Below are 56,253 nucleotides of genomic sequence, written 5' to 3'. Positions count from 1 at the left end.
GGGCATCTTCGAAGTCTTCACTTTTGACCGTCTTCATGGGCTGCAAGCCGGGAATCCTGGCGCGGGTCAAGGCGTTGGCGAGCTCTTCGGCGGCCAATATGTGCCCTTCGCTTTTGGGGTGCTGCCAACAATGGCGCACGCTTTTGAGCTGGCTCATGTCGGCACCGGCGCGACGCAGCGCGACGCCGAGGCTGATCGCACATTGGTCGCTGAAGTTCTTGGCGCCCTTGGTTCTACAGGGCGCGGCGTCGCCGAATATCTGCGGATGACTGTTCCATAATTTATCGAATGTAAACATGCTGCCCCTTCCTTAGGTTCCTCGATTCTGACGACGTAGCCTAGCAGACACTCGAACCCCTCACTTGGACGGCATCCTGCAGCCTGCTTTTTTTCCCCTAGACTTGTCGTGGTCCGCTGTACGCCGGGTTTTGAATGAACCCGTACGATAAAGACAAATAAAAAGGAAGCCTGCAATGCTCAAGCCGATATGGAAGACACTCCTCTGCATCCTCGTCCTCAGTGCAGGGGCCACCGCGATGGCGGCAGAACCAATCGTGATCAAGTTTTCCCACGTCGTGGCCGAACAGACTCCGAAGGGCCAGGGCGCGTTGATGTTCAAGAAGCTGGTGGAGGAGCGACTGGCAGGCAAAGTGAAGGTCGAGGTGTATCCCAACTCCACCTTGTACAACGACGACAAGGAGATGGAGGCCCTGCTGTTGGGAGATGTGCAGATGATTGCGCGGTCGTTGGCCAAGTTCGAGCAGTACACCAAGACCGTGCAACTGTTCGACCTGCCGTTTCTGTTTGACGACATGGCCGCGGTGGAGCGCTTTCAACAGAGCCCCGAAGGCCAGAAGCTGCTCAAGTCCATGGAAAGCAAGAACATCACCGGCCTGGCTTATTGGCACAACGGCATGAAGCAGTTGTCGGCCAACAAGCCCTTGCGCATGCCCGATGATGCCCGTGGCCTGGTGTTCCGCATACAGACGTCCGCAGTCTTGGAAGAACAGTTCAAGGCAGTGGGCGCCAAGGCGCAGCCAATGATTTTTTCCGTGGCGTACCAGGCCTTGCGCGCAGGTGTCGTCAATGGCGCGGAAAATCCTTATTCGAACTTCTACAACCAGAAGCTGCATGAGGTGCAGAAATACGTCACCGAAACCAACCACGGTGCGCTCGACTACATGTGGATCACCACGTCCGATTTCTGGAATGGCCTGCCGCCGGACATCCGCAGCGAATTGGACAAGATCGTGGCGGAGGTGACCACCTATACCAACGGTGAGGCAGAGCGGTTGAACCAGCAGGATAAGCAACATGTCCTGGACGCCAAGACCACCGAGATCATTACCCTCACGCCGGAACAGCGCAACGCCTGGCGGGACAAGATGAAGCCGGTATGGGCGAAGTTCGAGAAGGAAATCGGAACGGATCTACTCAAGGCGGCGCAAGCGGCCAATCAGGTTCAGTGATCGAGCGACCTGTGGCGAGGGGATTCATCCCCGCTGGGCCGCGAAGCGGCCCCATCCAAACTACGAGCACATCGCTCGCTCATGGTTAGGGGGCTGCTGCGCACCCCAACGGGGCGGTGCGACGTTTCGCTAAATCCCCTCGCCACAAGAGCCGTGTCGCTTTGCTGCTCTTGTTCACCCCTCCTCAGTGCCAAAGCGCATTGCGTTATGATCCCCTCCTCGTTCTGAACCAGGGCTTTACCCGCGCATGCCTTCCACTGCTGATATCTCCATCACCCTGCCCCCCGTCCTGGTCGGTCCGCTGTTGCGGCGGCTGGAACCCACGCGGTTGGTGATGTGGCTGGTAGGGACGCGGTCGCTGGCGTTGACATTGCAGGTGGAAGGTGTGAGCGATCTGGCGCTGGATACCGAACGCTGCACGGTGGTGCCGGTGGGGCAGCAAGCGTTTGTGCACCTGATCGATGTCCGGCTCGATCATCCCCTGCCCCAGGACGTCGCGCTTGAATACGACCTGCTGGTGGACGGCGCGCCCATCGCCGAATGGGCGCCACACTTGTTGTATGGCAAGGCGAAACGCCCAAGTTTCGTGCTGCACTCGTGTATCGGCCAACTGGTCCACGGCTCATGTCGCAAACCCCATCATCCGGCCAACGACGGTTTGCTCTGTGTCGACCGGCTGCTCGCCCAGGCGCCTGAGCAACGGCCGGCACTGCTGATGATGAGCGGCGATCAAATCTACGCCGACGACGTTGCCGGGCCGATGCTGCGGGCGACTCATGCGTTGATCGAGCGGTTGGGGCTGTTCGAGGAGCGCCTGGACGGTGCGGTGGTGGAAGACAGCGCCCGGCTCTATCGACACCCGGCCAGCTACTACCATCGCGCCGACCTGCTACCGGCCCTGGAAAGCAACGAAACCCTGCGCGAGCGGTTTTTCGGCGGCGCACGCAAGCCGATTTTCACCAGCAGCAGCGCCGACAATCACCTGGTGACCTTCGCCGAGGTCATGGCGATGTATCTGCTGACCTGGTCGCCGGTGCCTTGGACGTTGATCGACCCGCAGCCACCCGAGCTGACCGTCGAGCGGCGCCAGCGCTACGCGTTGGAGCAGCAACGCATCGATGGCTTCAAGGCCGGCCTGGGTGGTGTGGCACGGGTATTCGCGCATCTGTCGAGCCTGATGATCTTCGACGATCACGACATCACCGATGACTGGAATCTGTCCGCGCAGTGGGAGGAAACGGCCTACGGCCACCCGTTCTCCAAGCGCATCATCGGCAACGCATTGATCGCTTACATGCTCTGCCAAGGCTGGGGCAACAACCCGGATGCGTTCGAGGAGGTGGTTCGCCAGACCGTGGCCCTGAGTGACACGGCACGGGACCGCTACCTGGACAGCGGCCCCCAGGACAAATTGATCGATACCTTGCTGGGCTTCCAGCAGTGGCACTACGTGTTGCCCAGCACCCCGGCCCTGGTGGTGCTCGACACCCGCACCCGCCGCTGGCGCAGCGAACGCAACCTCAGGCATCCCTCCGGTTTGCTGGATTGGGAAGCCCTGAGCGAACTGCAACAGGAACTGCTGGACCACCCTTCGGCGATCATCGTTTCGCCGGCCCCGATCTTCGGCGTGAAGCTGATCGAAACCGTGCAACGGGTGTTCAGTTGGTGTGGTTATCCGCTGCTGGTGGACGCGGAAAACTGGATGGCCCATCGCGGTGCGGCCCAGGTGATCCTGAACATTTTCCGACACTCGCGGACGCCGGGGAACTACGTGGTGTTGTCAGGGGATGTGCACTATTCCTTCGTCTACGAAGTGTTGATCCCCCATCGCAAGGGTGGCCCACGCATCTGGCAGGTCACCAGCAGCGGCATCAAGAATGAGTTCCCGCCGGTGCTGCTGGAATGGTTCGACCGCCTGAACCGTTGGCTCTACGCCCCACGCTCGCCCCTGAACTGGTTCACCCAGCGCCGACGCATGCGCATCATCCCCCACACCCCGGAACATGCCGAGGCGGGTGAGCGCTTGTGGAACTCGGCCGGGATCGGGCAGGTGTTTTTCAATGAGCAAGGCCAGCCCACGCAGATCTACCAGCACAACGCCAACGGCAAACCGCCGACGCGGATGCTGGGGCCGCGTTGACGGTGGGACTTTACCGAGGCCGGTAGACCGCTATCGCGAGCAGGCTCGCTCCCACAGTGGATCTGCGGTGTGCCAGATTCTGTGGAAACGAGCGCCCTCGCCACAGGGCTGGCATCAGGCTGAAAAAAAACGGGGGGCCATGTTTCCATGGCCCCCCGTTTTCAACTGCCGTCAGGCAATCACGGGTACTGCTGGTAAGTCTGCCCTTGCTGCGCCGGTGCCTGGTATTGCTGGCCCGGAATGGCCTTGAGGTTGACTTCGACGCGACGATTCTGCGCCCGACCGTTGACGTCGGCGTTGCTGGCCACCGGATTGTCCGGACCGGCCCCGCGGGCGCTCAGGTTGGCACCGCTGACGCCCTGGGACGTCAGGTAGGTCGCCACGCTCTGGGCACGGCGCTGGGACAGGTCCATGTTGTGCTGGCGGCTGCCGGTGCTGTCGGTGTAGCCGACGATTTCGATCTGATTCTGGTTGAACTCCTTGAGGGAGTTGGCCAGGTTGTTCAGCGGCTGGTAGAAGCTGGACGCGATGTTAGCCGAGTCGGTGGCGAAGGTGATGTTGCCCGGCATGATCAGTTTGATCTGGTCGCCCTGGCGCTGCACTTCAACACCGGTGTTGGCCATGCTGGCCCGCAGTTTCTTTTCCTGCTGGTCGGCGTAGTAACCGTAACCTGCCGCGGAAGCGCCCACGACCGCAGCGCCGATCAACGCGCCCTTGCCACGATTGTTGTGATCGATGGCCGCACCGGCCAGTGCACCGGCCAGGGCTCCGAGGCCGCCGTACTTGGCGGTCTTGCTCATCCCTGAAGAATCCGTGGAAGCCTGGCTCTGATTGTCATACGGGTTAGGCGACGCGCAGCCGGACAACAGGGCCACGGCGGTAGCGACAACGATCAAGCGACGCGAGGTGAACATGGGACAAGCTCCTGGGTTTTCAATCTGATGTGCCAGGGCATGGGCAATCGACTCTGGCTGGCGTTGGAACGCAGCAAACGTTAAAAATTCCGTTCCGCTGCGCTTCGCCCAGGCCGATTTTATCATTGGACAAGGCTGCGGCTTACCCCCCGGACAATCATCTCTATTTCCCGGCCATCAATCGTCAACGGCGGCAACAAACGGATGGTCTTGCCCCGGGTGATATTGATCAACAAGCCGTGGTCCCGGGCGGCGCAAAGCGCCAGGTCGCGGACCGGTTGCTTGAGTTCGATGCCGATCATCAATCCCTGGCCACGAATCGCCAGCACGTTCGGGTTATCCGCCAGTTCCGCCCGCAGCCGGACGAGCAGTTGCTCGCCCTGACGCCTGGCGTTGCCCACCAGATCCTGCTCCTCAATGATGTCCAACACCGTGCAGCCGACCCGGCAAGCCAGCGGATTACCCCCGAAAGTGCTGCCATGACTGCCGGGAGTGAACAGTTCGGCCGCCTTGCCCCGCGCCAGGCATGCGCCAATGGGCACGCCATTGCCCAACCCTTTGGCCAGGGTCATGACATCCGGCACGATGCCCTCATGCTGAAACGCGAACCATTGGCCGGTGCGGCCGATGCCGGTCTGGATCTCGTCGAGCATCAACAACCAGGCACGCCGGGAGCACAACTGCCGCAAAGCCTTGAGGTAGCCCGGCGGGGCCATTTGCACGCCGCTTTCACCCTGGATCGGCTCCACCAGTATCGCGACGATGCGTTCACCGTGGATTTGCTGGATGTCTTCCAGCGCGGCGAGATCGCCAAACGGCACCTTGATGAAATCCCCCGGCAAGCGGTTGTAACCCAGCCGTACTGCCGGGCCGTCGCTGGCGGACAGGGTGCCCAGGGTGCGTCCGTGGAAGGCGTTTTCCATGACCACCACCAGGGGCTGCTCAATGCCTTTGTGCCAGCCGTAGAGACGCGCCAACTTCAACGCGGTCTCGTTGGCCTCGGCACCCGAGTTATTGAAAAACACCCGCTCCAACCCCGACAGTTGCGTGAGCTTTTGCGCCAACCGTTGCTGCCAGTCGATGCTGTACAGATTCGACGTGTGGAGCAGCAAACCGGCCTGCTCGCTGATGGCGGCTACCAACCGGGGATGGGAGTGACCGACATTGGTCACCGCCACACCGGCCACCGCATCGAGGTATTCGCGACCGTCCTGGTCCCACAGGCGCGTCCCCAGCCCGTGGGTGAAACTCAGCGCCAGGGGTTGGTAGGTGGTCATCAGGCAGGCAGCGGTCATGACATCAAGCTCCATCAAGTGGTTTTTTCCAGTATGGTTAGCCACCCTTGCTGGATAAACACTGCTTTACTTCAATCATTTAGAAGCCAGGCTTGATAATGGATCTGTTCCAGGCAATGACGGTTTACGTCAAAGTGGTAGAAACCGGGAGCCTGACCGCGGCGGCCCAGGCGTGCGAAATGTCCACCACCATGGTGGGCAATCACCTTCGGGCACTGGAGCAACGCCTGGGAGTGCGCCTGATCAACCGCACGACCCGTCGTCAGCGCCTGACGGAATTCGGCTCGACCTATTATCAGCGTTGCCTGGAAGTCCTGGGACTGGTGGCCGACTCCGAGCGCCTGGCCGAGCAGACCCAAGGCGAACCCACCGGCACCCTGCGCATCACCGCGCCACTGACCTTCGGCACCGAACGCCTCGCACCGGCCCTGGCCGAATTCAGCCAGCGCTACCCGCAGGTCAAACTCGACGTGGTTCTGACCAACCAGCGCCTGGACCTGCTCGACCACGGCTTCGATGCCGCCATCCGCCTCGGCCTGTCCGATCCGAAACTGATCGCCCGTCCATTGATGGACTACACCCTGACGATCTGCGCTTCCAAGGCTTACCTGGCCCGCCGGGGCACCCCGGAACAACCCGCCGATCTGCAACGACATGACTGCCTGTCGTTCGCCTATTCCGCCAGTGACGAGTGGCGCTTCGCCCAGGACCACTGGCCCATCGACGGCCCGGACGGCGAAATCAAAGTGCCGGTGAACGGACCGATGCTGATCAACAGTTCGGCGGGGCTGCATCGCGCGGCCCTGGCCGGCATGGGCGTGGTGATGCTGCCCGATGCGCTGGTGGAACAGGATTTGAAGGAAGGGCACCTGGTGGCGTTGCTGCAGGATTATCAACTGCCTCATCGGCCGATGAACCTGATCTACGCCCAGGACCGCTACCGGTTGCCGAAGCTGCGCAGTTTTGTGGAATTTGCCTTGGAGAAATGGGCGAGATCCGCTGACTAAACGTAGGAGTAGCCCTGAGAGGCTACTTTTGGAAATGTAGCCTTTCAGGGCTACGGAACAACCCAGCGAAATCAGAGACGCTACAGGTCATTGCCCTTGTCGATTCAATCTCGCTCTTCACCTGACTTTCATTTGGGCTGCGCCGGCTGGTCGCTGCCCCGGGAACAATGGCCGGCCTTTCCCGAGGAAGGCACCCATCTGCAACGCTACAGCGCCCGCTTCCCGGCCGTGGAGATCAACAGTTCGTTCTACCGTCCGCACCGTCCCGCCACCTATGCGAAGTGGGCAGACAGCGTCGCGCCGGACTTCCGTTTCTCGGTCAAGGTGCCCAAGCAGATCACCCATGAACGGCGGTTGCGCGATTGTGACGGGCTTGTGGATGAGTTTCTCGGCCAGTGTTCGCAGTTGGGGGAAAAGCTGGGCTGCCTGTTGATCCAACTGCCACCGTCACTGGCCTTCGATGCCGGGGCGGCCGAATCGTTTTTCAAGGCATTGCGGGACCGTTATCAGGGCCACGCGGTACTTGAGCCCCGACATCCCAGCTGGCTGGCCGAGCACGTCACGGCATTGCTGCACGCTGAACACATCGGCCGCGTGGCCGCCGATCCATCGCCCTTGCCCGGCTGCGACCAGCCCGGGGGTTGGCCCGGGGTGCGCTACTACCGGTTGCACGGCTCACCGCGAATCTATTACTCCCGCTACGAAGACATTTGGCTGGAGCAACTCGCCCGGCAGTTGAAACGCGAACCCGATACACCGACCTGGTGCATCTTCGACAACACCGCCAGTGGCGCGGCTATCCCCGACGCATTGCGATTGGAGGCGCTGATGCGTACGAAAACACCGTGGCCTGCAACAAATGCCGACCAGCCACCGGATCAACCGTGACAACGCCGCCCGTGTCCAATAGATTAGGCGGCCGAAAAAAAGCTCAATGCCTTTCTCGTCTTATCCAGCTAACAGAAGTAGTGAAATTTCAATGTCCGATTCCAATACCGCTGAATCCGTAGTCACCTTGTCGTCCAAAGCGGAATACGAAAACTCCATCAATCTTTCACAGCATCTGCCTCAAGCCAAGACCATCAGTGAGATGGTGTTGGATGCCTTCCAATCGAACCGCGAGAGCGACCAGATCCGCGAGCTGCGCAGCGCCATTCGCCAGGCTCACGATGCGTTCGACGATGACAAGGCCTACGAACTGATGGGCCAGCTCAAGCAGCTCAAGGACGCCGAAGCTGCCGATTTCGCCGCGCTGGAAGACCTGAGCAGCCGCTTCCCCATCAGCCGGATTCTCTCCAGCTACAAGGATGACCCGGCCTTCCAGGAGTTGGTCTATGGCCTGGCCTTGAAGGTGCTGAACCAGACCCACCAGGCCATCAGCAACCCGAGCGGCAGCAAGGGCAAGGCCTCGCGAGCCAAGAAGGAAGCGCAAGTGTTTGTCATCAGCAAGGACGGCATCAGCGTCACCCTGCCCCTGCGCACCCCGAGTTCCAAGCCGAACGTCGACCGTGAGGCCTTCGAATTCCTGGGCTTCAATTTCGTCGGCGAAGGGGACGAGGCCGAACTGGAAAACGACCTGTTCCTGGACAACGACGGCACCGAACAACAGGCCACCCGCAAAAGCATCATCACCGCTTTGCAGCAGCAAAAGGCCTTTGACGGCTACAGCATCGCCCAGCAGTAAGCCTGTAGGAGCGGCTTGCTCGCGAAGGCGGTGAATCAGTTTGAACGGAGGGTGGATGTGCCGCCGCCATCGCGAGCAGGCTCGCTCCCACATGGGGTCTGCAGTGTTCGCCGGTGATGCGCCATACCCTATATCTGTGGGAGCGAGCCTGCTCGCGATAGCAGTGGGTCAGCCACCAAAGATATTGAACCCACCGATGACTTCGCGAGCAAGCCCACTCCCACAGGAACATCACCACCCCGGGCAGCGCCCATGAAAAAGCCCCGCGTTTCTCTCGAAGGCGGGGCTTTTTGTGGGGCATCTGGCGCTTAAGGTGCGTAGGTCAGCAGCAGCTCACTTGGCACTTTGAAGTCCAGGGACATCATGACGCTCAGGGCGGTGATGGTGAAGATCGAGAACACGAACAGCTTGCGTGCCCAGACCGTGTCATCCACGGCCTTGTAGCCGGTCCAGGCCATGTACAGCCAGTACATGCCCATGGCGGCGGCGACGGCGAGGTAGCTCATGCCGGCGTAGCCGCTGAAGGTCAGCATCAAAGTCGCCACCAGGAAGGCCAGGATGTAGAGCAGGATGTGCTTCTTGGCCACGCGAATACCGCGCTTGACCGGCAACACCGGAATCGAGGCTGCCAGGTAGTCGTTGAAGCGGAAGATCGCGATGGCATAGGAATGCGGCATCTGCCACAGGCTGAACATCACCAGCAGCGTCAGCGCAGCCATGTCGAAGCTGTTGCTGACCGCCACATAACCGATCACCGGTGGCATCGCCCCCGACAGACTGCCCACCAGCGTGCCGTGAACCGACTTGCGCTTGAGGTACAGGCTGTAGAGACCGACGTAGATGACAAAACCGATCACCGCGAACAGCGCCGCCAACGGGTTGGCCACCCGGTACAACAGCGCCACACCGGCCACGCCCAGCACCGTGGCGAATGCCAGGGCCAGTTGTACCGGGATCAACCCCTGGACCAGTGCACGGTTTTTGGTGCGCTCCATCTTGATGTCGATGTCGCGGTCGATGCAGTTGTTGAACACGCAACCGGACGCCACCACCAGGGACGTGCCAATCATCGCCGCCAGGAAGATGGCCAGATCGACATGCCCTTTCGAGGCCAGGAAGAACCCGCCTGCCACAGAAAGCACGTTACCGAAAATGATCCCCGGCTTGGTGATTTGGATAAAGTGCTTTAAGGACATCCGGACTTTCCTCAGTGCGCCATCATGTTGGTGTGGATGCTGAACATGATCCACAACGACAGGCCGACCAACAGGACGATCACCAACGCCGCGAAGACAAACGCAATCACGTTGTTACGCTGGGCGGCGGAGCGGTCAAGGTGCAGGAAGTACACCAGGTGCACCAGGACCTGGACCACGGCGAAGATCAGGACGATCCACAGGGTCAGGCTCTTGGGCAGCGATGGGTACATCACCAGGCCGAACGGGATGACGGTCAGGATCACCGACAGGATGAAGCCGATGGCATAGGACTTGACGCTGCCGTGGCTGGCGTCATGACCATCATGGGAATGTGCGTTAGCCATTTACAGGGTCCCCATCAGATAAACAACGGTGAATACGCAGATCCACACCACGTCCAGGAAGTGCCAGAACAGACTCAGGCAGCTCAGGCGGGTCTTGTTGGTGGCGGTCAGGCCATTTTTCTGGACCTGGTACATCATGATCGCCATCCAGATCAGGCCGCTGGTCACGTGCAGACCGTGGGTGCCGACCAGGGTGAAGAACCCGGACAAGAAGCCGCTGCGGTTAGGACCGAAGCCCTCGGAGATCAACATGTGGAACTCGTTGATCTCCATGCCGATGAAGCCGGCACCGAACAGGAAGGTCATGGCCAGCCAGCCCAGGACCTGGGTTTTCTTGCCCTTGTACAACGCCAGCATGGCGAAGCCGTAGGTGATCGAGCTGAACAGCAGCAGAGCGGTTTCGCCCAGTACGTACGGCAGCTCGAAGATGTCGTGGCCTGACGGGCCACCGGCGACGTTGTTGACCAGCACTGCATAGGCCGCGAAGATCGACGCGAACAGAATGCAGTCGGTCATCAGGTAGAGCCAGAAACCGAATACGGTCATCTCGCCCGAGTCGTGGTGATGGTCATCATGCCCATGGTCATGACCATGGGCGTGTCCAACATTGGTCACTAAGTTCGACATGGTTTAAGCCTGTTCCAACGAGGTTTCAACACGGGTGGAGGTAGCCCGGACTTTCCCGGCCGCGACCAGACGTTTGTGCTGCTCGGCTTCGATGCGCTCGATGACATCCACCGGCACCATGTAGCCCTGATCGTCACGGGCAGCATGGATGGCGAAATACACCACGGTGCCGACCAGGCTGGCAGCGGCGAGCCACCAGATGTGCCAGATCATCGCGAAACCGAACACGGTCAACAGGCCGCCCATGACCACACCGGTAGCGGTGTTGTTCGGCATGTGGATCGGCGCGTATTTGGCCGGAGTCTGGTACGCAGTACCGTTTTCCTTGGCTTCGGTGAACGGGTCGATGGTGTCCGCTTTCGGCAGCACGGCGAAGTTGTAGAACGGCGGTGGCGAAGAAGTCGACCACTCCAGGGTATGGGCATCCCACGGGTCGCCGTGTGCGCACATGTTCTCTGGCTTGTTGCGGTCACGTACGCTGACATACAGCTGGATCAGCTGGCAGGCGATACCGACGGCGATCAGCACCGCACCGAACATGGCAACGTACAGGTACGGCACCCACTCAGGGTTGGTGGTGGTGTTCAGACGACGGGTCATGCCCATGAAGCCCAGTACATAGAGCGGCATGAACGCGACGAAGAAGCCGGTGATCCAGAACCAGAACGCGCCCTTGCCCCAGCCTTCGTGCAGCTTGAAGCCGAACGCTTTCGGGAAGTAGAAGGCGAAGCCAGCGATGTAGCCGAACACCGCGCCGCCGATGATCACGTTATGGAAGTGCGCGATCACGAACAGGCTGTTGTGCAGGACGAAGTCGGCACCCGGGATGGCCAGCAGTACGCCGGTCATGCCGCCGATGGCGAAGGTCACCATGAAGCCCAGGGTCCACATGACGTGGCTGGTGAAACGCAGACGGCCCTGGTAGATGGTGAACAGCCAGTTGAACAGCTTCACCCCGGTCGGGATCGAAATCAGCATCGTCGCCAGGCCGAAGAAGGCGTTGACGCTGGCCCCCGAACCCATGGTGAAGAAGTGGTGCAGCCAAACCATGAAGCCCAGCACCGAGATCGCGCCGGAAGCGTAGATCATCGAGTGGTGGCCGAACAGTTTCTTGCCGGAGAAGGTCGAGATGACTTCGGAGAAGATCCCGAACGCCGGCAGGATCAGGATGTACACCTCCGGGTGACCCCAGGCCCAGAACAGGTTGACGTACATCATCGGATTTCCACCCAGTTCATTGGTGAAAATGTGGAAATCCATGTAACGGTCAAGCGTCAGCAGTGCCAGGGTGGCGGTCAGGATCGGGAACGAAGCGACGATCAGTACGTTGGCCCAGGTGCAGGTCCAGGTGAAGATCGGCATGTCCATCAGCTTCATGCCCGGGGTACGCATTTTCAGCACGGTGGCCAGGAAGTTGACCCCCGTGAGCGTCGTACCCAACCCGGATAGCTGTAGCGCCCAGATGTAGTAATCCACACCTACGCCCGGACTGTATTGCAGCCCCGACAACGGCGGATAGGCAACCCAACCAGTCTTGGCGAATTCACCAACACCCAGGGAAACGTTGATCAGCACGACGCCGGACACCAGCAGCCAGAAGCTCAGGGAGTTCAGGAACGGGAAGGCAACGTCGCGGGCACCGATCTGCAGCGGCACTGCCAGGTTCATCAGGCCGGTGAAGAATGGCATCGCCATGAAGATGATCATGATCACACCGTGGGCGGTGAAGATCTGGTCATAGTGTTCAGGTGGCAGGTAGCCAGGCGAACCCTCGGTGGCCATGGCCAACTGGGTACGCATCATGATGGCGTCGGCAAAACCGCGCAGCAGCATGACCATGGCGACGACGATGTACATCACGCCGATTTTCTTGTGGTCGACCGACGTCAGCCACTCGGTCCACAGGTAGGTCCACTTCTTGAAGTAAGTGATCCCGGCGAACAGCCCCAGACCACCGAGCGCGATGATGGCGAGGGTCACCATGACAATCGGCTCGTGGAACGGGATCGCTTCCCAACTTAATTTACCAAACATCGTTTACTCCTCTGCCCCGGCAGCTGAATGCGAACTCATGTCCATCCCTTCCATGTTGTGCGCCACTTCCTGCTCTTTCTTCTCGTGGTGCATCGGCTTGCCCGGATTCATCCCTTCATACTTGTCGATGATGGTCTGGAACAGGTTCGGCGTGACCGCGGAGTAGAGTTCGACTGGGTTGTTCTGGCTCGGTTTGGAAAGGGCTTCGTATTCAGCTTTTTCAAGCTGTTTAGGTGCCTTCTTCACATCGTTGACCCAGGCGTCGAAGTCTTCCTGGGTGGTGGCGATTGCTTTGAACTTCATGCCGGTGAAACCCGCGCCGCTGTAGTTGGCGGAGATACCTTCGAGTTCGGCGCTCTGGTTGGCGATCAGGTGCAGCTTGGTCTGCATGCCCGCCATCGCGTAGATCTGGCCGCCCAGGCCCGGGATGAAGAACGAGTTCATCACGGTGTCGGAGGTGACCTTGAAGTTGATCGGCGTGTGGGCCGGGAACACGATCTTGTTAACGGTGGCGATGCCCTGTTCCGGATAGATGAACAGCCACTTCCAGTCCATCGAGACCACTTCAATGGTGATCGGCTTGACGTCGGATTCCAGCGGACGGTACGGGTCCAGGGCGTGGGTCGACTTGTAGGTGACATAACCCAGGGCAATGATGATCAGGACCGGGATTGTCCACACGGCCGCTTCGATCTTGGTGGAGTGCGACCACTTCGGCGTGTACACCGCCTTGGTATTGGACGCGCGGTATTTCCAGGCGAACAGGAACGTCATGACGATAACCGGCACAACGACCAGCAACATCAGCAGCGTGGCGGTGATGATCAGGTTTCGTTCATCCAGGCCGACCTGGCCCTTGGGATCGAGCAAGGTCATGTTGCAGCCTCCCAGCAGCAACGTGCCGAGCAGCGGCAACAAGCCTAGTAATCGGGGGTACCTGTTTTTACTCATCTCACGACCTCTAAAGCAGCTTGCGCAATGCAGTTGGGTTTTGATCGCCAACACTTCACCCTGCCAAGGGTTGGCATTTCTTGGATTTGAATAAGGGCTGCCCGTCGAGCGTCAGACGCTGTTCGACATATCCTGGGCCAGCAGTGAGTTCTTATTCGAATTCGTCGGTAAAAGGCCTTGTTACAGCCCAATTCCATTTGGTGCGGGTAGTTGGAAGGCACCGACACCTGGGGTCGCATGGGGCGCTGGCACCCTTCGACCGCCTCTCGTGCTCAAGCCTGAGCCGGGTCGGATATTCGGTGCGGGCGATTGTAGTGAGCTGGAGCGCTGTAGACCATGTCTCATCCCGAAATAATTTTTATCCAAACCGGCAACAATCTCTTCCCGATACCGCAACGGTCCGGCATGTTATCGAAATTGATTCTCAACAAGAACCCCAAAAAACGTGAGCCTACTACGCCCGATTCAGACAGCTTGAACGAAACGCGTTGAGGTTTTTTGCCTGGCAAGCGCCCGTTTTTCGGGGGGCTCGCCAAATGGCGCTGCGCTGTTAAAAATGCCTGCTGCCGGCTCCGCCAAGGTAATGGGCGTGGCAAGTCGGTACATTTTTTTATTACAGGACGAGGCGTATATTCCTGCCGCGAACGCCCCCGGAACCTGGGGATGTGTGACAACGTGTCGCACAGTGTCGCAGGTCATTCTTGTCCCGGATCAAGGCCTGTCCCTCCTGTCGCTGAATGCAAAACGCCCCGGTTCTCCAACAGGGAAACCGGGGCGTTTCATCGAGGTGCTTCAGCGAAGGGTCTTGCGGTTACGCGACACCAGCAAGGGTACCAGTACCACGATCAGTACGAAGGCCAGCAGCGCCCATTGCGCCAGGGACAAGCCCAGGATCGGCGGGTATGGGGTGGAGCAGAACCCGTCGACCTGGAACCCCAACGGGAAGATCTTCGCCAGCGGCAGATCATCGACAATCGGTTGCAGCACATCGATACCGCAGCTGACTGCCGGGAAGAACTGGGTATACACGTGATGTCCCGCCACCCCCGCACCGGCCAGGGCACAGAGCACCACAATCCCCTCGAGAATCGTCAGGCTGCGACGGGTGCGCATGGCCGCGCCGATGAACGCGAAGATCGCGATCAGCAACAGCGCATAACGCTGCAGGATGCACAGCGGGCACGGTGCCTCACCCAAGGCCACCTGCATATATAGCGCACCACCGATCAGCGCCAGGCAGATCAGCCCCAGCAACACCAGGTAGCGCCGCTCGCGGCCCAACCGCATCATTTCCTCACTCATTACCTTTTCCTTTGGATGCATGGATCGACGCACAGCCTTGCGACACTCGGCGCACAGTCGGATGGCCGAAGTCTACACGTTGGCCATGACAGTGAACGAGCGGCTTGCGCCATCTTTGGGGGGGAATAGACAGGAAAAAGGTTAAGTGCGGATTAACTTTGAGCGGGCGAAAGGTCAGTTGAGTGTGCAAAGCATGCCTGCCCCTTCGCGAGCAGGCTCGCTCCCACAGGGTCCGATGGTGCATGCAAATGCTGCGTGCACCGCGGCTCCACTGTGGGAGCGGGCTTGCTCGCGAAAGCGGTGTGTCAGGCAACCTCGATGTCGACGATGCCGCCGCCTTCGCGAGCAAGCCCGCTCCCACCGTTTTTTTGCAGCACTCACAACTGTGCGTCCGCCGCAATTTCCTGTGGGAGCGAGCCTGCTCGCGATGAAGGCAACCCGGTTCTGCCGGGCTTGCCGCTTGCCTTTATTCCAGCGCCGCAGCCGGCCCGAAGAACTCGTAACGGCTCTGCCCATCCGGTACGCCCAGGGCCTTGAGATGACGCTTCACGGCGGCCATGAAGCCCTTCGGCCCCAGGAAATAGGCATCCAGGTCACGCTGTTCCGGCAGCCACTTGGCCAGTTGCTCCTGGCTCAACAAACCAATCCGATCGGCTGCCTCGCTCAAGCCGTCGTCTTCGTCGTAGCAATAGAAGCGCTTGAGTTGCGGGTGCCGCTTGGCCAGGTCGTCGATCCACTCACGGAAGGCATGGACACGACCATTACGTGCGCAGTGAATGAAATGCACTGGTCGCTCGGTTTGCAGCGCCGCTTGCAGCATCGCCAGGGTTGGGGTGATACCGACGCCACCGCTGATCAGCACCAAGGGCTTGTCGCTGGCGGTCAGGTAGAAGTCCCCGGACGGCGGGAACAACTGGATGCGGCTGCCAATCTGGAAATCATGATGCAGGTAGTTCGATACCCGCCCACCCGGCTCGCGCTTGACACTGATCCGGTACTGGCCGTTGTCCGCCAGGGCCGACAACGAATAGTTGCGGCGCACTTCCTCACCGTCCAGGAACAGTTTCATGCCGATGTACTGACCCGGCTCGGCCAGCAGGATCGGCCCCTTGTCCGCCGGTTCGAAGTAGAACGAGGTGATCTCCGAGCTTTCCTGGACCTTGGCCACCAGGATGAATTCCCGCTCGCCCCGCCATCCACCCGGCGCAGCGGCCTTCCTGTCGTACATGCCGGCTTCGGCGCCGATGAGAATATCGGCCAATTGGTTATAAGCGGCGCCCCAGGCGGAGATCACTTCGGGCGTGGCGATCTCGTTGCCCAGCACTTCGGCAATCGCCCGCAACAAGCAGGAGCCGACAATCGGGTAATGCTGTGGCTCGATCTGCAAGGCGACATGCTTGTTGACGATTTTCGCCACCAGGTCACCCAACTGGTCGAGCTGGTCGATATGCCGTGCATACATCAATACACCGTTAGCCAGGGCCCGAGGCTGATCGCCGCTGGCTTGGTGAGCCTGGTTGAACAGCGGTCGAACCTGAGGATATTCGGAAAGCATCATGCGGTAGAAGTGAGTGATGAGCGCTTCACCACCGCTTTCAAGCAATGGAACGGTGGAGCGAATGATGGCGCGTTCTTCCCGGGTGAGCATAAGGTGAATCCTCGTGTGGTACGGAAACGGATACCGATGCTTATCAGGTTTCATGCCACAAATATTTTCTTTAATTTTCAATAGCTTAAAAATAATGTAGTCATAACGACACACGCGAGGCTATAGTCCTTTTGACTACACGGAGTCATTATGACCGCAACCTCCCTACTGACCGCCTTGCTGCCGCTGGTAGCGGACCTGTCTCGCGAACTGCCTGAAGGCGAGCGCTATCGCCGCCTGCTCGGCGCCCTGCGCGCCTTGCTGCCTTGCGACGCTGCAGCGCTGTTGCGGCTGGACGGGGACAGCCTGGTGCCGCTGGCGGTGGACGGCTTGAGCACCGACACCTTGGGCCGGCGCTTCCGGGTCAGTGAACACCCGCGCTTCGAAGCACTGCTGGCCAACCCGAACCCCACCCGTTTCGCCACCGACAGCGACCTGCCCGATCCCTACGACGGACTGGTTGAAGGCCTCGACGACCATCTGGAAGTTCACGATTGCATGGGCTGCCCGCTGTTCGTCGATGAGCGCCCCTGGGGCCTGCTGACCCTTGACTCTCTGGATCCGGAGCGCTTCGAACCCATCGACCTCGGTGCGCTGCAGGCCTTCGCCAGCCTCGCCGCCGCCACGGTCAGCGCCGCCGAACGCATCGAACGCCTGGCCTTGAAAGCCGAAGACGAACACCGCCGCGCCGAGGTCTATCGCCAGGCCAGCGGCCAGCAATCCCGCGACATGGTCGGCCAGAGCAAAGCCCATAAACGCCTGGTGGAAGAGATCAAGCTGGTGGGCGGCAGCGACCTGACCGTGTTGATCACCGGTGAAACCGGCGTCGGCAAGGAGCTGGTCGCCCAAGCCATCCATGCAGCCTCCAAACGCGCCGAACAGCCGCTGATCAGCCTCAACTGCGCCGCCCTGCCGGACACCCTGGTGGAAAGCGAACTTTTCGGCCACGTACGCGGCGCGTTCACCGGAGCGACGAGCGACCGGCGCGGCAAGTTCGAGCTGGCCGATGGCGGCACGCTGTTCCTCGACGAAGTGGGTGAGTTGTCCCTGACCGTCCAGGCCAAACTGCTGAGAGTGTTGCAGAGCGGCCAGTTGCAGCGCCTGGGCTCGGACAAGGAGCATCTGGTGGATGTGCGTCTGATCGCCGCCACCAATCGCGACCTGGCCGAAGAGGTGCGCAACGGCCGCTATCGGGCCGATTTCTACCACCGCTTGAGCGTGTATCCCTTGCAGGTACCGGCGCTGCGGGATCGTGGCCGCGATGTGCTGCTGCTCAGCGGTTTTTTCCTGGAGCAGAATCGCTCGCGCATGGGCCTCAACAGCCTGCGTCTGAGCAGCGATGCCCAGGCCGCGCTGCTGGCCTACGACTGGCCGGGTAACGTGCGTGAACTTGAACACCTGATCGGCCGTAGCGCCCTGAAAGCGCTTGGCAGATGCCCGGTGCGGCCGAAAATCCTCAGCCTCGGTGCCCAGGACCTGGACTTGCCCCAGGCCACCGAGCCAACGTCCGAGCCTTCAGCAACACCCCCTGCGCTGGCGATCACCCCCGTGACAGGAGACCTGCGCGAAGCCATGGACGATTTCCAGCGCCGGCTGATCGGCGCCAGCCTGGAACGCCATCAACACAACTGGGCCAGTGCCGCCCGAGAACTGGGGCTGGATCGGGCGAACCTGGGGCGGATGGCACGACGGTTGGGGCTCAAGTAACGCCCTCAAGTTGCTCAAGCCTTTGTGGCGAGGGGATTTATCCCCTCGCCACAGGTGTGTATTCACAGGCCGCTGGCCCGGAAAGCGGATGTCGGCCGCTTTCGCCCTAAAGCCTGCCCCCAACAAGTCGATAACCCGATATCAAAAGCTGTTTTGGCGATCTTCACGTTCGCCCCACCTTTTTACACAGAAGGTTTTTATGTCTTCCAACAAAGCCCGCGCAGATTCACTTTCGCTTCTGCTGTTTACGTTGCGCAGCGGCAAGCTGATGGCAATCAACCTGCTCAAAGTCAGTGAGATCATCCCGTGCCCGCCACTGACCAAACTGCCGGAGTCGCATCCACACGTGAAAGGCATTGCGACCCTGCGTGGCACATCGCTGTCGGTGATTGACCTGAGCCGTGCCATTGGCGAGCGGCCGCTGGAAGATCCGGACGGCGGCTGCCTGATCGTCACCGATGTCAGCCGCTCCAAGCAGGGCCTGCACGTGCAGGCGGTGAGCAAGATCGTCCACTGCCTGACCACCGACATCAAGCCACCGCCTTACGGCTCCGGCGGCAATCGCGCGTTCATCACCGGCGTGACGTCGGTGGACGGCAAGCTCGTGCAGGTGCTGGACATCGAGAAGGTCATCCATGGCATCGCCCCGGCGCAGATCGAAACCGCGCCCACCGAGCTGAGCATGGAAGACGCCGAAGTGCTGGGCAACGCACGGATCCTGGTGGTCGATGACAGCCAGGTGGCGTTGCAACAATCGGTGCACACCCTGCGCAACCTGGGCCTGCAATGCCACACCGCCCGCAGCGCCAAGGAAGCCATCGAATGCTTGTTGGACCTGCAAGGCACGGCCGGACAGATCAACCTCATCGTCTCCGACATCGAAATGTCGGAAATGGACGGTTACGCCCTCACCCGCACTCTGCGGGAAACGCCGGACTTCGCCCACCTCTACGTGTTGCTGCACACCTCGCTGGACAGTGCCATGAACAGTGAAAAGGCCCGGTTGGCCGGCGCCAATGGGGTGCTGACCAAGTTTTCCTCGCCCGAACTGACCAAGTGCCTGATCACGGCAGCCAAGGCGGTGGCCGAACAAGGCCACTGAGTTGTACCGACGATGCGCTCCTGCGTTCCGGCGTGGGAGGGTCCGGCAATCTCAGGCATACTTTTGCCATGACTTTCCGGAACGAGACATCCCGATGAACATCCGCGCATCGTTTCTCCTTGGCCTCGCTGCCCTGGCCTCCCAAGCCCATGCCTCCAGCCCGGAAGCCTGGGCTGCCTACGACAAAGCCGTGCTGGCCAGTTGCATCAAGGCCAGTGGCTTGAAGAACGCCGAGCCGGTGGGCACCGCCGCGCAATTCGACGACCGGGTCGGCTATACCGCGCTGTTGCTGCAAGGCCAATACCCGCAGAAACACATGAAAGGGGCGAGCGGTACCGAGCTGTGCCTCTACCGCAAGAAAACCAAGACCGCCCACGTGACCGAATGGGACTCGATACGCTCCACCGCGACCGATCAGTGAGTGGCGCATAACTTGCTTCGCGAGGCTCATCACGGCGTTTTTCTGTCGCCGCCTTTCAGCTCTCGACCGGTCGCTCAATGAATACAACGTTTTCCTGCGTAGGCTGCGGCAAATGCTGCTCTGGCCACCACGTTCCCCTGACCCTCGATGAAGCCCGGATGTGGGCAAGCGACGGCGGCCAGGTCATCGTCCTGGTGGAAGCCTTCCTGCCCAATGGCCTCGGTCTGCCGGTGGCGCAGCGCGAGCATGCCGAACGCCGTTCCGCGAGGGTCCGGAGCGGCGGCACCGATGCCTTCGTGGCGATCACCTTCGCCGCTTATAACCCCGGCCGCTGCCACAATCTCGACGAAGAAAACCTGTGCAGCATCTACGAACGCAGGCCGCTGGTGTGCCGGATCTATCCGATGGAAATCAACCCACATATCCCGCTCAATATCGCAGCGAAGGACTGCCCCCCGGAATCCTGGGAAACCGGTCCGCAACTGATCGTCGGCGGGAAATTGGTTGATAAAGAACTGGCCGAGCTAATCGAACGCTCGCGCCAGGCCGATCGCGAAGAGATTGCGATCAAGGACCGCATCTGTGCGGCCTTGGGCATCCATACCACCGCGCTGAAAGGTGACGGGTTTGCCGCCTATCTGCCGGACATGACAGCGTTCGCCGCCGCCATCGATCAGGTGCGCTTGCGACCAACGGCGCAGGAAACCAGTGAATGGCAATTCCATCTGTCCGGGGATGACGTCGCCCGCGAGGTCATGGCCTGTGGGGCTCGGGTCGTCACCGAGGCAGCTTCGGATTATGCGTTCATTTCGTTGCGGGCGGCCTAGAGACAACATAAAGGCCCCTTGTGGGCGCGAGCCTGCTCGCGATAGCGGTATGTCAGTCAATATCAACGCTGGCTGAACCGCTGCCATCGCGAGAAGGCTCGCTCCCACAGGTCATTCCAAGTCATAAACTGCACCCCCCTCTCGCCTAACCCTCGCCGAGAATGTTAGCGTGCTTGGTATTGCCTCCAAGACGAGCCTTGCACGATGAAAAAAACCGTACTTGCCTTCAGCCGTGTCACGCCCCAGATGGTCGAGCGCCTGCAACAGGACTTCGACGTGATCGTGCCGAACCCATCGAAGGGTGACATTAATGCACAGTTCAACGAAGCCCTGCCCCATGCCCACGGCCTGATCGGGGTTGGTCGCAAACTCGGTCGCGAGCAATTGCAAGGCGCCACGAACCTGCAGGTGGTTGCCAGTGTGTCGGTGGGTTACGACAACTATGACCTGGCCTACTTCAATGAACGCGGGATCATGCTCACCAACACCCCCGACGTGCTCACCGAAAGCACGGCCGACCTGGCCTTCGCCCTGCTGATGAGCAGTGCCCGTCGCGTTGCGGAACTGGACGCCTGGACCAAGGCAGGACAATGGCAGGCGACGGTGGGGCCACAACTGTTTGGCAGCGACGTGCACGGCAAGACCCTGGGCATCGTCGGCATGGGCAACATCGGCGCGGCCATCGCCCGGCGTGGCCGGCTGGGGTTCAACATGCCAATCCTGTACAGCGGCAACAGCCGCAAGACCGAACTGGAAAACCAGCTGGGCGCGCAGTTCCGCGAGTTGGACCAGTTGTTGGCCGAAGCGGACTTCGTCTGCCTCGTTGTGCCGCTGAGCGAGAAGACCCGCCACCTGATCGGACAGCGTGAACTGTCGCTGATGAAGCCAAGCGCGATCCTGGTCAACATTTCCCGCGGCCCGGTGGTGGATGAGCCGGCATTGATCGAGGCCTTGCAGAACAACCGCATCCGCGGCGCCGGGCTGGACGTCTACGAAAAGGAGCCATTGGCCGAGTCGCCGCTGTTCCAGCTGAAGAACGCCGTCACCCTGCCCCACATCGGCTCGGCTACCCACGAAACCCGTGAAGCCATGGCCAATCTCGCGGTGGAAAACTTGCGCAGTGCGTTGCTGGGTGAGCGGCCGCAGAACCTGGTCAACCCGCAAGTCTGGAAGTAGAAGCCGGCGCCGTATCCCATCGCCCCGCTTTGTGGGAGCACGGCTTGCCCGCGAAACGAACGCCTCGGTTTCTGACAGAGCGCGTCGTCTTCATCGCGGGCAAGCCTTGCTTTCACAAAGCGCGACACTGGTCGCCGCTGGTCGAGGCTTGCGAAACACCAGCACGTTCCCCAGCATCACCAATACCAGCCCGGCCAGTGCCGGCGCCGTCCACTGGTAGCCTTCGACAAACGCCGAGACATTCAACGCCACCACTGGGAACAGGACAGTGCAATATGCCGCCCGCTCCGGCCCCATGCGCCCCACGAGCGTCAGGTAAGCGGTGAAGCCGATCACCGAGCCCGGGATCACCAGGTACAGCAGCGAACCGATGTAGCGCAGGTTCCATTCCATGTCGAAAGCAATCCCGTTGAACAGGCACCACCCCGCCAGCATCGTCGCGCCATAAGCCATGCCCCAGGCGTTGGTGGTCAACGGCTTGAGCCCAGCCTTTTGTTGCAGGCTCGAGAGCATATTGCCCGCCGAGAAACACAGCGTGCCCAGCAACGCCAACGCCAATCCGAGCAGCGTCTGCGGGCTCGCGTGATGGCCGGCCAGTTCCGGCCAGAACAACAGCCCCAGCCCCGACAATCCCAATGCACCGCCCAACAGCACGTTGCGGGCGATCCGCTGGCCGAAGAACACCCGGGCATTGAGGGCATTCCACAACGTGGCCGTGGAGAACACCACCGCCACCAGGCCGCTGGGAATCCACTGGCTGGCCGTGAGGAAACACATGAAATTGACGCAGAACAGGCACAGTCCCTGGGCCAGGCAGATCAAATGCCCACGACGGTTCATCACTTGCAGGCGCCGGCTGAGCAGGAGCATTGCGAACAGGATCAGGGCCGCGAGGCCGAAGCGATAGACAATCGATACCGGGATGGCAACGACGCCCAGTTGCAGTTTCAGCGCAATCCAGGTGGTGCCCCAGATGAGCACGGTGAGCAGGTATAACGAGAGGTTCATGGTGACGGCTCCTGGACGATGGCGTTCAGTGTCACGCCGCCGTCCACCGGGCGCTTGCGTAAACTTGCGGTTTTGTCGGCGTGCAGGCTGGCACAGGTCTTTCAACGGAGTAGGATGCAAGGCGTTGGAGATAACCGATCATGCCCACACTGCAAACCCTGCAAGTCTTTCAAGCCCTCAACAGCTCGCCCAATGCCCGTCTGGAGCACAGCGCCGAGCTCGGTGACGGCATGGCGGCCGCCTTGTGGACCAATCATCATGACGCCCGGGACTACGACGCGCCGACCCACCACACGCTGTCCTGCTACATCGCCGGCGGCACCGGTACCTTTCGGCGCGAGCGGCCCGACACGCTCGGGGCCCCCGACAAACTCTGCGTCCTGCCGGCGGACCATGAGTCGGCCTGGGTCATCAACGGCGACATTCGCCTCGCTCACCTGTACTTCAGCGCCGAACAGTTCGCCCTCGGTTGCGTCACGCTGCTGGATCGCGAACCCCGGCAAGTGCAACTGCGTGAGGCGACGTTCCTCGACGACGAGCAACAGGCACAACGCTTTCGTCAGTTGATCGCCTTGAACTGGGACGAACCCGGCGAACGCCTGCTGACCACCAGCCTGGCCCACGAACTGCTCAATCACCTGCTGCTCAGCCAGGTCGGCCAACGCCAGGACCTGCGCCTCAAAGGCGGGCTCGCCGCACACCAACGCCGGTTGCTGGTGGATTACATCGACAGCCATCTGGCCGACGCTATCAGCCTCGGGCAATTGGCGGCATTGTGTGCGCTGTCCGAATACCACTTCGCCCGGATGTTCCGCGAGAGCTTCGGGCTGCCACCCCACCAGTATGTGTTGGCGAGGCGCCTGGCACAGGCGCGGCACCTGCTGCGCCACACCTCACAACCCTTGGGCGACGTGGCACTGGCTTGCGGGTTCGCCAGCGCCAGTCACTTCACCCACCGTTTCCGCCAGGCATTGGGGGCGACGCCTGGGGAGTATCGGCAGGCCTTCTTGCGCTGATGGTGCTTGCCAACGAAAAACGGGCCTGCAATTGCAAGGCCCGTTTTTTCAGTTGGGATTAAAGGTAAACGCAACTTCAGCCGTGACGTGCGGCTCGCTCGTTCTCCAGGAATTCTTCTTCCAGCATCGCATCGGCCAGGGCCACGGATTCGGTCTGGACCGCAGCGGCGCGTTTGCCACGCAACTTGCCGAACAGATGTTCCAGGGCATTTTCCAACTTCGTCGACGCGCCCTCGATCGCTGCCTCCAGCGAACCGGCCTTATGCGTCACGGAAATCGGTTGATGGCCCTTCGGCCGGGCTTCGATCTGGCAGCGCAGATCATGGGGACCAGGCTTGGCGCCGTTTTCATCCCCCAGATGGACTTCGACCCGAGTCAGGTCTTCCTCATAACGTTCGAGCGTGCTTTCGATGGTAGTACGTACCCACTCCTCCAGTCGGATGCTGCTTTGAATATGGTTATCACTGTTGACTTGGATTTGCATAGTTCATCCCTTATTTCGGCTAGCTCGCCAGGGGCCTGTCGACGTTGGCGTAACGGCCCCTTGAGTACAGAGTCGGGCTGCCCGAGGAACAATTCAAGCCCTTTAAAAAGATAAATATTCATTTGCAAATAAAGCCGGACAACAGGCAAAAGCGCTGTTAATGTCGGGAGTTTCCTCGCCCCGCCATCTTTCGCGATTTGCGCCCCGCACCGCACCGTCAACGAACATCCCGCCCCGAAACGGGCAGTCCCTGGGGTCCCGTTCCAGAGCGTCGCGAGCTGTCTCGCCGCGAACATTGACCGACAGTTTTTCCGGCATGCCCCTTGCTATCGTCTTATTGCAGCGGCCAGAGGCTGCAATCTGCTGATGGTTGCTTGCACTCAGCGATGGAACACGATCATGGAATGGCCGATGGTCCGGTATTGCGAACTAATCCCGATCAAGGCCGGTCAACAACTGCACGTTCAATCAGGCGGTGACGCATCATGGACAACCCTTTTCAGATCATTACCGACGCTTTTGCGCCGCAGTATCAAATCAACCTGAGCATCCAGGGCCTCGACGGCAGCATCATGCTGACCCTGTCCCGGGCCGGGCGGATCGTCGCCAAGCGCATGATCAGTGCCCAGCAGCGCAACGATCCGGAACGGCTCAAGCGCCTGGTGCAAAGCATTCAGTTCGGCATCGCCATCGAACAGGGCCACAGCGCCGTGGCGATCCTTGAAGCCATGACCGGCGGCGACAACGTCAAGCTGCCACCACCGCGCACCCAAGGACCGGCCTCCGCCAGCCTTTAGATTTCCCCTTTTTCTATTTCTGCATGCTCGCTGGAGCCCGCGCCGACCTTACGGTGCGGGTGCTCGATCTTCACCGACGGGAACTGCGACGACGCGTAGCGAACCACCAGGATCGAGAATGCCAGCAGCAGGATTCCGCCGCACAGGTAGATGATCCCCAGGTCCGGCGGGCTGTGGTGGGAAACGTTGGAGATCAGCAGGCGGGTCAAGGCGGTGATGGCCACGTAGATCAGAAACCGTACTGGCATGTGGTTGGTCTTGAAGTAGATCCCGACCATCGCGCCCAATTCCAGATAGATGAACAGCAGCAGGATATCGTCGATCTTGATGTGCCCTGCCTCGATCATCTGCAAAAACTCCATGACCGCCGCCCATGCGGTCACCGCCCCGATGGCGAACAGCGCCAGATAGTGGAACGTCTCGACGAACAGGTTGCCCAGGGACTCGGCCAACTGATGGACGTTCTGGCGCAGATTCTCGGCCCAGTTGATTTTCACGATACGGTTTCCTTAGGTCGACTCGACCGAATGATGCGGGTTGGACGTGACGGTTGTTCTGCATGCAGAAAAAAGGCCAGCGCCGTGAGTGAGATGGCGAAAGGCTGGCAACCGACACGTCCTCCCCACGACAAACGCCGAAACCGGTCTACATTAAAAAGCCACTACCCAAAGAGAAAGGATTCGCTTATCCTCCGGGCTGTATATAAATACAGTATTCGCAGATTACCGGTTTGAAGGCGCACGAGGCGGGACCGACCGTCGCACCTCACAGCCGTGATGCTTGGATTTTATAGATTCCGCAGCCTGGCTTCCCATGCTTGCGGCAGACATGCAAACAAACGAGAGGCCAGCCATGGCTGTTGAGATTCTGTACCGCAGTACACGTGATTTGGAGACTACGTTTTTGGACCGTAAGCTCGCTGATGCCCATGACCAGATGCTCGAACTGGCGGAGGTGCTGACCACTGTTCTGATGAAGAACGTGCAGGGCCTGAACGAGAAACAGGCTGAGGATGCGAGCATCTTCATGGCAAAAAACAGAGCGGCGTTTGCAGCCGCGTTCAAAAGCAACGCAGCCGCCCTCGGGGAGCTTCTGGGTACCGAAGAAAGCGAGTGAGGCCGTTGCCGACTGCTCAATGCAGCGTGAGGTCCAGCCTGGGGCGACTCAATAGTAACGGCGTGGATCGGAATCGATCAGGCTGGCCAACTTTGTCAGGGCGAAACGCAGCTCGTCCTGGCTGGTAGGGGACATCAGCACCACCCTTACACTTCGGCTAGTCCCGGAGCGTTCAGCCTGGAACTGCGAGCCACTGAGTACCAGTACGCCGTTGGCCCGGGCCAGCATCGTGAATTCGTCGCCGGTCCACGGTTCGGGCAGCGTCAACCAGACATGGTACGCATAGGGCTGGGCCTTGAGCTCGAAGTTGGCAAAGACTTCCCGAGCAATCGCTTGCCGCCCGGCGGCTTCATTGCGCTGGATGCGGATCAGTTTCTTGTCCAGGCCCTCGGTGATCACATTGCTCGCCAGTTGCGCGGTCAACGGTGACGGCATCCAGACACTGCTGCGCACCATCGAGGTCAGCCGTGACAGCAGTTTCGGCGGGCTGTAGAGATAACCGACCCGAAGCGCCGGCATGACCGCCTTCGACAGACTGGTCAGGTACACCGACCGGTCCGGCGCAAAAGCCGACAGCGGTCTGGTCGACGGATCGGTGGCGAGGAAACCATAGATATCATCGTCCAGGATGATGAAGTCGAACTCCTCGGCCAGCGCGGCAATCTGTGCCCGACGCTTTTGCGACATGATCGCCGCCGTCGGATTCTGGCAAGTCGCCACACAAACCAGCATCGCTGGTTTCTCTCGCAAACACAGTTCACGCAACGCTTCGGGGATGATGCCTTCGTCATCCATCGACACACCGCGCAGGCGGCGTTCGAGGCCATGGGCCAGGGAAATGATGCCCGGGTAGCAAAGCGCCTCGCAGAGCACCAGGTCGCCAGCGTTGGTCAGCGCGCTCATCGCGACCATCAAGCCATGCTGGGCCCCGGCGGTGATCACCACTTGCTGCCATTGCGCGTCGGGCAACGAATGACGCAGCCACTGCGCGCCTGCTTCACGATGGGCCGGGTGACCACCGTCCGGGGCGTAATCCAGGGCGCCGGCAAAATCGGTGCTTTTTGCCATGCCCACCAGCGCACCGCGCAACCAGTACTCCAGGGTTTCGCTGGAAGGCTTGATGATCGAGAGATCGAGCAGTTCGGGCTGCCCCAGGTTCAACGGCGCGGCGCCATGAGTTGTCGGCAGGTCCAGTTGCTGCTGGCTGAGCACATACGTGCCACGCCCCACCTCACCTTGCACCAGCCCACGTCGATGGGCTTCGCCATAGGCCCGGCTGATGGTGCCCGGCGTGACATCCAGGGCATTGGCCAATTCCCGCAGGGTCGGCAAGCGGTCACCCTCGCTCAGCACCCCATTACCGATGTCGCGTGCCAACGCATCGGCAATTGACAGGTACATCGGCTGGTTGAACTCGCTTAGCTGGGGAATCCACATGAATGATCGCCGCCCCTCGTAGAAATGATGAATTTGCGAGCATATCACATCGAGGCGAGGCCATTAATGATGGGAACAATCAAGGAATTGAGTCGATTGATTCGATATCCAATCCAAAACCGGTTCTCAAAAGACAACGCATTGAAAATTAATATACATATAAATCATATAGTTAATTGAAAAAAACAGCAGAACGCTGCGAAACCTATCACCGAACCATTGAATCAATTCAATTCATTCAAATACACTCATCCAGAATCGATTCAATCGATTCAATCAATCCCTGATCAACTGCACGCTCCTGCCGTGCCAAGTCGAGACATCATGGCCACACTCAGAAAGGATCTATCCCTGTCAGCGATCATCGCGGGCTTTATCGCCGTGATCATTTCCTACGCCGGCCCCCTCATCATCGTGTTCCAGGCAGCCAAGGAGGCACACCTGGCCAACGATGTGGTGTCCTCATGGATCTGGGCCATTTCCATCGGCAGCGGGATCACCGGCCTGCTCCTGAGCTGGCGCCTGCGTGTTCCTGTGATCACCGCATGGTCGACACCGGGCGCGGCCTTGCTGGTGTCGATGCTGCCGACCGTCACCCTGCCCCAGGCCATCGGCGCCTATGCAGTGGCGTCGCTGATCATTGCCGTCGTGGGTTTGTCCGGCGCGTTCGACAAACTGATGAGTCGCCTGCCCAAAGCCATCGCCGCCGCCATGCTCGCCGGCATCCTGTTCCGCTTCGGCGCAGAGCTGTTCACTTCGATCAAACTGCAGCCGGCGTTGGTACTGTCGATGATTGCGGCTTATCTGCTCTGCAAGCGCTTTTCGCCGCGCTACGCGATTCTGTCGGTGCTGGTGGTCGGCTGCGCGATGGCCGCCGCGTTCGGAGAACTCAACAGTGGTTCGATTACCATCGAGGTGGCCCATCCGGTCTTTATCGCCCCTGAATGGAGCTGGCACGCAATCATCAACATCGGCCTGCCATTGGCGCTGGTGACGCTGACCGGCCAGTACGTACCGGGCATGGCCGTGTTACGGACCGCGGGCTACAACACGCCGGCGCGCTCTATCATTTCGGTCACTGCAATTGGCGCGGCGCTGATGGCGCCCTTCGGCTCCCACGGTTTGAACCTGGCGGCCATTACCGCAGCGATCTGCACCGGCCGCGAGGCCCATGAGGACCGCGACAAACGCTACATCGCCGGCATCGCCTGCGGGGTGTTCTACATCCTGATGGGCACCTTCGGCGCAACGCTGGCCTCGGTATTTTCCGCACTGCCGAAAGAACTGATCGCCTCCCTCGCCGGCCTCGCCTTGTTCGGTGCAATCAGCGCAGGGCTGACCGGAGCCATGGCCGATGAAAAGCAGCGGGAAGCAGCGCTGATCACCTTCCTGGTGACCGCATCGGGCATGAGTTTCCTGGGGCTGGCCGCCGCATTCTGGGGCCTGATCTTCGGTCTCGTGGCGCATTTCGTGCTGACCCATACCCGGCAAGCCAAAACCGCCGTCATCGCCGCGGGCAACTGATCATGACGGTTCGCGGTGCGCTGCGAGCCGTTGTTAGCGATACAGCAAACGCTCCGCCAATTCATCCGCCACCCGGGCTGGTGAGCGTTTCTCCGCCTGGGCATGGGCAAAGACTTCCGTGAGCCGAGCAGCGATTTTCGACAGGTGAGCGGTGATGGTTGGCAACTCTTCGCCGCGATGCTTGAGGGCGACGTAGATCAGGCCGCCGGAGTTGATCACATAGTCCGGCGCGTAGAGAATCCCGCGCCTTTCCAGTTGATCGGCCACTTGCAGGTTGCTCAACTGGTTATGGGCCGAGCCGGCCACGGCCGAGCAACGCAGTTGCGCCACGCTATGGCTGTTGAGCACACCGCCCAGGCCGCAAGGAGCAAGAATGTCGCAAGGGGTGCTGAGCAACGCATCGTTGGCAATGGGATGGGCGCCCAATTGCTCCATTGCCAGTTGCACCTTGCCGGGGTCGATGTCGCTGACCAGCAGTTCGGCACCGGCCGCGTGCAACTGTTCGGCCAGGGCGTACCCGACATTGCCCAGGCCCTGGATCGCCACGCGCAGGCTTTCAAGGTTATCACTGCCCAGCCGGGCCATGGCCGTGGCACGAATGCCGGCAAACACGCCCATCGCCGCGTGAGGTGCCGGGTCTCCCGAGGCGGTGGTACTGGTGACATGACGGGTCTGTTGGGCGATGCAATCCATGTCGGCCACCGAGGTACCGCTGTCGATGGCGGTGATGTACCGGCCATCCAGTTGCTCGATGCAGCGACCAAAAGCTTCGAACAATGCGGCCCGGCTTTCGACATGGGCCGGACGCATGATCACCGCCACCCCGCCGCCCACGGGCAGCCCCGCCAGGGCGGCCTTATAGCTCATGCCTTGGGCCAGGCGCACGGCATCGACCACGGCACTTTCATCGTCGGGGTAGGACAGATAACGACATCCGCCCAAGGCTGGCCCTGGGCGGCTGCTATGGATGGCAATGACCGCCTTCAACCCTGTTGTCGGGTCCACGCTCAAGTGCAGCGATTCAAGGCGGGAGCTTTGCATGAGCGCAAACATCGACAGGCTCCCGAATCACTTCTGTTTGTTTCGCCAGTATAGGCGCGTAGCTGAAATTTGCTGGAGCACGCCGGAATAAGTCGCCTCAGCTGTCAGTCTTTTCGGACATAACCGTTGCCGCCTCTCTCTGATACTGGACGAAAGCCCGTGGCAGGGCTAAAACGAGGCAATGTCCGGAGAGTGTGATGAAACCGCGCCAAGCCTTTTTTGAATGTCTGCACCGGTCGCCTGCTGCGCTGTTCGAAGCGGCGCTTTGGATCGCTGCCGAGCATGATCGCGACGTCGACATACCGGCCCTGCTGAGGGACTTCAGGGATCTGCAACAGCGGGTCAGCCATGACCTGCCGTTGCTGCCCGTCGCTGAGCTGGGCCAGCCCTTGTTGCGCTGCCTGAATGACCTCGGGTTTGCCCAGGACGATTTCACGCCCCTGCGCCCGCGTGTAGCGTTGCTCGACAAAGTGTTGGCCAGAAAGCGCGGCCAACCGCTGGCTCTCGCCCTGATTGCCCTGGAATTGGCCCGAGGCCTGGAAATACCGATGGTCGGGGTCAATTTCCCCGGTCACTTCCTGCTCCGGGTGCCCGGTGCCGATCACCTGCTCGACCCATGCGGCGGCCGTCGGCTGTATCCCAACGACTGCCGGGAACTGTTGCAGCGCCAATATGGTTCGAACGTGTCGCTCAAGGCTGAACACCTGGCCAGCGCCGAACCGCTGCAGATGCTCCAGCGCCTGTCACGCAATCTCCGGCAGTTGCATCTGACGAACGACGAGTACATCGACGCGCTGATCGATGCTGAACGGGTGCTGGAACTCGGCAACGCCAGCGCCGCCGATTATCTGGCCCGCGCCAGCCTGTACCAGCGGCTCGACTGCCCCAACGCCGAACGCTTCGACCTGGAACATGCGCTGATGCTCAGTGATGACCCGATCCAGCGGATCCGGCTGACAGAACGGCTGGGGCATCTGCCGCCGAATTCGATTGTGCATTGATCTGCAGAGAGGCCGGCGCCCTGATTGAATGTCAGGCCGCCATTGCGAGCAGGCTCGCTCCCACACGGGACGGTGTAACGCGAACCATGTGGGAGCGAGCCTGCTCGCGATGGCGTCAGATCAGCCACCCTTGATGTCAGCTGGCAGGCGTGTCCACCTGATGAGCCGGATGCGCCCGCTGGAACGCGGCATGTGCAGCTGCCAGCGCCGCAACTCGACGGATCCGTGGATAACCTTGCAAGGAAACGTTGAAACGCTCAGCCGCGTACAACTGCGGGATCAGGTAGACATCTGCCAATCCTGGCGCGGGGCCGAAACAGTAGCCCTCGTCACCGATCAACTGCTCCACCGCCGCCAGCCCCTGGCTGATCCAATGCCCGATCCACTCCGTCACCTGCGTTTCATCGTGCCCCCACTGTCGCAGCTTGTTGAGCACGCTGACGTTGTGCAATGGGTGGATATCGCAACCGATCAGGGCGGCGACGCCGCGTTCATGGGCACGCACCGCCAGGTCAGGATTGAGCAGCGGCACCTGTGGATAACGCTCCTCCAGGTATTCGATGATGGCCGGCGATTGCACCAGCAGCGCCCCCTCGTCGGTACGCAGCGCCGGTACCCGCCCTTGCGGGTTGATCGCGAGGTAAGTCGGCTGACGATGCTCGCCTCCCGGCGGTGCGATCAGGTTGACCGGCACGGCACGGTAATCCAGGCCCTTGAGTGCCAGGGCGATGCGCACCCGATAAGACGAAGTGGAGCGATAGTACGTATAGAGTTCCATGCCCTGTCCCTCAACGCGCCGGCAGGATCTTGCCCCGGCATTCGCCAAAGCCGATGGAGGCGACGCCCTCACGGCTGCAACGGGCCCGCAGGATGATTTCGTCGCCATCCTCGAGGAACTTGCGCACTTCACCGGACGCCAGCTCGATCGGCTTCTTGCCGCCCTCGGTGATCTCCAGCAAGCTGCCGAATTGACCGTTCTCCGGGCCCGACAAGGTGCCCGAGCCGAACAGGTCGCCGGCCTGCAACTGGCAGCCATTGACGCTGTGGTGCGCGACCATCTGCGCCACGGTCCAATACATGTAGCGGGTGTTGCTCAGGGTCAGGCGATGGGCCGGCAGGTTCCGCTCACGCATGGCTCCGGTCAGCAGCAGGACTTCAAGCTCGATATCAAAGGCGCCGCCGTCCTGATCGCGCTTGTCCAGCAGATACGGCAGCGGTTGCGGATCGCCTTCAGGCCGCGCCGGTTGAGGGCGACGGAACGGTTCCAAGGCTTCAGCCGTCACGACCCACGGCGAAATGCTGGTCAGGAAACTCTTCGACAGGAAAGGCCCAAGCGGTTGGTATTCCCAGGCCTGGATATCCCGCGCCGACCAATCGTTGAGCAGGCAGAACCCGCCAATGTGTTCAGCGGCATCACCGATGGCGATGGGCTCGCCCAGTGCATTGCCCTTGCCGATCCAGATCCCCAGCTCCAGCTCGTAGTCCAGCCGCGCGCAGGGGCCGAAAGTCGGTTCACTCTGGCCGGCGGGCAGGGTCTGGCCCTTGGGGCGGCGTACATCGGTACCGGACGGGCGGATGGTCGAGGCGCGACCGTGGTAGCCGATGGGAACGTATTTGTAATTGGGCAACAGCGGGTTGTCGGGGCGAAACAGCTTGCCGACATTTTGCGCATGCTCGATGCCAACGTAGAAGTCGGTGTAGTCGTTGATTTTCGCCGGCAGGTGCATCTGGCAATCCGTCGCCAGGGGAAGCATCTTCGTCCCTTGGGCCAGGATCTGCTCGCGTTGCGCACTGTCTTCGCCCAACAAGGCCAGCAGTCGTTCACGCAAGGCCACCCGGGCATTGCGACCCAGCTCGAAGAATGCGTTCAACTGGCCGCCGCTCATGGCTTCGACGGCTTCGCGCGCTGCGCCATCGAACAGGCCTGCCTGCAGCGCGGCCTGCAAGTCGAACACATGATCGCCAATGGCAACACCGCTGCGAGGAGCGTCGCCGTTCACGCTAAAGATCCCCAGTGGCAGATTTTGCAGAGGGAAATCGGCATGGCCGTTGGCAGAGGCAACCCAGCTACGGGCAGGGGAAACTTGGGTCATGGATTATCTCCGGGTCGGGTCGAACGTGACGGGCAGCGAAGCCCAACAGGCATCGTAGTCGGTTTGCAGTTGCGGGCAGTCCAGTGCGAAACGGCTCGGGCGCAGCACCTGGCTGGTTTCGAACATGAAGGCCATGGTGTTGTCGATTTTCACTGGTGTCAGCTCGGCGTTGATTGCCTTGGTGCAGGTTTCACCGTCCGGACCGTGGGCGCTCATGCAACTGTGCAAGGAGGCACCGCCCGGCAGGAAACCCTCGGCCTTGGCATCGTAGGCGCCCTGGATCAGCCCCATGAATTCGTTCATCAGGTTGCGGTGGAACCAGGGTGGACGGAAGGTCTTTTCCGCCACCATCCAGCGCGGCGGGAAGATCACGAAGTCGAGATTGGCCAGGCCGTGGACGCTGGTAGGCGAGGTCAACACCGTGAAAATCGAAGGGTCCGGATGATCGAAGCTGACCGTGCCGATGGTGTTGAACCGGCGCAGGTCGTATTTGTACGGCACGTTATTGCCGTGCCAGGCCACGACGTCGAACGGCGAATGATCCAGTTCGCAAGCCCACAACTCACCGAGGAATTTCTGCACCAGCGTGGTCGGCTGAGCGAGGTTTTCGTAATGCGCGACTGGGGTCAGGAAGTCCCGCGGGTTGGCCAGGCCGTTGCTGCCAATGGGACCGAGATCAGGCAGGCGCAGCGGCGCACCATGGTTCTCAGCGAGGTAGCCACGGGCCTGCGGATCGAGCAGCTCGACGCGAAACTTCAAGCCGCGAGGCAACACGGCGATTTCCAGCGGTTCAAGTTCCAGCCGCCCCAGCTCGGTGACGATCCGCAATCGCCCCGACTGCGGCACGATCAGCCATTCGCCGTCCGCATTGAAGAACACCCGCTCCATGGAACGGTTGGCACGGTAGTGGAAGATGCTGATCCCGGCGGGCTTGTCCTGGCCGGCATTGGCGGCCATGCGCACCAGCCCGTCGATGAAGTCGGTGGGGTCGGCGGGGATGTCCAACGGGTTCCAGCGCAGGCGGTTGGGGGTGACCTCGCCCAGCGCCCCGCCGGCCAGTTGGCGTTCCAGCTTGACGAAAGCCGGATGGTTGGCCGATGGCCGGATGCGATACATCCAGGTGCGCCGCGCCTCGCTGCGCGCCATGGTGAATGCCGTACCGGAAAACAATTCGGCGTAGAGACCGTAGGGGGCCTTCTGCGGCGAGTTCTGGCCGGCAGGCAGCGCGCCAGGCAGCGCTTCGCTGGCAAATTCGTTGCCAAAGCCTGATTGGTACGCCAGCTCAGACGCTGTGGAATCGAGGTTCATGGAGCCTCCTGAACACCTGTTGTTTTTATCGTAATTCGATTACGCATAACGTAATTTGCTCGACAGCGACCGTCAAGCTATAAAGACGCCCATTCGCCCTCCGGATCCAGTGCCTCCATGGAAACCCCGCTCAATAACGGCAAACAGAAAGTCCGCTCGGCCGAAGTCGGCACCGACATCCTCAAGGCCCTGGCCGAACTCTCCCCCTCCACGTCGCTGTCGCGCCTGGCCGAACACGTGCAGATGCCGGCGAGCAAGGTCCATCGGTACCTGCAGGCCTTGATTGCCAGCGGGTTCGCCGAGCAGAACACCGCCACCAACCATTACGGCCTGGGGCGCGAAGCCTTGCGGGTGGGCCTGGCGGCGCTGAACGGCATGGACGTGCTGCAAGTGGCCGCCCTGCCCCTGGCGGAACTGCGGGACGACTTGAACGAAACCTGTTTCCTGGCGGTGTGGGGCAATCACGGCGCGACCGTGGTACGGATCGAGCCCGCCGTGCGCGCCGTGACTGTGGTGACGCAACTGGGTTCGGTGTTGCCGCTGCTCAGTTCGTCCACCGGACTGGTGTTCAGTGCCTATCTGCCGGAGCGCGAGACTATCGGGCTGCGAGAACAGGAGGTGGCGGCCACCGACACTCATGCACTGGCTGACGACCACGCCTATGCCACCCTGTGCGAACAGATCCGCGGTCGGGGATTGCATCATGTGCATGGCTTGCTGATGCCAGGCGTGGACGCCTTGTCCGCGCCGGTCTTCAATGCCGTCGGCCAAGTCACGGCCGTCATGACCATCGTCGGCCCGACCTCGCTGTTCCATGCCGACGAAAATGGCCCGGCGGCCCAACGATTGTTGGCGGCGACCCGGGCCGTGAGTTGGCGGATGGGGTATGAGTCCGGCTCAGGATCAGCTCAGTAAGTCCGGAACCATTCTGATCAGTAAATCGTTGATATGCGCGGTGGTCAGCTGTGGATGCAGGTGCTCGTCGCTGCCACTGAAGGGGACGGCATGAATGGCCTGGTGACTGCCGTGCGAGTGGTAAGGAATTTCATCCTGCTCGAAATGGCCCAGCAGGTATTCGGCCAGTTGCTGAGAGGAAGACACCACGCGCTTGCCGAAGTCATGGGTGACGAAACTGGTGACGTAGACTTCATCGAGATTTACCCCGGGCAAATGAATGTCCAACGCCCCGCGAATATCCTCGACCGTCAGACGCTTGATCGTGCGCCAAGACAGATCCATTGAAGGTTTTTCGGCAAGGCTTGTCACGATCTCCATGACAATGCGTTCGAACTCGATCAGATCCAGAGCCTTTACCCGGTCTTCGGCAGCAAAGGAATAACGCTTGCTGAAGACATTACTGAGTCCTTGCGTGTAATGAGGCAGTACTTGTTCTTCGACGCAACTCAGCGCGACATCGAACAAGGTCTCGGAAGATTTGACCTCTGCGCTCGAAACATTGATCAGTGTTGTCAGGTAGTTGGCATGGGGATTGATCCCTCGCGCCTCCAGCGACTGGCCCAACAGTACCCGCACGGCAAAATCCACACGGGTTTTCTTGAGCGTAAAAAGCCTTTCAGCGTGAGAGGAAAACAACGGCATATTCATAAGCATCCTTGTCTTGTCATGTATTCGAACTTCCTGTTCGATTGATCATTGATGTTCACCCAAGCAGGGTTCAACGAATAAAGCGACCGGGTAAAACAACCCGTGCAACTTCACCAGGGCCGTTATACACCAGAGCCCCCGCTTATCGTGAAACGGCAAATGTAAGCATGCGTGAGGAGTTGCAAACAGTTATCTCAGGCAGTGCCTACCTTGCAAAAAACAACCGGGCTTCTAATAGCGGAACTAACCCATGACACCCATGACCTTGGCCTTCGCCACCGCCTGGGTACGTCGCTGCACGCCTAACTTGCTATGTATCCGCCGCGCATGGGTTTTTACCGTGTGCAGCGAAATGAACAACCGTTCGGCAATTTGCTGATTGGAATGGCCTTGGGCAATCAGCTCCAGAACTTCCAACTCTCGCTGACTGAGCAAGGCGCCTTCGGCAATGACCGTCGGCTGTCCGACGGGCTCCGCCGACTGTGCCCAACGCATCAGTTCCGGCTGGCGCAAGCGCAGCTCACACAGGGCCTGCTGCGCGCGCCAACAGGCGACTCGTTCCAGACCTTCCTGCATCAGGACACGGGCCTGGGAATGCTCGCCGGACAGCCAGACGACTTCGGCCAAGGCCAGATACAGCTCGGTTTCCAGTCCTTGCATTCCACAGCGTTGCGCCTGGGCAATCATGTCCCTCAACCGGCCCTGCGGATCTTGCGCCCGCTGCAGGTAGACCTCGGCCAGTACCAACAGGTATTCAAGCCGCGGAATCAATTCCAGGGTCGCAGGCGGCGCGTGCCTGGCCTGTGGGCCGCGGAAATGTCGCAAGACCCGGGTCAAGGCTTCATGGGCCAGTTCCGGGCGGCCTTGCTGCAACCAGAACTGGCAGCTGGTCTGCAGCAACACACCACGGTATACGGTGTCGGGAATGTGCCGCTGCTGCATGACCCGCTCGGCTTCACGCAGTTGCACGAAGGCTTCGCCGTAGTCGCCCTGGTTGGCGGCCAGACTGGCCTTGCCGAGAAAGCCGTAGAGCACTTGTTTGTCCTGACAGTGAAGACTCGTCTCCAGACCCGTTTGAAACTGCTCCGCAGCCTGCTCTGCATACCCCATGCGCAATGCCAGGCGCCCGCGCCGCAGGGCAATGCGCCCCAGCAACGGAGAAAAGTCCTGGCCTGGCTTATCCAGCAGCCCCTGCACCGCACTCAACAGATGGTCGGCCCGGTGAGGCGCGCCGCGCTGCTCCAGCACTTGGGCGTGATCCAGCTCCAACACCCCCTCGAACACCAGCGAACCCTGTGCACGCGCCAGGCACAGCGCCTGGCGGTTGATCCATTGGGCCGACGCCAACTCGCCCCTGAGCAACGCCTGTTGTGTCAGCCCCGACTGGCACAGCAGTCGTGAAGCCCAGGCCTCCGGATCCAAGCTGTTCTGGGCCTGGATAAAATGTTCGCTCGCCTGATCACCCTCTCCTGCCAGGTGCCGCAACCAGCCACTGAGAACCTGCCACCGGGCAATCAACTGGCGCTGCTGGCAGGCCTTGGATTGGGGGGCAAACCTGGCCAGTTGCTCGATACACGCCGATGCCTGATCGAAACGACCGGCGAACAGCAGCGCGGCCGTGACCAACCCCACCGACTGCGGCGTACCCAGTGCCAGCGCTTCACCCTGTCGATCATGCAAACCCAGTAACAGCGCCACGTTGCGACCTTGCAAGACATGCTCGAAGCTCAGGTGCTGCAGAACACTGACGGCGGCCTCGAACTCTTCAGCCAACATTGCCTGCTCGAACGCCATCGGCCAATCCTGCTCGGCCGCGAACCACTGGCAGGCCCGTCGATGCCAGGAGCGCCCTTGGGGCCAGGGTTCCTCACGCACCAGCCGGGCCAGGGCCGGGAATATCTGCAACCAGTCCGAGGATTGCTCCCACGGCTCGATAAAGCATCCCAGATCCTGCAACAAGGGAAGGCATTCCGCTCCCACGGTGTCACCGAACAGATGCTCGCACAGCCGCGCATTGAAGCGCGGCAGATGGGCCAGCACGCGCCAGGCCTGTGCCAGGTCCGGGGTCAACGCGCTGAACAATTCGTGCTCCAGATAATCGAGCAAGGTACCGGGGCGTCCCGGCGATGCGTGGCGGCGCGCCCACTCGCAACGCTCGAGCAAGGCGATGCGCACACCGGCGCACCAGCCGCCGCTGCGCTGTATTACCTCGCGAGCCGTACGGATCGCCAGAGGGCCAGGCAGATGACCGAGCAACGGCTGAATATCGTCAGGGCTGAACACCAGCGCCTTCGCATCGAACTCGTGCAGCTCGTCATCGAGCAACAAGCGCAACCAGTTGCAATGTGGTCGGCGACGGCCATTGAGCCACAGGTGCAGCGCCGGGCTGCTGGCGTTCAGCAGACGGTCAAGGAACTGGTCCAGTTCGGGATTAGGTACTCGGCAATAATCATCCAGGAACAACCAGGTCGGCGTCTGCAAGCGCGCCAGATGGGACAACAGCGCCGCCTCCTCCATCACCGGCAGCCCGAGGGTCTGCGCCAGTTGCTCGCACATCTGCTTCGCATCCAACGCCGCGCCCCCCAGCGGCAGCCAGTGCAACTGGCATCCGGCGGGAGCCTGTAGAAAACATTCGGCAAACAACGCGCTCTTGCCACTGCCCGCCGGCGCGCAGAGCAGTTTTATCCGAGCTTCGGAAGTGAGCAACGGCTCGCTCAGGGACCGACGTGGCACATGCGTCGAGGACAGGCGAGGCAGCAATCCAGGACGATCCGGACACGGGGTCATGGCGGTCATGTGCGAGAGTCCCTTTTATTGTTGTCTCACCACCCTAGCCCTGTGTCGCCAACCTTTGGAGAAGTATTCAGCGCGCTGATCGCGCGCCATAAGAAAACGACCGGAAAGATGTTCTTGTGGCGAGGGGATTCATCCCCGCTGGGCTGCGTAGCAGCCCCAACACAGGCGACTCAATCAGCCTGATACACCGAGTCGTAGGGTTTGGGGCCGCTGCGCAGCCCAGCGGGATGAATCCCCTCGCCACAGATCATCCCCTCACCGCAGATAAAATCCCTCGCCACAATCAGAAGGCCATCGAGGCTTACCGAACCCCGCTCGAGCGCAGCGCCGCCGGCGTGTAGTCGGCTGCCCTGGCCTCGAAACCATACTCGTAGCTGTGCTTCTCTTCGTTCTTCATGCCCAGCGCAATGTAGCGGCCGGCGATGATGTCGTAGAGCGTCTCGAGGGTATAGGCGGGGTTCTGGTGGTCGTAATAGAACTGCGCATGTCCTTCGGCCACACGCCACAGTTGACCACGACCGTCGTAGTGATCCACCAGCGCCGCCTGCCAGCTGTCTTCGTCGAAGTACATGTGGCGCTTGGCATAGATGTGCCGCTCGTTGGGCTTGACCGTACCGATCACTTCCCAGACCCGGTGCAACTCATAGCGGGTCAGGTCCTGGTTGATGTGGCCGGCCTTGATCACGTCGTCGTACTTGAGGTTGGGTGAGTCGAGCTTGTAGCTGTTGTACGGAATGTACATTTCCTTCTTGCCGACCAGTTGCCAGTCGTAGCGATCCGGTGCACCGGAGAACAGGTCGAAGTTGTCCGACGTGCGCAGCCCGTCAGCGGCAGTACCCGGGCCGTCGTAGGCCACCTGAGGGGCACGGCGCACACGGCGCTGGCCGGCGTTGTAGATCCAGGCCAGGCGCGGTTCCTTCACCTGATCGAGGGTTTCATGCACCAGCAGTACGTTGCCGGCCAGACGTGCGGGGGCGGTGACTTCCTGCTTGAAATAGGTCAGCACGTTGCTGGCTTTTTCCGGATCGGCGTCCTTGATCAGGGCCGGCACAGCGGCCTCCTCTTCGAAACGGATCGGCGTAAAGCTGCCGTTGGTCTGCGGTGTCGCCTGGGTGATGATGCGTCGCAGGTTGCCACCGTGATAACGGGTGATGTGGTTCCAGATGACTTCCACACCGTTCTTGGGAATCGGAAACGCGTAGTAGCGGTTACCGGTGAAATTGGCCAGGCCGTTACCGTCGTTGATCGCGGTGACATTGAGCGCACTGCGCTTGGCCGACTCGTAGATTTCCGGCGGCAGCCCAACGCTGCGATGGGTCGGATAGACCGGGATCCTGTAGGTCTCCGGGTAGCGCTTGAACATCGCGACCTGGCCTTCGGAAAGCTTGTCCTTGTACTTGTCCACCGTCGCGGCGGTGATGATGAACAACGGCTTCTCATTGGCGAACGGATCCGCCAGGAAACCTTTGCTGTCCACGGCACCGGCGTTTTTCGGAATACCACCGGTCCAGGCCGGGATCGAGCCATCGGCGTTACCGGCTTTCTCCGCACCCAGCGGCGTCAGGCTGGTGCCCAGTTTGTTCGCCTCGTCCGGCGAGACCGCCGCCATCACGTTTGCGGCCAACAGGCTCAAAGCCAGGGCGCCGCATTGCAGGATCATCTTGCGCATAGGTTTTTCCTTGTCAGCCAGATCAGAAGTTCACGCCGAAGCTCAACGCGAGGAAGTCGCGATCCTTGAGGACGTTGTAGTCGCCGCCGAAAAAGTCGGTGTAGCTCAGGCTGGCGGTGTAGGTGTTGCGATAGTCGGCATCGACGCCGAGGCTGACGGCCTTGGCGCCCTCGTTGAACAGACCGTTGGGACCGTAGCCGGCCACGTCATGGGACCAGGACATGTTGGGCTTGAAGTTGATGCCGGCGATGACGTTGGAGTAGTCGAGGATCGCCCGGGCGCGATAGCCCCATGAGGTCGAGGTGACGAAGCCATCGGTGTCACCGTTGAACCCATATTGGCCGTAGACCGAATCGCGGCCGTAACGCAGCTTGTCCTTGGACTCCAGCCCGCCGACATGCACCACCGCCGCCTCGCCCACCAGGGTCAGGCGGTCCGCGCCCAACACCTGATCGAAGAAGTGCGTCATGGTGCTCTGGATCTGGGTGATTTCCTTGCGGCGATAGCCGGTGTTGTCGGCGCCGGCCCTGGTTGCAATCGGTGAGGCTGCTCCACCGGCAATCGGATTGAGCAAGGCCAGGGTCAAGTCGTTGGTATTGAGCTGTACCGGAGCGTTGGGGCGATAGCTGATTTCACCGGTCCATGCGGTGCCGGTGGGCAGCGTGGTGGAGAAGCTGGCACCGTACAGATGGATGTCTTCGGGGTATTCCAAGTAGTACTGACCGCGACCTAGCATCACGCTTTGCGCCAGGCCCGCACCGCTGCCCGGAGCCAGACCGTTGGCAATCGCAACCATTCCCGGCAGAGCCGCCAGGGTTGAAGCTCCCGCCGTCGTGGTACCGACCGTAGGCGTGCGACTGTGGTAGTTCATGAAGTACAGACCGTACTCGGTGTCATCACCAAGCCAGCGCAACGCCGTGCCCCACTGGCCGGAGTCACGGGCATCACGGTCGCCGCCACGAGGAATGACCACGCCTTCGCTGGACACCTCGATCCCCTGACCGAACGCCTGGGTCAGCGGTACGAACGGCGCGATAGCCGGGCTGCCCACGGTATAGCCACTGGTGCAGCCATCCGCTACCACGTCATTGCCGAAGAACGTGCCGCAGTTGTCGACCACCGTCTGGTCCCACTCCAACTGGTAGAAGCCCTCGATGGTGAGCTTGTCGGTCAGGCCTTGGGAGGCGAACAGCATGTTCACCGGAATCAGGCCTTCCTTGATCTCGGCACCCGGGCGACGGAATGCGGACACGTCCACCGGGTTGATGCTGTTGATGGAGTTGCCGATGAAGGTACTCTCCCCCCAACTGACCACCTGTTTGCCGGCACGCACGGTGCCCGGCAGATCGGCGATGGAATAGTTGTGATAGACGAAGGCATCGAGAATCTCCGCCCCTGAGGACTTGGCGCCCTCCTTGCGATTACTGTCGCTGATGTCCTTGAACGGACGGCTTTCGTCCTTCAGCTCGAAGTCATACCAGTACTTGCCACGCACGAACACGCCGGTATCACCGTACTTGAGTTCGAGGTCGTGCAGCCCCTTGAAGATCTTCGAGAAGGTCTCGCCCTTCTTGAAATTCAGCCGCCCATCATCACCGGTGGAAGCTTGGCCCCGACCGCCGTTGACCGTGCCGATAAAGTCCTTGTTGGCATCGCTCATACCCCAGCTCGCGCCCACGGACAGCGAGGAGTCGAACTGGCCTTCGATCTCGCCAATGTTGAATGAGACAGCCTGAGCCTGGGCACAGCAGCCCAAGGCCACCGCAACGGCCAGCGCCTGCGGCTTGAAGATGGCGCGCATTGTTATTGTTGTCATGCGTCTTCCCCGGTGAGTGACAGAGACTTCACCCTACTGCCGCCCGTCATGGGCGATAAGCGCACCAAGGAGGTATTCACGTTGTCGCTCGAAAGGATGATTGCCCGCACAAGACGGGGCTTTGCACACGCCATGGATGGGCTGGATAGTGGCCCATCAGTGCAATGCATGTTCGGCGCTTCGTTTCGACTGTTGCGCGCGCCGTAACAGTGCATGTCCGGATCCGGTCTGTTTCCCGATACGCCCGATCCCTATGCTGGCCGGGCTTTCAGGGTAACGGGCCTGCAAGCACCCGCCATGGCATCCCTCACGCCTGGCGCACCGTCATTCGGATGGATTATCGATCCATCACCCCGTGCTTACCGACGTTGGTTTGTGGCTCCTTTGCAACGTCATCTTCAGGCCGCTGCTTTTTGCAGCGGCCTTTTTTATATCAATGGTTTCCAGATGGGTACCCAAGCTGACTTGAGTTCGCGGCGCGGTTTTCTCCGGCGTGAGATTTCTTGTTTCCTACAACACCTTCGGAATCTCTCACCTGCCCAACTTTCAGGATCGAATTTATAGTCTTTATTCGTCGATCAGGGATGGATCAGACTTTTGAAAGGAGAGTTTAATGAACACCATTGAGCAAATAATCAAGAATGAGCCATTAGAAGAAATCGTCACAGTATTTGCACTATTGAAAGCGCCCCCACATTTGGACATGATGATCAGACGCCATAACATTAAGCTTATACAGCATGGTGAGCTTGAAAGAACTTACACTAAGCTTTTCAAAACAGGGGTCCTGGCAAACGGCAAAAAAGGTCTTTGCATTAAGGGCCCCAACTGGAAAGCACCAAAATTCTTTCTTGAAAAAAGATACACCTAACCATTAGCCGCTGCCTGTACAGCGATTTCTTTATCTCCAGGTTATAGAACCCCACAAACCAAACGCCAATTCCTACAAAAGACCAAGACCCTCACTACAAGCCAATTTGAAGATCATTGTTAGTCTGAAGTTAATCGAAGCGCGCAGCTTCGACCCCTTCAATTATCAATGAGCACATTTATGTACCCGATAAATTCCACCCGTTACCGTTCAAACAAAGGCCACAACAACCGCATTCGCTTTCTGGTTTTCCATTACACGGCCGCCAATTTCTCATCTTCCATCAGCGCACTGACCGGCGCCTCCGTCAGCGCCCATTACCTGGTTCCGGACTTCACTGACCCGAGTTATGCGGAAGCAGGTTTCAATGAGCCGCAGATTTTCAATCTGGTGGACGAAAACAAGCGGGCCTGGCACGCAGGGGTGAGCAGTTGGGGGAATCGCAACAATTTGAACGACACGTCCATTGGAGTCGAAATCGTCAATCTGGCCGCCGATCACCAGGGAACATTCACCTTCCCGCCTTACTCGCCGCAGCAAATCGAAGCAGTGGAGCAGTTGGCCCTCGACATACTCGGGCGTTATCCCGATATCAGCCCGGTCAATGTCGTGGCGCATTCGGACATCGCCGCCGGGCGCAAGAGTGACCCGGGCCCGATGTTTCCCTGGCATGCTTTGTATCTGAAAGGCATCGGCGCGTGGTTCGATGACTGCACGCAACAGTCTTTCCTGCAGGCCTACCGATGCACAGGCGTACCAACGCGGGAACATCTGCTGGGGCTGTTCAGGAAGTATGGGTATGACACGACAGCGGCCACGACGGTCACGGGTTTCCAGCGCTTGGTACGCGCCTTCCAGTTGCACTTTCGGCCGGCGAAACATGACGGGGTGATGGACATCGAGACCGCGGCGAACCTGGCGGCCTTGGTAAAGAAGTACTTTCCCTGAGCACGGTTATCGTCGGCAACGACAACCGGCCCAGGCAATAATCGTTACACGGCGTAACGCTGCATATTCGCCATCATTTCCTTCAACGCTTCCAGGTTGTCATTGGGATGCACCGCGTTGTCGAAATCGCAGATCTGTTGCCAATGGGCAGCAACGTCTTCGGGCGAGAAGCCTTTGCTTGGGTCGAACCCGACGCCGAGGCTGCGCTCCCAGCGTACTTTGCCCATCCAGCCGCCGCCCACTTCGAACAACCCGGAGGTTTCCTGACAGGCTTCGCTGGCCAGGTACACCACCAGCGGGCTGACGAGCTCGGGTTTGAGCTGTTCGAACACCTGCGGCGGCATCAGGCCTTCAGTCATGCGCGTGCCACCAGTGGGGGCGATGGCGTTGACCAGGATATTGTTCTTGCGCCCCTCGATAGCGAGGGTACGCGTCAGGCCATAAAGGCCGAGCTTGGCCATGCCGTAGTTGGATTGGCCGAAGTTGCCGTAGATGCCGGACGTGGAAGCGGTGAAGATTACCCGGCCATAATTTTGCTCACGCAGGTGCGGCCAGGCGGCACGGGTGACTTTGTATGCGCCCTCGACGTGGACGCGGTAGACCAGGTCCCAATCGGCGTCGTCCATTTTGTGGAAAGTCTTGTCCCGCAAGATGCCGGCGTTGTTCACCACGACATCGACCCGGCCAAACGCGTCGAGGGCGTTTTGCACAAGTTTGTCGCCATCGGTAACAGAATCGTGGTTCGCCTCGGCGATGCCCCCGGCTTCGCGGATTTCAGCGACCACCCGATCCGCCGCCGAGGCATTGGCCCCTTCCCCCTGCGCGGAGCCGCCGAGGTCATTGACCAGCACCTTGGCGCCTTGCCTGGCGAACAGCAGCGCATGGGCCCGCCCCAGCCCACCGCCGGCTCCCGTGACGATTACCACTTTATCTTCGAAGCGCACAGACTCACTCATGGGCAGAACTCCAGCAGGCCGAGGATTTAAAGCCTGAGTGTCAGGCACGGGGCGGACGGTCACAATCAACACGGTTGCGAGTGAATGGTAGGCGATAAGGTGAGGGGATGATGCGGGGGGCCGGATTCAACCCGAACCGGGTTCGGCGGCAGATCCACCATCGAGGCAAGCTGACCCAGCGCTATCGCGAGCAGGCTCGCTCCCACAGGGGACTGGCGGTGGACACAGGTATCAGGTTCACCCCGGACAGGGTGGGAGCGAGCCTGCTCGCGATAGGGAGCCGGCAGTCACAGACACTTCACCGAGGCCCGCAGCCGCACTGGCGCCGCGAGGTTCTCACGGAACGCCAGGTAATGCTTGAGCACTTGCACGGGGGCTTCAGTCTGGGGGTAGTGCCCGATATCGGGCAGCAGCACCGTATCCGCATTCGGAATCAGGGCCTCATAGCGCGCCACCATATGCGCGCCGGAAATCGGATCGAACGCGCCGTCGATCACCCGCATCGGAACCTCGCCGCGCTGCATCGCCTGCACCCAGCGGTCACGCTGTACGCGACGCTCGGGAATGTAGCGGATGAGTTTGTGCATGATCCGTGGGCCGTCGTGGTTTTTCACCAGGCTCCAGTAATCATCCAGTTCACTTTCGCTGGGGCCACGCCAGGGGCCAAAGATCTGCCGAAAATTCCTGGCCAGGCCTTCGCGTGAAAACGCACGACCTACCAGCCAGCCCAACGGACTGAGCAACAACTTCTGCGCCAGCACCGGACGATGGGTTTCCGGAAACAGGCCCCCGTTGAGAAACGCACAACTGGCGATTTCGATGCGTGCTTCACAATGCCGGGCGATCAGTTCCTGAGCCACGCTGTCACCATAATCGTGGGCCAGAATGTGCACCGCTTGCCGCTCATCCAGATGCGCCAGCAATGCCTGCTGCAGATCCGCCTGCTCCAGCAGGCTGTAGACATGATCCGTCGGTTTCGCGGAGTCGCCGAAACCGAGCATGTCGCAGGCGATCACGCGATAACGCTGTGCCAATGGCTGCCACAGGTAATGCCAGTCCCAACTGGCCGTGGGGAAACCGTGGATCAACAGCAGCGGCTCGCCATGCCCCGCCACCCAATACCGGATGGTGTGGCCCCGGAACAGGAATGTCTGGCCGCGCTGGCGCCAGATACGCAGCGGAATCTGGACCATGGGCATCAGTTTCTGTAGCCCGGGTCTTGTTGATCGAGCTTGCGCAGCAACGCCGGCCAGGCCAGCGCACCGCCCATGCCCTGGGCGCTTTTGGTCACCCCGGCAATCATCGCCCGGGCACCGGCCAGTATGTTCGGTTCGATGGCTATCAGCTCAGCCCCGCCGTTCTGGGCCAGAACCTGGATGTCGCAGGCCCGCTGGAAAGTGAACATCATCAGGAAGGTATCAGCGATGGTGCCACCGCATGTCAGCAACCCATGGTTGTGCAGCATCAGAAAACTGCTGTTCCCCAGGTCTGCCTGCAAGCGGGCCTTCTCTTCATGATTCAGGGCCACGCCTTCATAAGCGTGATAGGCGAGGCTCGACAACACGAACAATGACTGCTGGCTGATCGGCAACACGCCTTGTTTCTGGGCCGATACCGCCACGCCGGAAGCGGTATGGGTATGCAGCACACAGGCGACATCGTCCCGTGCTTCGTGCACCGCACTGTGGATGGTATAGCCGGCCGGGTTGATTTCGTAGGGACTGTCCATCAGCTTGTGGCCGGCCTGATCGACCTTGACCAGGCTCGACGCAGTGATTTCATGAAACATTAACCCGAATGGGTTGATCAGAAAGTCCTCGGTGCCGGGAACCTTCGCAGAAATATGGGTGAAGATGAGGTCATCCCAGCCATGCAGCGCGACCAGCCGGTAACAGGCGGCAAGATCGATACGGGTTTGCCATTCAGCGGCACTGACCTGGTCCTTGATGCTGAGTGTCGGTTGGATGGGCGCTATGCTCACGGCTCTGACCTCGGGCTTATCGTTATAGGTATTGGCACAAGAGAATGAGTCTAGTCAGCCCTTACCGCGACGGTAGTTGCCTTGGCAGCCAGCTTAATGGCCGAGCGGGTCACCGGCAGGGCCCGCCGCCTTCCTCAACCACGCAACGCGTCGATCAGCTCGCCCAACCAGGGTTCGGCATCGGTTTCCGGGGTGACGCTCTCGCTGGCATCCAGGCGCAACATCGGCAGCACCTCGCGCACGCCCAGCTCGGCGAACAACTCGCGCATCTGCTCGCCACCGCCGCAGAAGGTATCGCCATAACTGGCATCCCCCAGGCCGATCACCGCACCCGGCAGGCCGCGAAAAAACGCCGGCAGTTGGTCACGTATTGTCGAATACAGCGGCATCAGATTATCCGGCAATTCGCCCATGCCGGTGGTGGATGTCACAGCCAACACGGCCTGCGGGCCTAATGCCTGGATATCGGCCAGGGTTGCCCGCGGATTGTGCAGGGTTTCAAAGCCTGCATCACCGAGCAGCTTGGCGGCGTGTCGAGCGACTTCTTCAGCGGTGCCGTACACCGAGCCGGAAAGGATGGCGACTTTCATCAATCTGGTCCTGAGCCTGAATAAAAGAGAAGCGCGATAGTAACAGGCTGAGCCGCAAGGCTACGATTGACGCTCGATAAGAACTAATGGCCAGTAGACATCGCGCCAGGTTCTTCCAATAATGCGGTACTTACATGGGCTAAAAAGGACGTGCTCCATGATCAATGCGCAATTGATGCAACTGGTGATAAATGCTTCCAATGACGGAATCGTCATCGCTGAAAAGGAAGGCGAAGACAATATTCTGATCTATGTGAACCCGGCCTTCGAACGGCTGACCGGTTATAGCCGCGACGAGATCCTTTATCAGGATTGCCGTTTCCTGCAATCGGGTGATCGCGATCAACCCTCCCTGGAGCGAATTCGCCAGACCCTGGATCAAGGCGGCGCTTGTCGGGAAATCCTTCGCAACTATCGCAAGGACGGCACGCCGTTCTGGAATGAATTGTCACTGTCCACGGTAAAAAACGAGGCGGATGGCCACACCTATTTCGTGGGTGTGCAAAAAGACGTGACAGCCCAGGTCAAGGCGCAGCAACGCGTCGTCCAGTTGGAAAAGGAATTGGCCGAAGCCCGTGCGACGATTGCCCGGCTCGATGCGACGAACGGCGCAAACAAAACGACGAATTAACGGTCATTCACTACAATCACCAGTGAAAACGCAAAATCATTTCGAGTACACCATGCAACGTGACGCGCTTCTGACTCAGGATGAGTTGGACTTTATCCGGACCATGCAACACATCCCGCAATTGAATGAACGGGATGTGACATCCAGCCTGCTGGTCAATAGCGGGTCGCAGATCCGTGACTTGCTGACGCGCCTGGCGGCCAATGAGCAGGTGACGCTGCAAGCCAGCTTCGAAAACCAGCAAATGACTTTCCCGTTGCAGCTTGTGGAGGATGAATTCCACGCGATGCACCTGCGCCTGGGTGTACCGAGTATCTACGAGGACGGACCGAAAGTACGCCCCTGGCGCCTGGCCCTCGAAGAGCCGGTGGCACTTGAAAATGCCAAGGGTCAGCCAGGGCCTTTGTGGGTCCACGAAGTGTCTTGCAAGGGTGTGTTGCTGGAAAACCGCAGCCGTACCAAACCGCCGAAACAATTCGTCCTGTGGTTCAGCCCGTCAGGCTACGAAAGGATTTCGTTGCGCGGGACCTTCGAACGGGAAACCGAGCAAGGCTTGTATGCCTACCATTTGAACCAGAACGACCAGGACGAAACCGAACGCCTGCGTCAGTACATCCTCCAGCAGCATCGCCTGTCTCACCCGGCCATGCATCTCTAGCGGCCGGTTTGGTTGATTCGAGTACTCGAATGAGCTACCTACGTATCCAGGGTACCTGCCAGCAACTGGCGCAAGCGCTGGTGAATCACTGTTCCGTCATTGCCCAGGCAACCGATCGATGATCCTGCCAGGCTTTCCTGCATCAGGTCGGACGCATCGCCGGCCAGCATCAACGGGCAATCCAGGCTCATCGCCAATCTGTTCATGCGCTTGGGCAATTCGGCAACGGGCACATGGTTGGACACCAGTACCAGCGCCAGAGGTTGAGTCTTCTGGCATACCAGGGTCAGTTCGTCGAATGGCTGGCCGACGGTCATCAACCTGATGCCCACGTCCGCCTTCGACACATACAGCGCCGTCACCAGCAGCTCCAGCTCACGGCACTGACCGGCGATGGCGCTGACCAGGACGCGTCGCGACCGGTCCTCGCGCTTGAGCAGGAGTCGTTGCGCGACACGCGAGCGCAGGAATCCGTCGAAAAACAGCCATTCGCTGGTCTGTCCGAACTCCTGCTGACGTTGCAGCAATTGCCGCCAGAGCGGCATCAGGATGCGCTGAAAGACGATTGGCACTGCGTAACTGGAAAAAATCTGCCCATAGATGCGATCCAGCTCTACATCGTCAAAGTTGGCGACCGCGACCGCGATCTGGCGCTGCCATTGCGCGTAGTCGACCCTCACCAGATCCGATGGAATCAACACGGAAACCGGTTGCAACGATTCGGTCTTGCTCAGGATCTTGCTGATTTTACTGACAGCGACCCCGCGTTCGATCCAGGAAAGGATGCTGCGTACCTTGTCGATATCGCCCAGGGAATACAGACGGTGACCGCTTTCGGTACGGGTTGGCTGGATCAGACCGTAGCGGCGCTCCCAGGCGCGCAGGGTCACAGGGTTCACTCCCGTGAGCCGCGAAACTTCACGGATGGGAAACAGGTCTTCGCGCTCCAGGCCCGCTGCCGCTTGGAAAACGAACTGATCGTCGGTGATTACGCTCATTTTTTGTCCAACAGGCCCGACTGGCAAATTGGATCCCAGTTTACTCCCTCTTGGTCATACGATGACAAGAGCAAACCCATTCGATACATCAGTTTGTTGTTTTTTGTCACACATTATTCGTGGCGTGTCGCCATGACGAACGCTTGAGCGACAGGCCCAGCCCATGAGCTCAGCCGCTACAAATAGGTACATCCCGCAGTCACTGATATAGTTTTGCTTCTGTTGTGAACCGAGTCCGTCCATGCCCAGTACCGACGCCCCTATCCTGCTCACCGGCGCAGCCCAGCGTGTCGGCTTGCACTGCGCCCACCGATTGCTGGAGGACGGTCATCCGGTCATCGTCACTTATCGCACCGAGCGTCCAGGTGTGCAGACGCTCCGGGATCTGGGAGCAACAGCGATGTTTGCCGATTTTTCCAGCGAAGACGGGATCCTGGCCTTCATCGAACAGCTCAAGCAACACACGGACCGGCTGCGGGCCATCGTGCACAACGCCTCGGCATGGCTGGTCGAAACGCCAGGCAACGAATCGGCGGCCTTCAATGCCATGTTCGGCGTGCACATGCTTGCGCCATATCTGATCAACTTGCATTGTGCCGAGCTGCTACGGCGCTCGACTCCCGCGGATATCGTGCACATCAGCGACGATGTAACCCGCAAGGGCAGCAGCAAACACATCGCCTATTGCGCCACCAAGGCCGGACTCGACAGCCTGACCCTGTCGTTCGCAGCGAAGTTCGCACCGGCGATCAAGGTCAACGGTATCGCCCCGGCCCTGCTACTGTTCAAGGCCGAAGACGACGCGGCTTATCGAGCCAAGACCCTGGCCAAATCGGCGTTGGGCATCGAGCCCGGTAGCGAAGTCATCTACCAGAGCCTGCGGTATCTGCTGGACAACCCCTATGTCACCGGCACGACCCTGACCGTCAACGGCGGGCGGCACGTCAAATAGCCTTGCTGCGAGGATCCATCATGGCGTTATCCCTGCCCCAGAATTACCGCGAGATCCTCATCGGCCTGGGTGAAGATCCGGACCGCGAAGGCCTGTTGGACACACCGGTTCGTGCCGCCAAGGCCATGCAGTACCTTTGCCACGGCTACGAGCAAAGCGTCGAGCAGATCGTCAATGGCGCCCTGTTCGACTCGGACAGCGACGAGATGGTGATCGTCGCCGACATCGAACTCTATTCCCTGTGCGAGCATCACCTACTGCCCTTCATCGGCAAGGCCCATGTGGCTTATATTCCAACGGGCAAGGTCCTCGGGCTGTCGAAGATCGCGCGGCTGGTGGACATGTTCGCCCGCCGCCTGCAGATCCAGGAGAACCTCACCCGGCAAATCGCCGCCGCGGTGCAACAGGTTACCCAGGCCGCCGGTGTCGCGGTGGTCATCGAGGCCCAGCACATGTGCATGATGATGCGCGGTGTCGAAAAACAGAACTCGACCATGAACACTTCAGTGATGCTCGGGGCTTTTCGCGAGTCCAGCACCACTCGCCAGGAGTTCCTGCAATTGATTCGACGGAGCAAGTAAATGCCACAACTTCAGCCAGCCATGGCGCGCATCCGGGTCAAGGACCTGCGCCTGCGCACTTTCATCGGGATCAACGAGGATGAAATCCTCAACAAACAGGATGTCCTGATCAACCTGACCATCCTCTACCCGGCACAGGAAGCGGTACGCGACAACGACATCGATCATGCGCTGAACTACCGCACCATCACCAAAGCGATCATCGCCCACGTGGAAGGCAATCGCTTCGCTCTGCTGGAACGCCTGACCCAAGAGCTGCTGGACCTGGTCATGAGCAACGAGTCGGTGCAATACGCCGAAGTCGAAGTCGACAAACCCCACGCCTTGCGTTTTGCCGAGTCGGTGTCGATCACTTTGGCGGCCAGCCGAGCGACTGCGTAGCCGCTACAGGCTTCAAGCTGTAAGCTTCAAGCCTGACCGCAATCCATTTGCAGCTTGAAGCTTGTCCCTTGAAGCTGTCTTGCAGAGACCGCCATGAACGACCAACAACGCCTCGAACTCGAAGCCGCCGCTTTCCGTCGGCTGGTTGCCCACCTGGACAGCCGCAAGGATGTGCAGAACATCGACCTGATGAACCTCGCCGGTTTCTGCCGCAACTGCCTGTCCAAGTGGTACAAGGCTGCTGCCGATGAACGCCAGATCGAGGTCAGCCTCGATGACGCCCGTGAAAGGGTCTATGGCATGCCGTACGCCGAATGGAAAGCCCAATACCAGCAAGAAGCCAGCGCCGAGCAACAAGCGGCGTTCGCCAAAGGAAAACCCGATGCCTGATCTGAAAACCCTGCGCACCCGCCTCCAGAGTGGCGAACACGCTTTCGCCGATACCCTGGCCTTCATTGCCGATGGCTACGACTACCAGCCCCAGGCTTTCATCAACGGCGGCGTGGAAAACGCGGCCGGACAGAACGAAGGCTCCTGCAAGACCCTCGGCCTGGCCTTGCTCGAAGGCTTGAGCGATGAAGAAGCGCTGCTGGCGTTCGGCGAACATTACCGCTCGGTGCTGAACACTCCCGACGGCAGCGACCACGGCAATATCCGTGCGCTGATGGTCCATGGCCTGGCGGGCGTGAAGTTCGCGGCCCAGCCCCTGCAACGCCGCTGATCCCCGCCTGTGGCGAGGGGATTTATCCCCGCTGGACTGCGAAGCAGGCCCTAACTGCCAACCCAGGCGTGTCAGGTTGATCGCGATTGGCGCCTGGGGCTGCTTCGCAGCCCAGCGGGGATAAATCCCCTCGCCACAGGCACTTCGTTTCCCTTGGCATTGGCACACATCCCGACTTTTAAGATTGACCCGGCAACTTTATTTCGTTTGCCGGCCCCCACTGCTCACGGCTTAGATAAAGGAAATCCTTTCTTCCTTCGAGCCGTCACCCATGAGCAGCGAAACCATCAGCCAATCGATCTCCATCGTGCACCCCGTCAGCCTCAGCCACGGCAAAAACGCCGAGGTCTGGGACACCGATGGCAAGCGCTATATCGACTTCGTGGGTGGCATAGGCGTGCTGAACCTCGGCCATTGCCATCCGCGCGTCGTCGAGGCCATTCGCGAGCAGGCCACCCGGTTGACTCACTATGCCTTCAACGCCGCTCCCCACGCGCCCTATATCGAATTGATGAAGCGTCTTACAGCGTTTGTCCCAGTGGACTACCCCATCAGCGGCATGCTCACCAACAGCGGCGCGGAGGCTGCAGAAAACGCCCTGAAGATCGTGCGCGGGGCCACGGGCCGCACCGCCGTCATCGCCTTCGACGGCGGCTTCCACGGGCGCACCCTGGCCACTCTCAACCTCAATGGCAAGGTCGCACCCTACAAACAGAAAATCGGCGTACTGCCCGGCCCGGTCTATCACCTGCCCTATCCGAGCAAGGACAACGGCGTGACCTGCGCAGAAGCCTTGCAGGCCATGGAGCGGCTGTTCAGCGTGGAGATCGACGTCAACGATGTGGCCTGCTTCATCGTCGAACCGGTACAGGGCGAGGCGGGCTTCCTGGCGCTGGACATCCCTTTCGCCCAGGCCCTGCGACAGTTCTGCGACGACAAGGGCATCGTGCTGATCATCGATGAAATCCAGTCCGGCTTCGGGCGCACCGGCCAGCGTTTTGCCTTCTCGCGACTGGGCATCGAGCCCGACCTGATCCTGCTGGGCAAGAGCATTGCCGGCGGTGTCCCGCTGGGTGCGGTGGTGGGGCGCAAGGCTTTGCTGGACAACCTGCCCAAGGGTGGCTTGGGCGGCACCTATTCCGGCAACCCAATCGCCTGCGCCGCCGCATTGGCGACCCTGGAGGAAATGACCGACACGCACCTGCACGCCTGGGGCACGCAACAGGAAGAGGCGATTGTCAGCCGCTACGAATCATGGCGCCGCCGGGGGCTGACGCCATTCCTGGGCCGCCTGACGGGTGTCGGCGCAATGCGCGGCATCGAACTGGCCCACGCCGACGGTACCCCGGCAGCGGCGCAGTTGACCCAGTTGCTGGCCCTGGCACGGGACGCGGGTCTACTGCTGATGCCCAGTGGCAAGTCGCGCCATATCATCCGCTTGCTGGCACCGTTGACGACCGAGCCGGCGGTGCTGGAGGAAGGTCTGGATATTCTCGAAGCGTGCCTGGCGAAGCTGAGCTGAACAGACCACACAAAACACTGTGGGAGCGAGCCTGCTCGCGAAAGCGGTGAGACAGTCAGCGTAATGTTGACTGATTTACCGCCTTCGCGAGCAGGCTCGCTCCCACAGGTGCTTCGCTTGCTCTCAGGCTGAAATCAGAACGAAGCGTTCTGCAAGCCGTCCAGGTAACGTTCGGTGTCCAGGGCCGCCATGCAGCCGGCGCCGGCCGAGGTGATGGCTTGGCGGTAGACGTGGTCGGCCACGTCACCTGCTGCGAAGATACCTTCGACGCTGGTGGCGGTGGCGTTGCCGTCGCGGCCGCCCTTGACCACCAGGTAACCGTCCTTGAGTTCCAACTGGCCTTCGAACAACGAGGTGTTCGGCGTGTGGCCGATGGCGATGAAGACGCCGTCGACCTTGATTTCGTCAAAGCTGCCGTCGTTGTTTTTCAGGCGGGCACCGGTCACGCCCATGTTGTCACCCAGCACTTCGTCCAGGGTGGCATTGAGCTTGAGGATGATCTTGCCTTCGGCCACGCGGGCATTGAGCTTGTCGATCAGGATCTTCTCGGCGCGGAAGGTTTCGCGACGGTGGATCAGGGTGACCGTGCTGGCGATGTTCGCCAGGTACAAGGCTTCCTCGACAGCGGTATTGCCGCCACCGACCACGGCGACCGGCTTGTTGCGGTAGAAGAAACCGTCGCAGGTGGCGCAAGCGGAAACGCCCTTGCCCATGAAGGCCTCTTCCGACGGCAGGCCCAGGTAACGGGCGCTGGCACCGGTGGCGATGATCAGGGCGTCGCAGGTGTAGGTCGCGCTGTCACCGGTCAGGGTGTAAGGCTTGGCGGCGAAATCCACGGCATTGATATGGTCGAAGACGATTTCGGTCTCGAAGCGCTCGGCGTGTTCTTTCATGCGCTCCATCAACGCCGGGCCGGTCAGGCCGTGGACATCGCCCGGCCAGTTGTCGACTTCGGTGGTGGTGGTCAGTTGACCGCCGGCCTGCATGCCGGTGATCAGCAGTGGCTTGAGGTTGGCACGAGCCGCGTAAACAGCGGCGCTGTAACCGGCAGGGCCGGAACCGAGAATAATGACCCGCGAATGACGAACTTCAGACATGACCTGCTCCAGTTGACCAGCCCCTTGGGGCCGGAGCGCCGGGTGAGCGGCGGGAATAAAAAGGACCGTTGACGCACTTGGGGAAGGCTTTAGTTCGACGGTCCTGAAAAAGAATGGGTGCAGCGTATCGAGGGAGCGAAGATTAAGGAAATACGGTTTAACAATCCAGCTCATAGGCGAGTTCTATATCGGGTAGAGCTTTCAATAGAGTCGCCCGTTCAATAAACCTGTTACACGCCATGTAGACGCTTTCCCGCGTCGGGCAAAGCCGGTAAGGTCGGCGCGTTCATCTTCTCTCGGAGCTTCCCATGCCCGCCCCCGTCCTGTCCGGCCCGCAATATCTGCAAGAAGGCCTCAAGCTGGTCTTGAGTCCGGGCCTGCGTTTGTTCGTATTGTTGCCGCTGGTGATCAACCTCGTATTGTTCGTCGGCCTGATCTACCTGGCCGGCCATCAATTCAGCCTGTGGGTCGACACGTTGATGCCGTCGCTGCCGGACTGGCTGAGCTTCCTCAGCTATATCCTCTGGCCGCTGTTCGTGGTGCTGGTGGTGCTGATGGTGTTTTTTACCTTCACGATGCTCGCCAACATCATCGCCGCGCCGTTCAACGGCTTTCTTGCGGAGAAAGTCGAGGTGGTGGTCCGTGGCACCGATGACTTCCCACCCTTTAGTTGGGGTGAGTTGGTCGCCATGATCCCACGCACCCTGGCCCGGGAGGCACGCAAGCTCGGCTACTTCCTGCCCCGCGCCCTGGGGTTGTTCGTGCTGTCGTTCATTCCCGTGGTCAACCTCGTGGCCGCACCGCTGTG

Annotated in this window: 55 protein-coding genes (2 of these 55 cut by a window edge); 27 read left to right on the top strand and 28 right to left on the bottom strand. The window is 60.4% G+C overall.

Features of this window, described 5'->3' with window-relative positions; all coding sequences use genetic code 11:
- A protein-coding gene (locus ACODTO_RS03310) for a type VI secretion system amidase effector protein Tae4 (RefSeq protein ID WP_047699671.1) crosses the window boundary here: on the bottom strand, window positions 1–298 show its 5' portion. Its footprint begins 215 nt before the window's first position; only the first 298 of its 513 coding nucleotides appear in the window; its start codon is at window positions 296–298; the stop codon falls past the left edge of the window.
- 175 nt (window positions 299–473) lie between these two features.
- On the opposite strand from ACODTO_RS03310, the gene ACODTO_RS03305 reads away from it, so the two are divergent.
- Window positions 474–1,469 (top strand): TRAP transporter substrate-binding protein, encoded by a 996-nt coding sequence (locus tag ACODTO_RS03305; RefSeq protein WP_139645905.1) that lies wholly within the window; start codon window positions 474–476, stop codon window positions 1,467–1,469.
- 247 nt (window positions 1,470–1,716) lie between these two features.
- Window positions 1,717–3,609: an alkaline phosphatase D family protein gene (locus ACODTO_RS03300; RefSeq protein WP_489105958.1), complete on the top strand. Its 1,893-nt coding sequence runs from the start codon at window positions 1,717–1,719 to the stop codon at window positions 3,607–3,609.
- Window positions 3,610–3,788: 179 nt separating this feature from the next.
- Here ACODTO_RS03300 and ACODTO_RS03295 read toward each other — a convergent pair whose 3' ends face one another.
- Both ACODTO_RS03295 and ACODTO_RS03290 read right to left on the bottom strand, forming a co-directional pair.
- On the bottom strand, window positions 3,789–4,523 hold the full coding sequence (locus ACODTO_RS03295; RefSeq protein WP_489105957.1) for a YiaD family glycine zipper/OmpA-like lipoprotein: 735 nt from the start codon (window positions 4,521–4,523) through the stop codon (window positions 3,789–3,791).
- Window positions 4,524–4,645: 122 nt separating this feature from the next.
- On the bottom strand, window positions 4,646–5,818 hold the full coding sequence (locus ACODTO_RS03290; RefSeq protein ID WP_139645901.1) for an aspartate aminotransferase family protein: 1,173 nt from the start codon (window positions 5,816–5,818) through the stop codon (window positions 4,646–4,648).
- A 98-nt stretch (window positions 5,819–5,916) separates the two neighbouring features.
- Here ACODTO_RS03290 and ACODTO_RS03285 point away from each other — a divergent pair, with 98 nt between their 5' ends.
- The 3 genes from ACODTO_RS03285 to ACODTO_RS03275 all read left to right on the top strand — a co-directional run bounded on the left by ACODTO_RS03285 (window position 5,917) and on the right by ACODTO_RS03275 (window position 8,509).
- Window positions 5,917–6,825 (top strand): LysR family transcriptional regulator, encoded by a 909-nt coding sequence (locus ACODTO_RS03285; RefSeq protein ID WP_489105956.1) that lies wholly within the window; start codon window positions 5,917–5,919, stop codon window positions 6,823–6,825.
- 96 nt (window positions 6,826–6,921) lie between these two features.
- Window positions 6,922–7,713, top strand: a complete 792-nt coding sequence (locus tag ACODTO_RS03280; protein WP_489105955.1) for a DUF72 domain-containing protein — start codon at window positions 6,922–6,924, stop codon at window positions 7,711–7,713.
- Window positions 7,714–7,804: 91 nt separating this feature from the next.
- A complete protein-coding gene (locus ACODTO_RS03275) occupies window positions 7,805–8,509 on the top strand; it encodes a hypothetical protein (RefSeq protein ID WP_047699663.1) in 705 nt (234 codons plus the stop codon).
- 308 nt (window positions 8,510–8,817) lie between these two features.
- Here the strand turns inward: ACODTO_RS03275 and cyoE are convergent, their stop codons facing one another.
- The 7 genes from cyoE to hmpA form a co-directional block, all read right to left on the bottom strand.
- Window positions 8,818–9,705 carry a heme o synthase gene (gene cyoE, locus ACODTO_RS03270; protein WP_025211928.1) on the bottom strand — a complete coding sequence of 296 codons (888 nt, stop codon included), beginning with the start codon at window positions 9,703–9,705 and terminating at the stop codon, window positions 8,818–8,820.
- Between the two features lie 11 nt (window positions 9,706–9,716).
- On the bottom strand, window positions 9,717–10,052 hold the full coding sequence (gene cyoD / locus ACODTO_RS03265) for a cytochrome o ubiquinol oxidase subunit IV (RefSeq protein WP_041022358.1): 336 nt from the start codon (window positions 10,050–10,052) through the stop codon (window positions 9,717–9,719).
- The gene (locus ACODTO_RS03260; protein WP_024777554.1) at window positions 10,053–10,679 is read right to left on the bottom strand and encodes a cytochrome o ubiquinol oxidase subunit III; all 627 of its coding nucleotides are present in this window, start codon (window positions 10,677–10,679) and stop codon (window positions 10,053–10,055) included.
- 3 nt (window positions 10,680–10,682) lie between these two features.
- Window positions 10,683–12,713 (bottom strand): cytochrome o ubiquinol oxidase subunit I, encoded by a 2,031-nt coding sequence (gene cyoB / locus ACODTO_RS03255; RefSeq protein ID WP_139645892.1) that lies wholly within the window; start codon window positions 12,711–12,713, stop codon window positions 10,683–10,685.
- A 3-nt stretch (window positions 12,714–12,716) separates the two neighbouring features.
- A complete protein-coding gene (cyoA, locus tag ACODTO_RS03250) occupies window positions 12,717–13,664 on the bottom strand; it encodes a ubiquinol oxidase subunit II (protein WP_489105954.1) in 948 nt (315 codons plus the stop codon).
- A 792-nt stretch (window positions 13,665–14,456) separates the two neighbouring features.
- On the bottom strand, window positions 14,457–14,966 hold the full coding sequence (locus ACODTO_RS03245) for a disulfide bond formation protein B (protein ID WP_041022360.1): 510 nt from the start codon (window positions 14,964–14,966) through the stop codon (window positions 14,457–14,459).
- Between the two features lie 466 nt (window positions 14,967–15,432).
- On the bottom strand, window positions 15,433–16,614 hold the full coding sequence (hmpA, locus tag ACODTO_RS03240) for an NO-inducible flavohemoprotein (protein ID WP_489105953.1): 1,182 nt from the start codon (window positions 16,612–16,614) through the stop codon (window positions 15,433–15,435).
- Between the two features lie 150 nt (window positions 16,615–16,764).
- Here hmpA and norR point away from each other — a divergent pair, with 150 nt between their 5' ends.
- The 5 genes from norR (at window position 16,765) to ACODTO_RS03215 (ending at window position 21,847) form a co-directional block, all read left to right on the top strand.
- Entirely contained in the window at window positions 16,765–18,321 is a 1,557-nt protein-coding gene (gene norR, locus ACODTO_RS03235; protein ID WP_489105952.1) for a nitric oxide reductase transcriptional regulator NorR, read from the top strand.
- 199 nt (window positions 18,322–18,520) lie between these two features.
- Window positions 18,521–19,423: a chemotaxis protein CheV gene (locus ACODTO_RS03230; RefSeq protein ID WP_139645880.1), complete on the top strand. Its 903-nt coding sequence runs from the start codon at window positions 18,521–18,523 to the stop codon at window positions 19,421–19,423.
- Between the two features lie 94 nt (window positions 19,424–19,517).
- On the top strand, window positions 19,518–19,844 hold the full coding sequence (locus tag ACODTO_RS03225) for a hypothetical protein (protein ID WP_139645878.1): 327 nt from the start codon (window positions 19,518–19,520) through the stop codon (window positions 19,842–19,844).
- Window positions 19,845–19,921: 77 nt separating this feature from the next.
- Complete coding sequence (locus tag ACODTO_RS03220; RefSeq protein ID WP_139645876.1) at window positions 19,922–20,671, top strand: YkgJ family cysteine cluster protein; 750 nt, start codon at window positions 19,922–19,924, stop codon at window positions 20,669–20,671.
- A gap of 204 nt (window positions 20,672–20,875) precedes the next feature.
- Window positions 20,876–21,847, top strand: coding sequence for a 2-hydroxyacid dehydrogenase (locus tag ACODTO_RS03215; RefSeq protein WP_139645874.1), 972 nt, complete (start codon window positions 20,876–20,878; stop codon window positions 21,845–21,847).
- Window positions 21,848–21,937: 90 nt separating this feature from the next.
- On the opposite strand, the gene ACODTO_RS03210 is transcribed toward ACODTO_RS03215, so the two are convergent.
- On the bottom strand, window positions 21,938–22,855 hold the full coding sequence (locus tag ACODTO_RS03210) for a DMT family transporter (protein ID WP_139645872.1): 918 nt from the start codon (window positions 22,853–22,855) through the stop codon (window positions 21,938–21,940).
- A gap of 140 nt (window positions 22,856–22,995) precedes the next feature.
- On the opposite strand from ACODTO_RS03210, the gene ACODTO_RS03205 reads away from it, so the two are divergent.
- Complete coding sequence (locus ACODTO_RS03205; protein ID WP_139645870.1) at window positions 22,996–23,871, top strand: helix-turn-helix domain-containing protein; 876 nt, start codon at window positions 22,996–22,998, stop codon at window positions 23,869–23,871.
- A gap of 76 nt (window positions 23,872–23,947) precedes the next feature.
- On the opposite strand, the gene ACODTO_RS03200 is transcribed toward ACODTO_RS03205, so the two are convergent.
- Window positions 23,948–24,355, bottom strand: coding sequence for an HPF/RaiA family ribosome-associated protein (locus ACODTO_RS03200; protein ID WP_047699635.1), 408 nt, complete (start codon window positions 24,353–24,355; stop codon window positions 23,948–23,950).
- Between the two features lie 485 nt (window positions 24,356–24,840).
- On the opposite strand from ACODTO_RS03200, the gene ACODTO_RS03195 reads away from it, so the two are divergent.
- On the top strand, window positions 24,841–25,152 hold the full coding sequence (locus tag ACODTO_RS03195) for a DUF3509 domain-containing protein (protein ID WP_139645868.1): 312 nt from the start codon (window positions 24,841–24,843) through the stop codon (window positions 25,150–25,152).
- Here ACODTO_RS03195 and ACODTO_RS03190 read toward each other — a convergent pair.
- Window positions 25,149–25,649 (bottom strand): phosphate-starvation-inducible protein PsiE, encoded by a 501-nt coding sequence (locus ACODTO_RS03190; RefSeq protein ID WP_041022371.1) that lies wholly within the window; start codon window positions 25,647–25,649, stop codon window positions 25,149–25,151. The two genes, ACODTO_RS03195 and ACODTO_RS03190, sit on opposite strands and share 4 nt — an antisense overlap.
- 355 nt (window positions 25,650–26,004) lie before the next feature.
- Here ACODTO_RS03190 and ACODTO_RS03185 point away from each other — a divergent pair, with 355 nt between their 5' ends.
- Window positions 26,005–26,268 (top strand): YebG family protein, encoded by a 264-nt coding sequence (locus tag ACODTO_RS03185; protein WP_139645866.1) that lies wholly within the window; start codon window positions 26,005–26,007, stop codon window positions 26,266–26,268.
- A 48-nt stretch (window positions 26,269–26,316) separates the two neighbouring features.
- Here ACODTO_RS03185 and ACODTO_RS03180 read toward each other — a convergent pair whose 3' ends face one another.
- A complete protein-coding gene (locus tag ACODTO_RS03180) occupies window positions 26,317–27,705 on the bottom strand; it encodes an aminotransferase-like domain-containing protein (protein WP_489105951.1) in 1,389 nt (462 codons plus the stop codon).
- Window positions 27,706–28,029: 324 nt separating this feature from the next.
- Between ACODTO_RS03180 and ACODTO_RS03175 the strand changes: the two genes are divergently transcribed.
- Window positions 28,030–29,229, top strand: coding sequence for a benzoate/H(+) symporter BenE family transporter (locus tag ACODTO_RS03175; RefSeq protein ID WP_464710431.1), 1,200 nt, complete (start codon window positions 28,030–28,032; stop codon window positions 29,227–29,229).
- A 33-nt stretch (window positions 29,230–29,262) separates the two neighbouring features.
- On the opposite strand, the gene ACODTO_RS03170 is transcribed toward ACODTO_RS03175, so the two are convergent.
- Entirely contained in the window at window positions 29,263–30,282 is a 1,020-nt protein-coding gene (locus tag ACODTO_RS03170; protein ID WP_041022375.1) for a Glu/Leu/Phe/Val dehydrogenase family protein, read from the bottom strand.
- 185 nt (window positions 30,283–30,467) lie between these two features.
- On the opposite strand from ACODTO_RS03170, the gene ACODTO_RS03165 reads away from it, so the two are divergent.
- On the top strand, window positions 30,468–31,271 hold the full coding sequence (locus ACODTO_RS03165; protein ID WP_175361714.1) for a SirB1 family protein: 804 nt from the start codon (window positions 30,468–30,470) through the stop codon (window positions 31,269–31,271).
- A 136-nt stretch (window positions 31,272–31,407) separates the two neighbouring features.
- On the opposite strand, the gene maiA is transcribed toward ACODTO_RS03165, so the two are convergent.
- The 3 genes from maiA to hmgA are packed head-to-tail and all read right to left on the bottom strand — an operon-like array spanning window position 31,408 to window position 34,672.
- Window positions 31,408–32,049, bottom strand: coding sequence for a maleylacetoacetate isomerase (maiA, locus tag ACODTO_RS03160; protein ID WP_139645858.1), 642 nt, complete (start codon window positions 32,047–32,049; stop codon window positions 31,408–31,410).
- Between the two features lie 10 nt (window positions 32,050–32,059).
- Complete coding sequence (fahA, locus tag ACODTO_RS03155) at window positions 32,060–33,364, bottom strand: fumarylacetoacetase (RefSeq protein WP_139645856.1); 1,305 nt, start codon at window positions 33,362–33,364, stop codon at window positions 32,060–32,062.
- A gap of 3 nt (window positions 33,365–33,367) precedes the next feature.
- Complete coding sequence (gene hmgA / locus ACODTO_RS03150) at window positions 33,368–34,672, bottom strand: homogentisate 1,2-dioxygenase (RefSeq protein ID WP_139645854.1); 1,305 nt, start codon at window positions 34,670–34,672, stop codon at window positions 33,368–33,370.
- 117 nt (window positions 34,673–34,789) lie between these two features.
- Between hmgA and ACODTO_RS03145 the strand changes: the two genes are divergently transcribed.
- Window positions 34,790–35,587 carry an IclR family transcriptional regulator gene (locus ACODTO_RS03145; protein ID WP_139645852.1) on the top strand — a complete coding sequence of 266 codons (798 nt, stop codon included), beginning with the start codon at window positions 34,790–34,792 and terminating at the stop codon, window positions 35,585–35,587.
- Here the strand turns inward: ACODTO_RS03145 and ACODTO_RS03140 are convergent.
- The 4 genes from ACODTO_RS03140 to ACODTO_RS03125 form a co-directional block, all read right to left on the bottom strand.
- On the bottom strand, window positions 35,576–36,277 hold the full coding sequence (locus ACODTO_RS03140) for a hypothetical protein (RefSeq protein ID WP_489105950.1): 702 nt from the start codon (window positions 36,275–36,277) through the stop codon (window positions 35,576–35,578). The two genes, ACODTO_RS03145 and ACODTO_RS03140, sit on opposite strands and share 12 nt — an antisense overlap.
- Before the next feature lie 243 nt (window positions 36,278–36,520).
- Window positions 36,521–39,073 (bottom strand): helix-turn-helix transcriptional regulator, encoded by a 2,553-nt coding sequence (locus tag ACODTO_RS03135; protein ID WP_489105949.1) that lies wholly within the window; start codon window positions 39,071–39,073, stop codon window positions 36,521–36,523.
- Window positions 39,074–39,374: 301 nt separating this feature from the next.
- Window positions 39,375–40,742, bottom strand: coding sequence for a DUF1329 domain-containing protein (locus tag ACODTO_RS03130; protein ID WP_139645846.1), 1,368 nt, complete (start codon window positions 40,740–40,742; stop codon window positions 39,375–39,377).
- Window positions 40,743–40,764: 22 nt separating this feature from the next.
- Window positions 40,765–42,558, bottom strand: coding sequence for a DUF1302 domain-containing protein (locus ACODTO_RS03125; RefSeq protein ID WP_139645844.1), 1,794 nt, complete (start codon window positions 42,556–42,558; stop codon window positions 40,765–40,767).
- A gap of 613 nt (window positions 42,559–43,171) precedes the next feature.
- Here ACODTO_RS03125 and ACODTO_RS03120 point away from each other — a divergent pair.
- Together ACODTO_RS03120 and ACODTO_RS03115 are read left to right on the top strand one after the other, a co-directional pair.
- On the top strand, window positions 43,172–43,429 hold the full coding sequence (locus ACODTO_RS03120; protein WP_139645842.1) for a hypothetical protein: 258 nt from the start codon (window positions 43,172–43,174) through the stop codon (window positions 43,427–43,429).
- A gap of 180 nt (window positions 43,430–43,609) precedes the next feature.
- Complete coding sequence (locus tag ACODTO_RS03115; protein ID WP_489105948.1) at window positions 43,610–44,377, top strand: N-acetylmuramoyl-L-alanine amidase; 768 nt, start codon at window positions 43,610–43,612, stop codon at window positions 44,375–44,377.
- Between the two features lie 44 nt (window positions 44,378–44,421).
- Here ACODTO_RS03115 and ACODTO_RS03110 read toward each other — a convergent pair whose 3' ends face one another.
- The 4 genes from ACODTO_RS03110 to ACODTO_RS03095 form a co-directional block, all read right to left on the bottom strand.
- Window positions 44,422–45,333 carry an SDR family oxidoreductase gene (locus ACODTO_RS03110; protein WP_175361724.1) on the bottom strand — a complete coding sequence of 304 codons (912 nt, stop codon included), beginning with the start codon at window positions 45,331–45,333 and terminating at the stop codon, window positions 44,422–44,424.
- Between the two features lie 287 nt (window positions 45,334–45,620).
- Window positions 45,621–46,532, bottom strand: coding sequence for an alpha/beta fold hydrolase (locus ACODTO_RS03105; protein ID WP_139645838.1), 912 nt, complete (start codon window positions 46,530–46,532; stop codon window positions 45,621–45,623).
- Window positions 46,532–47,314 carry a class II aldolase/adducin family protein gene (locus tag ACODTO_RS03100; RefSeq protein ID WP_489105947.1) on the bottom strand — a complete coding sequence of 261 codons (783 nt, stop codon included), beginning with the start codon at window positions 47,312–47,314 and terminating at the stop codon, window positions 46,532–46,534. Before ACODTO_RS03100 ends, ACODTO_RS03105 begins: the two co-directional genes overlap by 1 nt.
- 134 nt (window positions 47,315–47,448) lie before the next feature.
- A complete protein-coding gene (locus ACODTO_RS03095) occupies window positions 47,449–47,904 on the bottom strand; it encodes a flavodoxin (RefSeq protein ID WP_139645834.1) in 456 nt (151 codons plus the stop codon).
- 157 nt (window positions 47,905–48,061) lie between these two features.
- Here ACODTO_RS03095 and ACODTO_RS03090 point away from each other — a divergent pair, with 157 nt between their 5' ends.
- On the top strand, window positions 48,062–48,535 hold the full coding sequence (locus ACODTO_RS03090) for a PAS domain-containing protein (RefSeq protein WP_139645832.1): 474 nt from the start codon (window positions 48,062–48,064) through the stop codon (window positions 48,533–48,535).
- Between the two features lie 52 nt (window positions 48,536–48,587).
- Window positions 48,588–49,193 carry a hypothetical protein gene (locus ACODTO_RS03085; RefSeq protein WP_139645829.1) on the top strand — a complete coding sequence of 202 codons (606 nt, stop codon included), beginning with the start codon at window positions 48,588–48,590 and terminating at the stop codon, window positions 49,191–49,193.
- Between the two features lie 38 nt (window positions 49,194–49,231).
- On the opposite strand, the gene ACODTO_RS03080 is transcribed toward ACODTO_RS03085, so the two are convergent.
- On the bottom strand, window positions 49,232–50,191 hold the full coding sequence (locus ACODTO_RS03080) for a MerR family transcriptional regulator (protein WP_489105946.1): 960 nt from the start codon (window positions 50,189–50,191) through the stop codon (window positions 49,232–49,234).
- Between the two features lie 241 nt (window positions 50,192–50,432).
- Between ACODTO_RS03080 and folM the strand changes: the two genes are divergently transcribed.
- The 6 genes from folM to ACODTO_RS03050 all read left to right on the top strand — a co-directional run bounded on the left by folM (window position 50,433) and on the right by ACODTO_RS03050 (window position 54,348).
- Complete coding sequence (folM, locus tag ACODTO_RS03075; protein ID WP_489105945.1) at window positions 50,433–51,143, top strand: dihydromonapterin reductase; 711 nt, start codon at window positions 50,433–50,435, stop codon at window positions 51,141–51,143.
- Between the two features lie 20 nt (window positions 51,144–51,163).
- Window positions 51,164–51,724 (top strand): GTP cyclohydrolase I FolE, encoded by a 561-nt coding sequence (gene folE / locus ACODTO_RS03070; RefSeq protein ID WP_139645823.1) that lies wholly within the window; start codon window positions 51,164–51,166, stop codon window positions 51,722–51,724.
- Window positions 51,725–52,105, top strand: a complete 381-nt coding sequence (gene folX / locus ACODTO_RS03065) for a dihydroneopterin triphosphate 2'-epimerase (protein WP_139645821.1) — start codon at window positions 51,725–51,727, stop codon at window positions 52,103–52,105. It begins immediately after the preceding gene.
- 93 nt (window positions 52,106–52,198) lie between these two features.
- A complete protein-coding gene (locus tag ACODTO_RS03060; RefSeq protein ID WP_047699585.1) occupies window positions 52,199–52,495 on the top strand; it encodes a DUF1244 domain-containing protein in 297 nt (98 codons plus the stop codon).
- A complete protein-coding gene (locus tag ACODTO_RS03055; protein ID WP_175385511.1) occupies window positions 52,488–52,826 on the top strand; it encodes a HopJ type III effector protein in 339 nt (112 codons plus the stop codon). The genes ACODTO_RS03060 and ACODTO_RS03055 overlap by 8 nt, the downstream gene beginning before the upstream one ends.
- 271 nt (window positions 52,827–53,097) lie before the next feature.
- Window positions 53,098–54,348, top strand: a complete 1,251-nt coding sequence (locus tag ACODTO_RS03050; protein ID WP_464710421.1) for a 2-aminoadipate transaminase — start codon at window positions 53,098–53,100, stop codon at window positions 54,346–54,348.
- A gap of 134 nt (window positions 54,349–54,482) precedes the next feature.
- On the opposite strand, the gene trxB is transcribed toward ACODTO_RS03050, so the two are convergent.
- Complete coding sequence (gene trxB / locus ACODTO_RS03045; RefSeq protein ID WP_003205459.1) at window positions 54,483–55,445, bottom strand: thioredoxin-disulfide reductase; 963 nt, start codon at window positions 55,443–55,445, stop codon at window positions 54,483–54,485.
- A gap of 308 nt (window positions 55,446–55,753) precedes the next feature.
- Here trxB and cysZ point away from each other — a divergent pair, with 308 nt between their 5' ends.
- Window positions 55,754–56,253, top strand: partial view of a sulfate transporter CysZ gene (gene cysZ, locus ACODTO_RS03040; RefSeq protein ID WP_139645815.1) — the 5' portion only. 256 nt of this gene lie beyond the right edge of the window; only the first 500 of its 756 coding nucleotides appear in the window; its start codon is at window positions 55,754–55,756; its stop codon lies off the right edge, out of view.

The organism is Pseudomonas sp. FG13, assembly GCF_057809755.1.
This window is presented reverse-complemented; position numbering and strand designations above follow the sequence as displayed.

Coding starts and splice junctions, on each gene's coding strand:
- ACODTO_RS03130 (WP_139645846.1), bottom strand. CDS start 40,742: ATGCGCAAGATGATCCTGCAATGCGGCGCCCTGGCTTTGAGCCTGTTG.
- cyoE (WP_025211928.1), bottom strand. CDS start 9,705: ATGTCCTTAAAGCACTTTATCCAAATCACCAAGCCGGGGATCATTTTC.
- hmpA (WP_489105953.1), bottom strand. CDS start 16,614: ATGCTCACCCGGGAAGAACGCGCCATCATTCGCTCCACCGTTCCATTG.
- ACODTO_RS03285 (WP_489105956.1), top strand. CDS start 5,917: ATGGATCTGTTCCAGGCAATGACGGTTTACGTCAAAGTGGTAGAAACC.
- ACODTO_RS03300 (WP_489105958.1), top strand. CDS start 1,717: ATGCCTTCCACTGCTGATATCTCCATCACCCTGCCCCCCGTCCTGGTC.
- ACODTO_RS03185 (WP_139645866.1), top strand. CDS start 26,005: ATGGCTGTTGAGATTCTGTACCGCAGTACACGTGATTTGGAGACTACG.
- fahA (WP_139645856.1), bottom strand. CDS start 33,364: ATGACCCAAGTTTCCCCTGCCCGTAGCTGGGTTGCCTCTGCCAACGGC.
- ACODTO_RS03180 (WP_489105951.1), bottom strand. CDS start 27,705: ATGTGGATTCCCCAGCTAAGCGAGTTCAACCAGCCGATGTACCTGTCA.
- maiA (WP_139645858.1), bottom strand. CDS start 32,049: ATGGAACTCTATACGTACTATCGCTCCACTTCGTCTTATCGGGTGCGC.
- ACODTO_RS03085 (WP_139645829.1), top strand. CDS start 48,588: ATGCAACGTGACGCGCTTCTGACTCAGGATGAGTTGGACTTTATCCGG.
- folE (WP_139645823.1), top strand. CDS start 51,164: ATGGCGTTATCCCTGCCCCAGAATTACCGCGAGATCCTCATCGGCCTG.
- ACODTO_RS03090 (WP_139645832.1), top strand. CDS start 48,062: ATGATCAATGCGCAATTGATGCAACTGGTGATAAATGCTTCCAATGAC.
- folM (WP_489105945.1), top strand. CDS start 50,433: ATGCCCAGTACCGACGCCCCTATCCTGCTCACCGGCGCAGCCCAGCGT.
- ACODTO_RS03050 (WP_464710421.1), top strand. CDS start 53,098: ATGAGCAGCGAAACCATCAGCCAATCGATCTCCATCGTGCACCCCGTC.
- ACODTO_RS03125 (WP_139645844.1), bottom strand. CDS start 42,558: ATGACAACAATAACAATGCGCGCCATCTTCAAGCCGCAGGCGCTGGCC.
- ACODTO_RS03290 (WP_139645901.1), bottom strand. CDS start 5,818: ATGACCGCTGCCTGCCTGATGACCACCTACCAACCCCTGGCGCTGAGT.
- ACODTO_RS03080 (WP_489105946.1), bottom strand. CDS start 50,191: ATGAGCGTAATCACCGACGATCAGTTCGTTTTCCAAGCGGCAGCGGGC.
- norR (WP_489105952.1), top strand. CDS start 16,765: ATGACCGCAACCTCCCTACTGACCGCCTTGCTGCCGCTGGTAGCGGAC.
- ACODTO_RS03215 (WP_139645874.1), top strand. CDS start 20,876: ATGAAAAAAACCGTACTTGCCTTCAGCCGTGTCACGCCCCAGATGGTC.
- hmgA (WP_139645854.1), bottom strand. CDS start 34,672: ATGAACCTCGATTCCACAGCGTCTGAGCTGGCGTACCAATCAGGCTTT.
- ACODTO_RS03305 (WP_139645905.1), top strand. CDS start 474: ATGCTCAAGCCGATATGGAAGACACTCCTCTGCATCCTCGTCCTCAGT.
- ACODTO_RS03245 (WP_041022360.1), bottom strand. CDS start 14,966: ATGAGTGAGGAAATGATGCGGTTGGGCCGCGAGCGGCGCTACCTGGTG.
- ACODTO_RS03170 (WP_041022375.1), bottom strand. CDS start 30,282: ATGTTTGCGCTCATGCAAAGCTCCCGCCTTGAATCGCTGCACTTGAGC.
- ACODTO_RS03220 (WP_139645876.1), top strand. CDS start 19,922: ATGAATACAACGTTTTCCTGCGTAGGCTGCGGCAAATGCTGCTCTGGC.
- cyoB (WP_139645892.1), bottom strand. CDS start 12,713: ATGTTTGGTAAATTAAGTTGGGAAGCGATCCCGTTCCACGAGCCGATT.
- ACODTO_RS03140 (WP_489105950.1), bottom strand. CDS start 36,277: ATGAATATGCCGTTGTTTTCCTCTCACGCTGAAAGGCTTTTTACGCTC.
- ACODTO_RS03175 (WP_464710431.1), top strand. CDS start 28,030: ATGGCCACACTCAGAAAGGATCTATCCCTGTCAGCGATCATCGCGGGC.
- ACODTO_RS03165 (WP_175361714.1), top strand. CDS start 30,468: ATGAAACCGCGCCAAGCCTTTTTTGAATGTCTGCACCGGTCGCCTGCT.
- ACODTO_RS03135 (WP_489105949.1), bottom strand. CDS start 39,073: ATGACCGCCATGACCCCGTGTCCGGATCGTCCTGGATTGCTGCCTCGC.
- ACODTO_RS03295 (WP_489105957.1), bottom strand. CDS start 4,523: ATGTTCACCTCGCGTCGCTTGATCGTTGTCGCTACCGCCGTGGCCCTG.
- ACODTO_RS03260 (WP_024777554.1), bottom strand. CDS start 10,679: ATGTCGAACTTAGTGACCAATGTTGGACACGCCCATGGTCATGACCAT.
- ACODTO_RS03115 (WP_489105948.1), top strand. CDS start 43,610: ATGTACCCGATAAATTCCACCCGTTACCGTTCAAACAAAGGCCACAAC.
- ACODTO_RS03095 (WP_139645834.1), bottom strand. CDS start 47,904: ATGAAAGTCGCCATCCTTTCCGGCTCGGTGTACGGCACCGCTGAAGAA.
- ACODTO_RS03225 (WP_139645878.1), top strand. CDS start 19,518: ATGAACATCCGCGCATCGTTTCTCCTTGGCCTCGCTGCCCTGGCCTCC.
- ACODTO_RS03060 (WP_047699585.1), top strand. CDS start 52,199: ATGAACGACCAACAACGCCTCGAACTCGAAGCCGCCGCTTTCCGTCGG.
- ACODTO_RS03195 (WP_139645868.1), top strand. CDS start 24,841: ATGGACAACCCTTTTCAGATCATTACCGACGCTTTTGCGCCGCAGTAT.
- ACODTO_RS03110 (WP_175361724.1), bottom strand. CDS start 45,333: ATGAGTGAGTCTGTGCGCTTCGAAGATAAAGTGGTAATCGTCACGGGA.
- ACODTO_RS03055 (WP_175385511.1), top strand. CDS start 52,488: ATGCCTGATCTGAAAACCCTGCGCACCCGCCTCCAGAGTGGCGAACAC.
- folX (WP_139645821.1), top strand. CDS start 51,725: ATGCCACAACTTCAGCCAGCCATGGCGCGCATCCGGGTCAAGGACCTG.
- ACODTO_RS03120 (WP_139645842.1), top strand. CDS start 43,172: ATGAACACCATTGAGCAAATAATCAAGAATGAGCCATTAGAAGAAATC.
- ACODTO_RS03210 (WP_139645872.1), bottom strand. CDS start 22,855: ATGAACCTCTCGTTATACCTGCTCACCGTGCTCATCTGGGGCACCACC.
- trxB (WP_003205459.1), bottom strand. CDS start 55,445: ATGTCTGAAGTTCGTCATTCGCGGGTCATTATTCTCGGTTCCGGCCCT.
- cyoA (WP_489105954.1), bottom strand. CDS start 13,664: ATGAGTAAAAACAGGTACCCCCGATTACTAGGCTTGTTGCCGCTGCTC.
- ACODTO_RS03230 (WP_139645880.1), top strand. CDS start 18,521: ATGTCTTCCAACAAAGCCCGCGCAGATTCACTTTCGCTTCTGCTGTTT.
- cyoD (WP_041022358.1), bottom strand. CDS start 10,052: ATGGCTAACGCACATTCCCATGATGGTCATGACGCCAGCCACGGCAGC.
- ACODTO_RS03145 (WP_139645852.1), top strand. CDS start 34,790: ATGGAAACCCCGCTCAATAACGGCAAACAGAAAGTCCGCTCGGCCGAA.
- ACODTO_RS03200 (WP_047699635.1), bottom strand. CDS start 24,355: ATGCAAATCCAAGTCAACAGTGATAACCATATTCAAAGCAGCATCCGA.
- ACODTO_RS03205 (WP_139645870.1), top strand. CDS start 22,996: ATGCCCACACTGCAAACCCTGCAAGTCTTTCAAGCCCTCAACAGCTCG.
- ACODTO_RS03275 (WP_047699663.1), top strand. CDS start 7,805: ATGTCCGATTCCAATACCGCTGAATCCGTAGTCACCTTGTCGTCCAAA.
- ACODTO_RS03105 (WP_139645838.1), bottom strand. CDS start 46,532: ATGCCCATGGTCCAGATTCCGCTGCGTATCTGGCGCCAGCGCGGCCAG.